Source organism: Thermomonas sp., from assembly GCF_025993755.1.
Lineage (GTDB): Bacteria > Pseudomonadota > Gammaproteobacteria > Xanthomonadales > Xanthomonadaceae > Thermomonas.
Map to the genome: position 1 here is coordinate 1 of NZ_JAMQHN010000093.1, position 45,496 is coordinate 45,496.

At 67.0% G+C, this 45,496-nt stretch carries 38 protein-coding genes, 1 tRNA gene and 1 pseudogene; 30 read left to right on the forward strand and 10 right to left on the reverse strand.

What is annotated here, in order from left to right; all coding sequences use genetic code 11:
* The first annotated feature begins 275 nt into the window (after positions 1-275).
* Positions 276-1,256, forward strand: a complete 981-nt coding sequence (locus tag Q0X16_RS06440; RefSeq protein ID WP_297832181.1) for a TraB/GumN family protein — start codon at positions 276-278, stop codon at positions 1,254-1,256.
* 41 nt (positions 1,257-1,297) lie between these two features.
* Here Q0X16_RS06440 and Q0X16_RS06445 read toward each other — a convergent pair.
* Positions 1,298-1,374 (reverse strand) — tRNA-Pro (locus Q0X16_RS06445).
* Positions 1,375-1,535: 161 nt separating this feature from the next.
* Here Q0X16_RS06445 and hisS point away from each other — a divergent pair.
* Both hisS and Q0X16_RS06455 read left to right on the forward strand, forming a co-directional pair.
* Complete coding sequence (gene hisS, locus Q0X16_RS06450) at positions 1,536-2,906, forward strand: histidine--tRNA ligase (RefSeq protein ID WP_297832185.1); 1,371 nt, start codon at positions 1,536-1,538, stop codon at positions 2,904-2,906.
* A gap of 33 nt (positions 2,907-2,939) precedes the next feature.
* The gene (locus Q0X16_RS06455) at positions 2,940-4,832 is read left to right on the forward strand and encodes an aromatic amino acid ammonia-lyase (RefSeq protein ID WP_297832188.1); all 1,893 of its coding nucleotides are present in this window, start codon (positions 2,940-2,942) and stop codon (positions 4,830-4,832) included.
* Positions 4,833-4,844: 12 nt separating this feature from the next.
* Here the strand turns inward: Q0X16_RS06455 and Q0X16_RS06460 are convergent, their stop codons facing one another.
* From Q0X16_RS06460 to trxB, 6 genes are all read right to left on the reverse strand, one after another.
* Positions 4,845-5,759: a pirin family protein gene (locus tag Q0X16_RS06460; RefSeq protein ID WP_297832191.1), complete on the reverse strand. Its 915-nt coding sequence runs from the start codon at positions 5,757-5,759 to the stop codon at positions 4,845-4,847.
* 174 nt (positions 5,760-5,933) lie between these two features.
* Positions 5,934-6,584: a glutathione S-transferase family protein gene (locus Q0X16_RS06465; protein ID WP_297832193.1), complete on the reverse strand. Its 651-nt coding sequence runs from the start codon at positions 6,582-6,584 to the stop codon at positions 5,934-5,936.
* An 8-nt stretch (positions 6,585-6,592) separates the two neighbouring features.
* Positions 6,593-7,537: a cysteine synthase family protein gene (locus Q0X16_RS06470; RefSeq protein WP_297832195.1), complete on the reverse strand. Its 945-nt coding sequence runs from the start codon at positions 7,535-7,537 to the stop codon at positions 6,593-6,595.
* Between the two features lie 135 nt (positions 7,538-7,672).
* The gene (gene infA, locus Q0X16_RS06475) at positions 7,673-7,891 is read right to left on the reverse strand and encodes a translation initiation factor IF-1 (RefSeq protein WP_297174849.1); all 219 of its coding nucleotides are present in this window, start codon (positions 7,889-7,891) and stop codon (positions 7,673-7,675) included.
* Positions 7,892-8,224: 333 nt separating this feature from the next.
* Positions 8,225-8,977 carry a leucyl/phenylalanyl-tRNA--protein transferase gene (aat, locus tag Q0X16_RS06480; RefSeq protein ID WP_297832198.1) on the reverse strand — a complete coding sequence of 251 codons (753 nt, stop codon included), beginning with the start codon at positions 8,975-8,977 and terminating at the stop codon, positions 8,225-8,227.
* A gap of 54 nt (positions 8,978-9,031) precedes the next feature.
* Entirely contained in the window at positions 9,032-9,997 is a 966-nt protein-coding gene (gene trxB, locus Q0X16_RS06485; RefSeq protein ID WP_297832201.1) for a thioredoxin-disulfide reductase, read from the reverse strand.
* Positions 9,998-10,131: 134 nt separating this feature from the next.
* Between trxB and ald the strand changes: the two genes are divergently transcribed.
* The 18 genes and pseudogenes from ald (at position 10,132) to Q0X16_RS06575 (ending at position 30,254) form a co-directional block, all read left to right on the forward strand.
* A complete protein-coding gene (gene ald / locus Q0X16_RS06490) occupies positions 10,132-11,202 on the forward strand; it encodes an alanine dehydrogenase (protein WP_297832203.1) in 1,071 nt (356 codons plus the stop codon).
* Positions 11,203-11,331: 129 nt separating this feature from the next.
* Positions 11,332-13,614 (forward strand): annotated as a pseudogene (locus tag Q0X16_RS06495) (DNA translocase FtsK 4TM domain-containing protein); the annotation flags it as partial.
* 103 nt (positions 13,615-13,717) lie between these two features.
* On the forward strand, positions 13,718-14,338 hold the full coding sequence (gene lolA / locus Q0X16_RS06500; RefSeq protein WP_297832209.1) for an outer membrane lipoprotein chaperone LolA: 621 nt from the start codon (positions 13,718-13,720) through the stop codon (positions 14,336-14,338).
* Between the two features lie 198 nt (positions 14,339-14,536).
* The gene (locus Q0X16_RS06505; protein ID WP_297832212.1) at positions 14,537-14,893 is read left to right on the forward strand and encodes an NADH-quinone oxidoreductase subunit A; all 357 of its coding nucleotides are present in this window, start codon (positions 14,537-14,539) and stop codon (positions 14,891-14,893) included.
* Positions 14,890-15,480 (forward strand): NADH-quinone oxidoreductase subunit B, encoded by a 591-nt coding sequence (locus Q0X16_RS06510; protein ID WP_297832214.1) that lies wholly within the window; start codon positions 14,890-14,892, stop codon positions 15,478-15,480. The genes Q0X16_RS06505 and Q0X16_RS06510 overlap by 4 nt, the downstream gene beginning before the upstream one ends.
* Positions 15,477-16,238 (forward strand): NADH-quinone oxidoreductase subunit C, encoded by a 762-nt coding sequence (locus Q0X16_RS06515; protein ID WP_297832217.1) that lies wholly within the window; start codon positions 15,477-15,479, stop codon positions 16,236-16,238. Before Q0X16_RS06510 ends, Q0X16_RS06515 begins: the two co-directional genes overlap by 4 nt.
* Complete coding sequence (locus Q0X16_RS06520; protein ID WP_297832220.1) at positions 16,235-17,545, forward strand: NADH-quinone oxidoreductase subunit D; 1,311 nt, start codon at positions 16,235-16,237, stop codon at positions 17,543-17,545. The genes Q0X16_RS06515 and Q0X16_RS06520 overlap by 4 nt, the downstream gene beginning before the upstream one ends.
* A 55-nt stretch (positions 17,546-17,600) precedes the next feature.
* Positions 17,601-18,128: an NADH-quinone oxidoreductase subunit NuoE gene (gene nuoE / locus Q0X16_RS06525; RefSeq protein WP_297832224.1), complete on the forward strand. Its 528-nt coding sequence runs from the start codon at positions 17,601-17,603 to the stop codon at positions 18,126-18,128.
* Positions 18,128-19,495, forward strand: coding sequence for an NADH-quinone oxidoreductase subunit NuoF (gene nuoF / locus Q0X16_RS06530; protein WP_297832227.1), 1,368 nt, complete (start codon positions 18,128-18,130; stop codon positions 19,493-19,495). Before nuoE ends, nuoF begins: the two co-directional genes overlap by 1 nt.
* On the forward strand, positions 19,492-21,711 hold the full coding sequence (gene nuoG / locus Q0X16_RS06535; RefSeq protein WP_297832230.1) for an NADH-quinone oxidoreductase subunit NuoG: 2,220 nt from the start codon (positions 19,492-19,494) through the stop codon (positions 21,709-21,711). The genes nuoF and nuoG overlap by 4 nt, the downstream gene beginning before the upstream one ends.
* Positions 21,712-21,734: 23 nt before the next feature.
* Positions 21,735-22,811 (forward strand): NADH-quinone oxidoreductase subunit NuoH, encoded by a 1,077-nt coding sequence (nuoH, locus tag Q0X16_RS06540; RefSeq protein ID WP_297832276.1) that lies wholly within the window; start codon positions 21,735-21,737, stop codon positions 22,809-22,811.
* Positions 22,812-22,814: 3 nt separating this feature from the next.
* Entirely contained in the window at positions 22,815-23,306 is a 492-nt protein-coding gene (nuoI, locus tag Q0X16_RS06545; RefSeq protein ID WP_297832234.1) for an NADH-quinone oxidoreductase subunit NuoI, read from the forward strand.
* A gap of 11 nt (positions 23,307-23,317) precedes the next feature.
* The gene (locus tag Q0X16_RS06550) at positions 23,318-23,965 is read left to right on the forward strand and encodes an NADH-quinone oxidoreductase subunit J (protein WP_297832240.1); all 648 of its coding nucleotides are present in this window, start codon (positions 23,318-23,320) and stop codon (positions 23,963-23,965) included.
* Entirely contained in the window at positions 23,962-24,285 is a 324-nt protein-coding gene (nuoK, locus tag Q0X16_RS06555; RefSeq protein WP_297832242.1) for an NADH-quinone oxidoreductase subunit NuoK, read from the forward strand. The genes Q0X16_RS06550 and nuoK overlap by 4 nt, the downstream gene beginning before the upstream one ends.
* Positions 24,286-24,345: 60 nt before the next feature.
* Positions 24,346-26,406 (forward strand): NADH-quinone oxidoreductase subunit L, encoded by a 2,061-nt coding sequence (nuoL, locus tag Q0X16_RS06560; protein WP_297832245.1) that lies wholly within the window; start codon positions 24,346-24,348, stop codon positions 26,404-26,406.
* A 33-nt stretch (positions 26,407-26,439) separates the two neighbouring features.
* Positions 26,440-27,954: an NADH-quinone oxidoreductase subunit M gene (locus tag Q0X16_RS06565; protein ID WP_297832248.1), complete on the forward strand. Its 1,515-nt coding sequence runs from the start codon at positions 26,440-26,442 to the stop codon at positions 27,952-27,954.
* Between the two features lie 49 nt (positions 27,955-28,003).
* On the forward strand, positions 28,004-29,473 hold the full coding sequence (nuoN, locus tag Q0X16_RS06570) for an NADH-quinone oxidoreductase subunit NuoN (RefSeq protein WP_297832250.1): 1,470 nt from the start codon (positions 28,004-28,006) through the stop codon (positions 29,471-29,473).
* A gap of 79 nt (positions 29,474-29,552) precedes the next feature.
* Positions 29,553-30,254: a TorF family putative porin gene (locus Q0X16_RS06575; protein ID WP_297832253.1), complete on the forward strand. Its 702-nt coding sequence runs from the start codon at positions 29,553-29,555 to the stop codon at positions 30,252-30,254.
* An 18-nt stretch (positions 30,255-30,272) separates the two neighbouring features.
* Here the strand turns inward: Q0X16_RS06575 and tdh are convergent, their stop codons facing one another.
* A complete protein-coding gene (gene tdh / locus Q0X16_RS06580; protein ID WP_297832280.1) occupies positions 30,273-31,295 on the reverse strand; it encodes an L-threonine 3-dehydrogenase in 1,023 nt (340 codons plus the stop codon).
* Positions 31,296-31,489: 194 nt separating this feature from the next.
* Here tdh and Q0X16_RS06585 point away from each other — a divergent pair, with 194 nt between their 5' ends.
* The 7 genes from Q0X16_RS06585 to Q0X16_RS06615 all read left to right on the forward strand — a co-directional run bounded on the left by Q0X16_RS06585 (position 31,490) and on the right by Q0X16_RS06615 (position 41,440).
* The gene (locus Q0X16_RS06585) at positions 31,490-33,640 is read left to right on the forward strand and encodes a S46 family peptidase (protein WP_297832256.1); all 2,151 of its coding nucleotides are present in this window, start codon (positions 31,490-31,492) and stop codon (positions 33,638-33,640) included.
* A gap of 120 nt (positions 33,641-33,760) precedes the next feature.
* Positions 33,761-35,854, forward strand: a complete 2,094-nt coding sequence (locus Q0X16_RS06590) for a S46 family peptidase (RefSeq protein WP_297832283.1) — start codon at positions 33,761-33,763, stop codon at positions 35,852-35,854.
* A 67-nt stretch (positions 35,855-35,921) separates the two neighbouring features.
* On the forward strand, positions 35,922-36,572 hold the full coding sequence (locus Q0X16_RS06595; RefSeq protein WP_297832259.1) for a histidine phosphatase family protein: 651 nt from the start codon (positions 35,922-35,924) through the stop codon (positions 36,570-36,572).
* 23 nt (positions 36,573-36,595) lie between these two features.
* The gene (folC, locus tag Q0X16_RS06600) at positions 36,596-37,864 is read left to right on the forward strand and encodes a bifunctional tetrahydrofolate synthase/dihydrofolate synthase (RefSeq protein ID WP_297832261.1); all 1,269 of its coding nucleotides are present in this window, start codon (positions 36,596-36,598) and stop codon (positions 37,862-37,864) included.
* Positions 37,865-37,950: 86 nt separating this feature from the next.
* On the forward strand, positions 37,951-38,937 hold the full coding sequence (locus Q0X16_RS06605) for an SPOR domain-containing protein (RefSeq protein ID WP_297832286.1): 987 nt from the start codon (positions 37,951-37,953) through the stop codon (positions 38,935-38,937).
* Positions 38,938-38,966: 29 nt separating this feature from the next.
* The gene (gene purF, locus Q0X16_RS06610) at positions 38,967-40,436 is read left to right on the forward strand and encodes an amidophosphoribosyltransferase (protein WP_297832264.1); all 1,470 of its coding nucleotides are present in this window, start codon (positions 38,967-38,969) and stop codon (positions 40,434-40,436) included.
* 200 nt (positions 40,437-40,636) lie between these two features.
* Complete coding sequence (locus tag Q0X16_RS06615) at positions 40,637-41,440, forward strand: ferritin-like domain-containing protein (protein ID WP_297832266.1); 804 nt, start codon at positions 40,637-40,639, stop codon at positions 41,438-41,440.
* Positions 41,441-41,596: 156 nt separating this feature from the next.
* On the opposite strand, the gene lpxH is transcribed toward Q0X16_RS06615, so the two are convergent.
* The gene (gene lpxH, locus Q0X16_RS06620) at positions 41,597-42,319 is read right to left on the reverse strand and encodes a UDP-2,3-diacylglucosamine diphosphatase (RefSeq protein ID WP_297832268.1); all 723 of its coding nucleotides are present in this window, start codon (positions 42,317-42,319) and stop codon (positions 41,597-41,599) included.
* Between the two features lie 100 nt (positions 42,320-42,419).
* On the opposite strand from lpxH, the gene gltX reads away from it, so the two are divergent.
* Both gltX and Q0X16_RS06630 read left to right on the forward strand, forming a co-directional pair.
* Positions 42,420-43,817, forward strand: a complete 1,398-nt coding sequence (gltX, locus tag Q0X16_RS06625) for a glutamate--tRNA ligase (protein ID WP_297832289.1) — start codon at positions 42,420-42,422, stop codon at positions 43,815-43,817.
* A gap of 73 nt (positions 43,818-43,890) precedes the next feature.
* Positions 43,891-44,379, forward strand: a complete 489-nt coding sequence (locus Q0X16_RS06630; RefSeq protein WP_297832270.1) for a transcriptional repressor — start codon at positions 43,891-43,893, stop codon at positions 44,377-44,379.
* A gap of 36 nt (positions 44,380-44,415) precedes the next feature.
* Here Q0X16_RS06630 and Q0X16_RS06635 read toward each other — a convergent pair.
* On the reverse strand, positions 44,416-45,496 hold a 1,081-nt coding region (locus Q0X16_RS06635; RefSeq protein ID WP_297832273.1), incomplete at its 5' end, for a TonB-dependent receptor.

Here is a 45,496-nt window from a genome sequence, read left to right on the forward strand (position 1 = left end):
CGCGACCAGCACGCATTCGGATCGACTGGAATACGGATTGTTCGGTCTTTCCCAGATTCGATCCGGGCTGGGTGGCCATGCCAGAGTACGATGACCCGTTTTCCAGTCAGCAGAGTCGGAAGTACTTGACGCTGTCCCGATGGAGTCGTCGCGCGGGACTGCGACTATCGATGCTGCTGCTGGCGTTCGCGACGTCCGGCGTCCTTGCGCTGCCGCTGCAGGAAACGCCGCGGGATGCCACGAGAAGCCTGCATGGGGGCACGGCAAACCAGGCCGTGCGAACCGCAGTCCAGCCGCAGGCGGACCAGGATGAGGCATCTGCAAGACAGGAGGCGCCGGCGCAACCGCAGCAAGGGCTTACCCGCGGCGTGCGGTCCCGCGTCGCCAACCAGGGCACGGCGGATGTCCTGCATCCGGAAGCGGAATCCGATCGGGGCGTGCTGTTCCGGATTACCGCGCCGAAGCAGGACGGCTCGGCGCCACGAATCGGCTATCTGTTCGGCACGATCCATTTCGGAACGCCCGAAGAACAGGATGTCGATTACGCCACGCTGGGGCGGCTGCTGGATGGAGTTGCGGTCTTCGTCAACGAGGCCGATGTCGATACGCAATGGGACACCCGGCTGGACGGCTATCGGTGGCTGCCCGCGCGGACCTCGCTGGATCGCCTGGTGGGGGCCGATGCCATGGCCAAGGCGCGGGAACTGCTGCCGGACGTGCAGGTGCGCGATCTGCAGCGGATGCGTCCGTGGATGGTCCTGGCCTTGCTGGAAGCGCGCGGCGAGCAGGGCGGTGATGACAACGTCGATATCCGCTTGCAGCGAATCGCCGGCGGCATGGGCAAACGGCTGGTGCATCTGGAATCCCTGGAAGACCAGCTGCGGGCGCTCGACTGCGTGCCGACAGGACAACAGGCGCAGGTCCTGGCAGAACGCCTGCAGAAACCGATGTTCCTGAAGCTCGACTCGGCCGAAGCCATGGCCGCCTACAGGGCGCGGGATCTCGATGCGTGGCTGACCGACGTGGACCGCATGGACGGGCTCAGCGATGCCGCGAAGCAAATCGAACGGCGTTCCCGACTGTGCCTGCTGGAAGATCGCAATGCGCGTTGGATCGACGCGATCGAGGACCTGTACCGACGGCAGAGCGCCCTGGTGGCCGTGGGCGCCTTGCACCTGGCTGGACCGGATGGCCTGATCGCACGCCTGCGTCGCGATGGATTCAAGGTCGAGGTGATACCGCTGCAGGCGCCTTGAAACGAAAAAACCGGCGCTGGGCCGGTTTTCGCCGAAGCCATTGGTCGGGGAGACAGGATTTGAACCTGCGACTTCTACGTCCCGAACGTAGCGCTCTACCAGGCTGAGCTACACCCCGATGGCAGAGCGGCAATTTTATGGGTATGCCGGTGCAACGGCAAGGGGTCGGGAACGATCGGGCGGGATTTCGCCACGCCTCGACCCCGATGTCAGCACGATCCTGCTGCGCTGAAAATGCCCGGGCCCTAGAATGCGGGTTTCGCTGAGCGGAGTCTTGCGTTGATCAAGCCACGCACCCCCACCGGGGTCATGGAGCTGCTGCCGCGCGACCAGATCGCGTTCCAGCGCATGCTCGACACCATCCGCCAGACCTTCGAGCGCTTCGGCTTCCTGCCGGTGGAAACGCCGGTGATGGAGCTGTCCGAGGTGCTGCTGACCAAGTCCGGCGGCGAAACCGAGCGGCAGGTGTACTTCGTGCAGTCCACCGGCGCGCTGGAGAAGCAGAACGACGGCCTGCCCGAGCTGGCGCTGCGCTTCGACCTGACCGTGCCGCTGGCGCGCTACGTCGCCGAGCACGAGCACGAGCTGGCGTTCCCGTTCCGCCGCTACCAGATGCAGCGCGTCTATCGCGGTGAGCGCGCCCAGCGCGGGCGCTTCCGCGAGTTCTACCAGTGCGACATCGACGTGATCGGCAAGGACAGCCTGTCGCCGCGCTTCGATGCGGAAATCCCGGCGGTGATCGCGGCGGTGTTCGAGCGGCTGGCGATCGGCGAATTCACCATCCAGTTCAACCACCGCAAGCTGCTGCGCGGTTATTTCGAAGGCCTGGGCATCATCGGTGCGGCGCAGCTGCTGGTGCTGCGCGAGCTGGACAAGCTCGACAAGCGCGGCCCCGACGCGGTGCGCGACACGCTGGCGGGCGAGGGCTTCGGGCTTGGCGCGGAGGTCATCGACAAGCTGATGGCGTTCTCGCAGGTGCGCTCGCATGGCCACGCGGATGCGCTGGCCAAGCTTGATGCGCTGGGCGCGGGCACGCCGCTGTTCGACGAAGGCCGCGACGAGCTACGCGCCATTCTCGAGCAGCTCAAGGCGCTGGGCGTGGCGGAGCGCCGCTACGCGCTGAACCTGTCGATCGCGCGCGGGCTCGATTACTACACCGGCATCGTGTACGAGACCACGCTGGATGCCTATCCGCAGATCGGCTCGATCTGTTCGGGCGGCCGCTATGAAAACCTGGCCGGCCACTACACCAAGTCGAAGCTGCCGGGCGTGGGCATTTCCATCGGCCTGACCCGGCTGTTCTACCAGCTGCAGGAGGCCGGGCTGGTCAGCACCGCCGACAGTTCGGTGGACGTGCTGGTGGCGCTGCTGGACGAGGCGGGATTGGCGCATGCGCTGGCGCTGTCGCAGCGGCTGCGGGCGGCGGGCCTGAACGTGGAAACCCAGCTGGAGCCGCGCAAGCTGGCCAAGCAGTTCCAGTACGCCGACAAGGCCGGGATCCGCTTCGTGGTGATGCGCGGCGAGGACGAGGCCGCGCGTGGGGTGGTGACGGTGAAGGACCTGCGCCGCGGCGAGCAATTCGAAGTGGCCGAAGCCGAGCTGGCATCGGTCCTGCGGGTTGAACGAGAGCAGCCCGTCCGACTTGGCTGAGGCAAACCATTTTCCTTGAGGTTGATTCCCACGATGAGGCGCATTCTGCTCGACGGTACTTCGCTCACCCGCACCCAGCTGGTTGCCGTGGCCTACGGCGCGATGGTCGAACTGGCCCCGGCCACGCTGGAACGGGTCGGCAGGGCCGCGGATTTCCTCGCCGAGCAGGTGTCCAGGCAGGAGCCCATCTACGGCGTGTCCACCGGCTTCGGCAGCAATGCCGACAAGCTGCTGGGCGCGCATCGTCTGCGCGACGATCTGCCGGGCGCGCAGGCGTCGGAGAGGGCGCCGGGAATCGAGTTGCAGCACAACCTGATCGTCACCCACGCGGTGTGCGTGGGCGAGCCGTTCGCGCCCGAGGTGGTGCGGGCGATGCTGTGCATCCGCATCAACACCCTGCTGCGCGGGCATTCGGGCATCCGCGTGCAGACCCTGCAGGCGCTGGCCGACCTGCTCAATGCCGGCATCGTGCCGGTGGTTCCGCAGCTGGGTTCGGTGGGCGCTTCGGGCGATCTTGCGCCGCTCTCGCACCTGGCCATCGTGCTGATCGGCGGGGGCGAGGCCTTCGTGGACGGCGTGCGGATGCCGGGCGGCGAGGCGCTGGCCCGGCGCGGGCTCAAGCCGGTCGATCTGTCCTACAAGGAAGGACTGGCGCTGAACAACGGCACCGCGCAGATGCTGGCGACCGGCGTGCTGGCGATCCAGCAGCTCGAAGATTTGCTGGATACCGCCGACCTGGCCGCGGCGATGACCATCGACGCCTTCGCCGGTCGCCTCGGCGCGTTCGCGCCGGAGGTGCACGCGCTGCGCCCGCATCCCGGTCAGGTCAAGACCGCCGCCCATCTGCTGCAACTGCTGGACGGTTCCACGCTGGCCAACATTCCCTACCATCTGGTGCCGAAATTCCGCCCCTGGCAGCCGGATAGCTGGGACACGCCGGATTCGCAGGCGCTGGGCTTCGACATCGTCTGGGATTGGGTGGCGTTCTCGCAGCGCCATGGTCGCGAGAAGTTCTACCAGCGCTTCCTGCCGTTCCGCGGCGGCAAGAAGCACCAGCCGCAGGACAGCTATTCGCTGCGCTGCATCCCGCAGGTCCACGGCGCGGTGCGCGATGCGCTGGAACAGGCCAAGAGCGTGTTCGACGTCGAACTCAATGCCGTGACGGACAACCCGCTGGTGTTCCCGGACAAGACCGATGCCGCCCACGTCGAGGAGCAGGTGATCTCGGCCGGCCACTTCCACGGCATGCCGCTGGCGCTGGCAATGAGTTATCTGAAGGCGGCCATACCCGTGCTGGCTTCGATCAGCGAGCGCCGCCTGAACAAGCTGGTCGACCCTGCGACCAACGATGGACTGCCGGCGTTCCTGATCGGCAACGAGGACGGCACCGAGTCCGGGTTCATGATCGTGCAATACACCGCGGCGGCGATCGTCAACGACCTGGCTACGCGTGCGATGCCGGCGTCGGTGTATTCGATCCCGACCTCGGCCAACGCCGAGGACCACGTCTCGATGGGCGCCAATGAGGCGCGCCACGTGCTGGCGATGGTCGGCGACCTGGGCAAGGTGCTGGGGCTGGAATTGCTGGTGGCCGCGCAGGCGCTGGACCTGCGTCGCGACATGATCAATGCCGCGCGTGAACTGGCGCGGCAAAGCGATGCCGAAGGCTTTGCCGCCAAGGTGCTGGGCGGCCCGCCTGGCGAAGCGGCCGGACGTGCGGACTTCCTCGCCGAAGTCGATGCGCTTCGCGTGCAGCTGGCCAACGCCGACGAATTCCAGCCGGGCAGGGCGGTCGCCGCCGCGCATGCGGCGCTGCGTAGCCGCATCCCGCATCTGGATCGCGATCGGGCCTTGAATGCGGAAGTGGCCGCCGCCGTGGCGATGGTGGCCGACGGCAGCGTGCTCGCCGCGGCGCGCGCGGCCTGAATCCGGGGTGACTCAGGCTTCGCGGGCGCCGCGCGCCCGGGGCAGTTTTCCGAAACGCCCGCTGTTGAAGTCCTCGATGGCTTGCGTGATTTCCTGCCGGGTGTTCATCACGAACGGCCCGTAGCCGACCACTGGCTCGTCGATCGGTTCGCCGGACAGCAGCAGGATCTTGGCATCGCCGCTGGCGACGAGGGTAAGCGCTTCGCCTTCGGCGGAAAGCGTCGCCATTTCGGCGGCGTCGAGCGCAGTGGCGTCGTTGATCGTCACCCGACCGGCCAGCACCACCAGCAGCGTGTTCCAGCCGTCCGGCTGCGGCAGATCCAGCGCGTGGCCGTCCTTGAGCCGCACGTCCAGCACGTTCATCGGCGTGAAGGTGTTGGCCGGTCCCGCGCTGTCGCCGAAGCGTCCCGCGATGACCCGTACCTTGCCGGCGTCGTCCGGCAAGCCGACCGCGGGAATCCGGTCGTCGGTGATGCCCTGGTAGTGCGGCGCCGACAGCTTGTCCCTGGCGGGCAGGTTGACCCACAGCTGCACCACCTCGAACGGACCGCCGCGCGCGGCGTAGTCGGCCGAGTGGAACTCCTCGTGGATGATTCCGCCGGCCGCGGTCATCCACTGCACGTCGCCCTTGCGGATCACGCCGCCGGCGCCGGTGGAGTCGCGATGTTCGACTTCGCCGTCATAGACGATCGTGACGGTCTCGAACCCACGGTGCGGATGGCTGCCGACCCCGCGCCGTTCGCGGGTGGCCGAAAATTCCATGGGCGCGGCGTAGTCGAGCAGCAGGAACGGGCTGCGGTCGGGCACGCCCGGGCTGTTGTAGTCGAACATCCCGTGCACGGGGAATCCGTTGCCCACCCAGTGCCGACCCGGCGCCTTGCGGGTGGAAAGCACGGTCTTGCGGGCGATGGCGAGGGTGGTGTTCATGGCGGTGCTCCCTTGGGCGCGAACGCGGGTTGCGCGGCGATGGTCACGATATTGCACCTGGTTTTCTGAAACAAATACCCGGTTTATCGCCTGAGTGTTTCGAATCTGGAACGATGGACCGTGTGCAGACTTGCCTCCGGAGCGCCGCAAGCATTCGGCTTCAGCAAACGAGGTTCAGCCGCGCACGCCGCCCGGCTTGCAGTCCGGATACAGGCTGGCGGCGGCGCTGGGGCGGGCGGCGACGCGCTCGAACCACGGTCCGAGGTGGGGCAGGCGGCGGTCGAAGGGCTGGCCCACCGAATCGGCGAAGTCCAGCCAGACGTAGAGCCAGATGTCTGCGAAGGTGAAGCGGGCGCCGGCCAGATAGTCGTGCCCGTCGAGCATCGCATCGAGCCAGGCGATGCGGTCTTGCGCAACGCGCTTGAGCCCGGCCGCCGCTTCGGGCGCGACCGGGATGCGGTGTTCGAAACGCGCCAGGCCTTCCGCGTAGTGGTAGGCGTTGTGGATGTTTTCGGTGATGTTGAGCTCGGCGCGGCGCTGCCACATCCGCGCCTGGGCGCGCTCCTGCGGCGTAGTGCCGATCAGCGGCGGCGTGGGATGCAGTTCTTCGAGGTATTCCATGATCGCCACCGCTTCGGACAGGCAGGTGCCGTCGTCCAGAAGCAGCGCCGGGGTCTGTCCGGCGGGGTTGGCGTCGAGGAACGGGCGGCGGCGGTTCTCGCCGTCGAACACGTCGATCTGGCGGCTCGGCAGCTCCAGCCCCTTTTCGTGCAGGAACATCCGCAGCGTGCGCGGGGCGGGGCTCAGGGCGTCGAGCAGCAGCATGGCGCGACTCAGTGGAACGGCAGCGGCTGCTTGGACGACTGCGGCATGTAGAAGTCGTGCAGGTATTTCTCGCCTTCGTCGTCGAAGATCGTCACCACGGTTTTGATGTCCGGGTGCTGCGCGCGGATCCGCTGCGCCGCCAGCAGGTGGGCTCCGGAGCTGGGGCCGCACAGCAGGCCGCGGGTGCGCGCCAGCTTGCGCATTTCGGCCACCGCGTCCTCGCTGGACACGCTGATGGTGTTGTCGCCGACCAGTTCGCGGTGGCGGGCGAAGATGCCGGGAATGAAGCCGTCGGAGATGCCCTCGATCTGATGCAGCGCGACTTCGCCGCACAGGATGGTGCGCGATTCCGAAGGCTCCATCGCGAACAGCCGCACGTTCGGGTTAACGGCGCGCAGCGCCTGGCCGACCCCGATCAGGGTGCCGCCGGTGCCCACGCCGTGCACGAAAGCGTCGGGGATGCGGCCGCCGAGCTGGGACAGGATTTCCTGACCGAGCCAGCTGCGGTTTTCCTCGACGTTCCATTCGTTCTCGAACTGGCCGGGGAAGAAGAAGCCGGGCTGCTGGCCGAGCTGGCGCGCGCGCTCCAGCGCGTCGTTGACGTGGAAGGTGCCGCAGAACAGCACCTCGGCGCCGAACGCGCGCGAGATCGCCACGCGCTCGGTGGACAGCCCCTCGGGCATGACCACGAGCATGCGGTAGCCCTTGACCGCGGCGACCATCGAGAAGGCGTTGCCGGTGTTGCCGCTGGTGGCCTCGACGATGGTGTCGCCGGGCTTGAGCAGGCCCTCGCGTTCGGCGCGTTCGACGATGTACTTGGCGATCCGGGCCTTGATCGAGCCGGACGGATTGAGGAACTCGCACTTGGCGAAGACGGCGTCGATGTCCAGCAGCGGGGTGTCGCCGATGGCGTCGAGGATGTTGGTCGAAACCGTGGGATAGCGGGTGGGCATGGTCGTCACACGAGTGGGCGCAGGGAGCACAGTGTTGCCGTGCGCCCCCCATGCTCGCACTGACCGACGTCAACGCCGCGCGAAAACGCGAAACGCCCCTTGCGGGGCGTTTGTCTTGGATCGATCCCGGGAGCCTCAGCGGTGCCGGTAGGTGATGCGGCCCTTGGTCAGGTCGTAGGGCGTCATCTCCACCTTGACCTTGTCGCCGGTCAGGATGCGGATGTAGTTCTTGCGCATGCGCCCGGAGATGTGGGCGATGATTTCATGGCCGTTTTCGAGCGTCACCCGGAACATGGTGTTCGGGAGGGTTTCGGAAATGGTGCCTTCGAATTCGATGACGTCGTCTTTCGCCATGGGCGGAATGCATACCGGGCGCCGCGAATGCGGTCCCAAAGTCCACTATTTTCGCACGTTGCCGGGTTGTTCGCAAAACGCGCACCTGCGGTACCGGGTGCGGGCATCCCCGAACCCGGCGGCGGCCTTCGGCCTTGACCGGTCTGTGTGCGTGGTTCGCGACGGGTTCCGGCAGGGGGCAGGACAAGCATTTTTGACGCGGATTGGCGCGGATAAAATCTGATTGAAGGTTTGATCCGCGTTCATCCGCGATTATCCGCGTCAACAAACAGCACTGTCCGTGCCCAGAGATCGTCGACTCCCGATGCAGTGACGCATTGCGATGGACGTTGGCTACGTAGCGTGTGGTGGTGTGGCGGTCAGGATTTGAGCAGCCGACCAGGAACCGAAGCGTTCCGTCCACTGTCCCGGAGTGCCCGGCAGGTCGCGTTGTCGCGACAGCGCGGCGAGGTAGCGCTCGCGCGGCCAGACCTCGACGCCCAGACGCTCGGTGTGGGCGTTTGGCACCTGGGCGTCGATCAGCGGCCAGCCCCAGTCGTGCAGGCGGCTGGCGAGCGCCGCCAGCGCCAGCGAGGAGCCGCCGGATTGCGCCGAGAACATGCTGTCGCCACAGAACATCTGTCCGAACGCCAGTCCGATCAGACCGCCGACCAGGGTCTCGCCCGCGTACACCTCGACACTGTGTGCGTGGCCGAGGCGATGCAGCTCGCGGTAGGCGGCGAACATGCCGGTGGTGATCCAGGTGCCGCGCTGGCCGTGCCGCGGCGCCATGCAGCCGCGAACGACGCCGACGAAATCGGTATCCGCGCGCACCGTCCAGCCGCTGTGGCGCAGCTGGCGCCGGAGTCTGCGCGGCAGATGGACGCCATCGCTGCGCAGCACCGCGCGCCGCGCCGGACTCCACCACAGGATCGGTTCGCCTTCCGAATACCAGGGAAAGATGCCGCTGCGGTAGGCGTTGAGGAATCGCGCGGGCGACAGGTCGCCGCCGAAGGCGAGCAGGCCGTCGGGATCGGCCAGCGCGCGCTCGACCGGAGGGAAGGGCGATGCCGGGTCGGAACCGAGTCGCGGCAGGTGAAGCTCCATCGCCCCATTGTAGGAGCGACCCATGGGCGCGATCCGGTATTGGTTCGGTACGGATCAGTGCCCTTCGTCGAGGAACCTCTCCGCGTCCAGTGCCGCCATGCAGCCGAAGCCGGCCGAGGTGATCGCCTGCCGGTAGACCTGATCGGCCACGTCGCCGGCGGCGAACACGCCTTCCACGCTGGTCTGGGTGGCGTTGCCGTCGAGCCCGGTGCGGATGGTCAGATAGCCGTTGCGCATGGCGAGCTGATCCTTGAACAGTTCGGTGTTCGGGCTGTGGCCGATGGCGACGAAGAAGCCCTGCACGTCGATTTCGCGGGTGCTGCCGTCCTGCACCGACTTCAGGCGCATGCCGGTGACGCCGGCGTCGTTGCCCAGCACTTCATCGACGGTGTGGTGCCAGACCGGCTCGATCTTGCCGGCCTCGATCCTGGCGAACAGTTTGTCCTGCATGATCTTCTCGGCGCGCAGGGTGTCGCGGCGGTGGACCAGATAGACCTTGCGGGCGATGTTGGAGAGGTACAGCGCCTCTTCCACGGCGGTGTTGCCGCCGCCGATCACGGCCACGTCCTGATCCTTGAAGAAGAAACCGTCGCAGGTCGCGCAGGCGGACACGCCGCGGCCCTTGAAGGTTTCCTCGGATGGGATGCCGAGGTATTTGGCGGTGGCGCCCGTCGCGATGATCAGCGCGTCGCAGCTGTATTCGCCGGAATCGCCGGTGAGCACGAACGGGCGCTGCGAAAGGTCGGCGGTGTGGATGTGGTCGAACACGACTTCGGTATCGAAGCGCTCGGCGTGCGCCTGCATCCGCGCCATCAGGTCCGGGCCCATCAGGCCGTGGGCGTCGCCGGGCCAGTTGTCGACCTCGGTGGTGGTGGTCAGCTGGCCGCCCATCTGCATGCCGGTGATGACGACCGGCTTGAGGTTGGCGCGCGCGGCATAGACAGCGGCGGTCCAGCCGGCGGGGCCGGAGCCGAGGATCAGGAGGCGAACGTGGCGGGGCGTGGTCATGGTGGCGGGCAATGTCCCTATAATTGGAAGGATTCGCGTTGGCGGCGGGAAGCCTCTAGCTTGGCGGCCGCCGCGCAGCGATACAAGCCGCGATCGCCGGAACGCTGCTGACCACGGCAAGAACACTGACCCATCAGGAGCGAACCATGCGTATCGGAGTCCCCAAGGAAACCAAGACCCTCGAAGGGCGCGTTGCGCTCGTGCCGGCCGCCGCGGGCGATCTGGTCAAGCGTGGGCATGAGGTGTGGCTGGAGCAGGGCGCCGGGCTGAAGTCCGGTTTCGGGGACGAACAGTACACCCGACTGGGCGTGAAGATCGCGCCGGACGCCGCCGCCTTGTACGAAAAGGGCGAGATGATCGTCAAGGTCAAGGAGCCGATCGCCGGCGACCTGCAGCACCTGCGCAAGGACCACCTGCTGTTCTGCTATCTGCATCTGGCGGCCGAACCGGCGCTGACCAGGCGCCTGCTGGAGATCGGCCTGACCGGCATCGCCTTCGAGACGGTGGAACTGGCCAATGGCGAACTTCCGCTGCTGGCGCCGATGTCGGTGATCGCCGGCACCCTGGCGACCCAGGTCGGCACCCACCTGCTGCACCAGCCGATGGGCGGCAAGGGCAAGATGCTTGGCGGCCTGTCGGCGACCGAACGCGGCAAGGTGGTGGTGTTCGGCGCCGGCAAGGCAGGCGGTGCGGCGGCGACGCTGGCGGCCGCGGCGGGCGCCAACGTCACGGTGTTCGAAATGCGCCATGACCGCATGGACGAAATGCGCCGGCTCGGCAACAACGTCACGGCGCTGTACCCCTACCACGACCTCGTCGCCAGCGAAGTGGCCTCGGCCGATCTCGTGGTCGGCGCGGTGCTGGTGACCGGCGCGCGCGCGCCGCACGTGATGAACCGCGAGATGCTCAAGGGCATGGAGCCGGGCAGCGTGCTGGTGGACATCGCCATCGACCAGGGTGGCTGCTTCGAGACCTCGCGCCCGACCAACTGGAAGGAACCGACCTACGTGGAAGAGGGCGTCACCCACTTCTGCGTCACCAACATGCCCGGCGCGGTGCCGCAGACCTCCTCGCAGGCGATTTGCGCGGCGATCCTGCCCTGGATCAACCTGCTTGCGGCGGGTGACAGCTGGCGCAACAACGCGGCGCTGGTGAAGGGCATCAACGTCGAAGCCGGGAAAATCGTGCATCCGGCGCTGCACGGCATGAATCTTTGACGTACTATCAAGCAGGTGCGGAAGATTCCTGAGGTTTGATCGCAGGTGGGGAAAGCGGTAGCTGACGTTCGCAAGACCGGCCGGAAACCGGCGTCGCGTGACCGCGGCAGCCGTTCGCAATCCTTGCCCAAGCTGTGGCGCGACATCGCGTTGATCGCGATCGCGCCATTGCTGCTGTACCTGCTGGCTTGCCTGTTTTCCTATTCGCCGTCGGATCCGGGCTGGGATCATGGCGGCAGCCTGCTGGCGCCGGTCCACAACCTCGGCGGGATTGCCGGGGCCTGGACCGCGAGCTTCCTGCTGTTCCTGACCGGCTATGTCGCCTTCCTGCTGCCCTTCGTGCTGGGCGCGATCGCCTGGATCGCGCTGTTCGGGATGGACAGCGATGGCGATGGCAGGGCCGACCTCGGTCCGGCGCTGCGCCTGGTCGGCATCGTCGGTTTTCTGGTGGCCAGCTGCGGCCTGCTGTTCCTGCGCGGCGTGCCGGCCAACGATTTTTCCGCGGGCAGCGGCGGCATCCTGGGCACCCTGGCCGGGCGCTCGCTGCTGCACGGCTTCGGCCCGGTCGGCGCCAACCTGTTCCTTGTCACCTTGTTCCTGATCTCCGTCACCCTGGCCACCGGGTTGTCGTGGCTGGCGGTCATGGACCGGATCGGCGCCTGGGTGCTGGCGCTGCCGGGCCTGCTCGACCGCGGCGCACGGCAGGGCGCGAAGACCGCGAGCGAGTGGGGCGAAGCGCGGGCGCTGCGCGAGGAGCGCGAAGAAGCGCGGCGCGCCGACAGCCAGCAACGCGCCAGGCGCGAGCCGGTGCGGATCGAGCCGCCGACCGCGCCAGTGGTCGAAAAGAGCGAGCGCGCCAAGCGCGAGCAGCAGATCCCGTTGTTCCACGGCGGCGATGTTTTGGGTGTTCCCCCACTGGCCTTGCTCGACGAACCCAAGCCGCAGCCCCTGAGCTACGACGAGGACACGCTGGAGACCTTGTCGCGGCAGATCGAGTTCAAGCTCAAGGATTTCCGCATCGATGCCGCGGTGGTGGGCGCCTATCCGGGCCCGGTGATCACCCGTTTCGAGGTGCAGCCCGCGCCGGGGGTGAAGGTCAGCCAGATTTCCTCGCTCGACAAGGACATCGCCCGCGGGCTGTCGGTGAAGTCGGTGCGCGTGGTCGACGTGATCCCCGGCAAATCGGTGATCGGGATGGAAATCCCGAACGTGCGCCGGGAAATGATCTACCTGAGCGAGCTGCTGCGCTCGAAGGAATACGACAAATCCGGCAGTCCGCTGACGCTGGCGCTGGGCAAGGACATCGCCGGCAAGCCGATCGTTGCCGACCTCGGGCGGATGCCGCACCTGCTGGTGGCCGGCACCACCGGTTCCGGCAAGTCGGTGGCGGTCAACGCGATGGTGCTCTCGCTGCTCTACAAGGCCTCCGCGCAGGACGTGCGGATGCTGATGATCGACCCGAAGATGCTGGAACTGTCGGTCTATCAGGGCATTCCGCACCTGCTGGCGCCGGTGGTGACGGACATGAAGGAGGCCGCGAATGGTCTTCGCTGGTGCGTGGCGGAGATGGAGCGCCGCTACAAGCTGATGAGCGCGGTGGGCGTGCGCAACCTGGCCGGCTTCAACAAGAAGGTGAAGGACGCCATCGACGCCGGCCAGCCGCTGCTCGACCCGCTGTTCAAGGCCGGGCCGGAATCGGGCGAGGTCGCGCCGACGCTGGAGCCGTTGCCGTTCATCGTCGTGTTCATCGACGAATTCGCCGACATGATGATGATCGTCGGCAAGAAGGTCGAGGAACTGATCGCGCGCCTCGCGCAGAAGGCCCGCGCCTCCGGCATCCACCTGATCCTGGCCACCCAGCGGCCGTCGGTGGACGTCATCACCGGCCTGATCAAGGCCAACATTCCCACCCGCATCGCCTTCCAGGTCTCCAGCAAGATCGATTCCCGCACCATCCTCGACCAGAGCGGCGCGGAAACCCTGCTCGGCAACGGCGACATGCTCTATCTGCCGCCGGGAACCGCCATGCCCGAGCGCATCCATGGCGCGTTCGTGTCGGACGAGGAAGTGCATCGCGTGGTCGAGCACCTCAAGCAGGACGGCGGCGGCCCGGATTACATCGAGGGTGTGCTGGAAGAAACCCAGACCATGTACGACGGCAGCAGCGTCGGCGCCGGCGGCTTGCCGGAAGCGCCGGTCAGCATCGATCCGGAGGCGGATCCGCTGTACGACCAGGCCGTGCAGATCGTCACCGAAACCCGCCGCGCCTCTATTTCCGGCGTCCAGCGGCGATTGAAGATCGGCTACAACCGCGCCGCGCGACTGGTCGAAGCGATGGAAGCGGCAGGCGTGGTCAGCGCCCCTGAGCACAACGGCGATCGCGCCGTGCTGGCACCGCCGCCGCCGCGCTGAGGGCAGGGTGGCCCGAGGAAGCGCGCCCTGCGCGCGGGTGCCGGAGAATGCTGCATTCAGCATGGTGGCGACACACTGTTCGCAACGCCGCAGGAGGTGCTGCATGAAATCCATCGTTTCCGCCACGCTGGCCGTGGTGCTGTTGTCCGCCAGCGGCATCGCCGACGCAGGGGCGCGTCAGGACCTCGCGGCATTCGCCTCGGGCCTGCGTGGTCTGGACGGCCAGTTCAATCAGGAGGTGTACGACCCGCAGGGACGGCGCAAGGAATCCAGCTCCGGTCGCGTGGCGCTGTCGGCGCCGCATTTGTTCCGCTGGGAATACCGGCAGCCCTACGCGCAATTGGTCCTGGCCGATGGCAAGACCGTGTGGGTGTTCGATCCAGACCTGAAGCAGGCAAGCCGCCGCCCGCAGGGCGCCGAAGAAGCCAGCAGCCCGCTGGCCGTCCTGCTCGACCCGGCACGGCTTGATCGCGATTTCATCGTCAAGGAAGCCGGCGATGCCGACGGCCTGAACTGGCTGTCGATCCAGCCTCGCAGCGCCGAGGCCGGGTTCCGCAGCGCGCGCCTGGGATTCTTGCGCAACCAGTTGCTGCGCATGGAATACGAGGACGCGCTCGGCCAGCGCACCGAGATCCGTTTCAGCAACTGGAAGCGCAACCCGGCGTTTGCCGCGGGAACGTTCGTCTTCACACCGCCCACCGGCGTGGATGTGATCGGCGGGTAAGAGCGGTTCGCCGCCGCCGCAGTTCGCGCGTGTTGCGAACCATTCGCGATTGGGTGCATCGCAAGCGGGAACGAGGGCCGCTGTTCGCGTGAAAACGCGATGCAGGTATGGCCGTGGCCGCATCGCGGCGGGTAGAATGCGCGGCTACCGGTCGACGGCTTCGTGTCGTCGAACTCTTCCACAACGCATGAGGCAAGCGTGCTGGCCGAGTATCTTCCCCCCCTGCTGTTCCTGATCGTCGCTGCCGGCATCGGCATTGTCCTGATCATCGTCGGCAACGTGCTCGGCCCCAAGCGGCCGTCCCCGGAGAAACTGTCTCCGTACGAATGCGGCTTCGATGCGTTCGAGAACGCGCGCATGCCGTTCGACGTGCGCTACTACCTGGTCGCGATCCTGTTCATCGTGTTCGACCTTGAAATCGCCTTCGTCTTCCCGTGGGCGGCGGTGTTCCGCGATCTGGGGGCGTTCGGCCTGATCGAGATGGGCACCTTCCTTGTGCTGCTGGTGATCGGTTTCGCGTACGTGTGGAAGCGCGGCGCGCTGGAGTGGGAATGAGCAACCTCGTCCAAAGCGTTCTCGATGCGGCCAACAATCCGCTGCCCGAAGGCAGGCTGGACGACATCCTGCGGGCCGGCGACGGCAACCCGCTGCAGCAGAACGGGTTCGTCACCACCAGCATGGACGCGTTGTGGAACTGGGCGCGCACCGGCTCGATGTGGCCGGTGACGTTCGGCCTGGCCTGCTGCGCGGTGGAGATGATGCACGCGGGCGCCGCGCGGCTCGACCTCGACCGCTACGGCGTGGTGTTCCGCCCGTCGCCGCGCCAGTCCGACGTGATGATCGTGGCCGGCACCCTGGTCAACAAGATGGCGCCGGCGCTGCGCAAGGTCTACGACCAGATGCCCGATCCGAAGTGGGTGATCTCGATGGGCAGTTGCGCCAACGGCGGCGGCTACTACCACTATTCCTATTCGGTGGTGCGCGGCTGCGACCGGGTGATTCCGGTCGACGTCTACGTGCCGGGCTGCCCGCCGACCGCCGAGGCGCTGGTGTACGGCATCCTGCAATTGCAGAAGAAGATTCGCCGCCTGGAGCAGAACCCGTTCTCCAAGGCGGACAAGCCCGAAGGTGCGCGCGCATGAGCACGACGCTGGTCGATGCGCTTGCCGCACGTTTCGGCGCCGAGGCGCTCAAGGTCGCGCAGCCGCGCGGTGAAATCACGCTGGAACTGACCCCGGAAATCTGGCTGTCGGCCGCCACCGCGCTGCGTGACGAGTTCGGATTCGATACCTTCATCGACCTGTGCGGGGTCGATTACCTCGGCTATGGCAACGACGAGTGGGACGGCGTCGAGGCGAACTGGCACGGCTTCGGCCGTGGCGCCGAAGGCTACGGCCCGGGCCGGTTCAACTGGGGCGAAGAGCCCAGCCACCAGGTCTCGACCCCGGCCGGCATCGCCCCGGATCGCCGCGAAACCAGGCGCTTCGCGGTGGTCATGCAGCTGCTTTCGATCCGCGACAACAAGCGCGTCGCCGCGCGCTGCTTCGCCCCCGACGACGGCCTGCCGATGGTGCCTTCCGTCACCGGCGTCTGGCGCGGCGCGGACTGGTACGAGCGCGAGGCTTTCGACTTGTACGGGGTGATCTTCGACGGCCATCCCGACCTGCGCCGCATCCTGACCGACTATGGCTTCATCGGCCATCCGTTCCGCAAGGATTTCCCGCTGATCGGCAATGTCGAGGTGCACTACGACGCCGAGCGCAAGCGCGTGGTCTATGCGCCGGTCACCAGCGTGGTGCCGCGCGTGGGCGTGGCGCGGGTGATTCGCGACGACAGCCGCTTCGACACCGCCGAGGAAGAGATCGAACACCGCATCCTCGACCGGGAGACCCGCCGATGAACGCGCACGTCATGCCCAGCTCCGAGCCGTTCGCCAGCAATCCGGAAGAGGCCCGGCAGGAAATCCGCAACTACACGATGAACTTCGGGCCGCAGCATCCGGCGGCCCATGGCGTGCTGCGCCTGATCCTGGAGATGGATGGCGAAGTGGTGCGCCGCGCCGATCCGCACGTCGGCCTGCTCCATCGCGGCACCGAGAAACTGGCCGAATCCAAGCCATTCAACCAGTCGATCCCGTACATGGACCGGCTGGATTACGTGTCGATGATGTGCAACGAGCACGCTTACGTGCGCGCCATCGAAACCCTGATGGGGATCGAGGCGCCGGAGCGTGCGCAGTGGATCCGCACGTTGTTCGACGAGGTCACCCGCATCCTCAACCACCTGATGTGGCTGGGCAGCAATGCGCTCGACCTCGGCGCGATGGCGGTGTTCCTCTACAGCTTCCGCGAGCGTGAGGAGCTGATGGACACCTACGAGGCGGTGTCCGGCGCGCGCATGCACGCGGCCTACTATCGTCCGGGCGGCGTCTATCGCGACCTGCCGGACCGCATGCCCAAGTACAAGGAGTCGCCTTGGCACAAGGGCGGCAAGCTCAAGCGCTTCAACGAGGCCCGCGAAGGTTCGCTGCTCGACTACCTCGAGCACTTCACCCGGACCTTTCCGGATCGCGTCGACGAATACGAAACCCTGCTGACCGAAAACCGGATCTGGAAGCAGCGCACGGTCGGGATCGGCGTCGTCGCGCCCGAGCAGGCCAAGGCCCTGGGAATGAGCGGCGTCATGCTGCGCGGCTCGGGGATCGAGTGGGATCTGCGCAAGAAGCAGCCCTATGCGAAGTACGCCGAGGTCGATTTCGACATTCCGATCGGCGTCAACGGCGACTGCTACGACCGCTACCTCGTGCGCATTGCCGAGATGCGCGAGTCCAACCGCATCATCGCCCAGTGCGTGGAGTGGCTGAAGGCCAACCCCGGCCCGGTCATGGTCAACAACTACAAGGTTGCGCCGCCGTCCCGTGCCGAGATGAAGCACAGCATGGAAGCGCTGATCCACCACTTCAAGCTGTTCTCCGAAGGCTACTGCGTGCCGGCCGGCGAGACTTATGCCGCGGTGGAGGCGCCCAAGGGCGAGTTTGGCTGCTACCTGGTCAGCGATGGCGCCAACAAGCCGTTCCGCGTCCATCTGCGCGCCCCCGGCTTCGCCCACCTGGCCTCGATGGACGAGATCGTCAAGGGCCACATGCTCTCCGACGTGGTGGCGATGATCGGCACCTACGACCTGGTGTTCGGCGAGGTGGATCGATGAGTGCCCGTACCCCGTTCGCCGGTTGCCCCGCCGCAGCCCGCGGAGGTTCCAACCCATGAAAGCAACCGGCAATTTCGAAGCCTGCCGCAACATCGATCCGATGGCCGCGCTGTCGGACGTCACCCGTGGCCACATCGATCACTGGCTGGCCAAGTTCCCCGCGCTGCGGCGGCGATCGGCCGTGCTGCAGGGCCTGCACGCGGCGCAGGAACAGAATGGCGGGTGGCTGACCGATGAGCTGATCGCGGCGGTCGCGAAGTATCTCGGCATTCCGCCGGTGTGGGCCTACGAGGTCGCCACCTTCTATTCGATGTTCGAACTGGAGCCGGTGGGCCGCAACAGCGTGTCGTTCTGCACCAACATCAGCTGCTGGCTCAACGGCGCCGAGGATCTGGTCGCGCATGCCGAAAGGAAGCTGGGCGTGAAGCTGGGCGAATCGACCCCGGACGGGCGCGTCTATCTGCGCTGCGAGGAAGAATGCGTGGCCGGCTGCTGCGGCGCTCCGGTGGCCGTGGTCAACGGCCACTACCACGAGAAGCTCACGCCGCAGAAGGTCGATGAGTTGCTGGATGGGCTGAAGTAATGATCGGACACACCTACTACTCGGAAGGCAAGGGTCCGGTCGGCCCGGCGCCGGAGGCGCATCAGGCGGTCTATACGACGCTGCATTTCGACAGGCCGTGGTCGTACGAGAACTATCTCAAGACCGGCGGCTATCAGGCGCTGCGCAAGATTCTGACCGAGAAGATCCCGCCGGCGGACGTGATCGAGATCGTCAAGGCCTCGGGCCTGCGCGGCCGCGGCGGCGCGGGCTTCCCGACCGGTCTGAAGTGGAGCTTCATGCCCAAGGGCGACGGCGAGAAGTACATCCTGTGCAACTCGGACGAGTCCGAGCCGGGCACCTGCAAGGACCGCGACATCCTGCGCTACAACCCGCACGCGGTGATCGAGGGGCTGGCGATCGCCTGCTATGCCACCAACACGAAGGTTGCCTACAACTACCTGCGCGGCGAGTTCCACCTGGAGCCGTTCGAACACGTCGAGGAAGCGCTGGCCGAAGCCTACAAGCACGGCTGGCTGGGCAAGGACATCCTCGGCAGCGGCATCGACATCGACATTTACAACGCGCTCGGCGCCGGCGCCTACATCTGCGGCGAGGAAACCGCGCTGATGGAGTCGCTGGAAGGCAAGAAGGGCCAGCCGCGCTACAAGCCGCCGTTCCCGGCCAACTTCGGCCTGTACGGCAAGCCGACCACCATCAACAACACCGAAACCTACGCCTCGGTGCCGGCGATCATCCGCAACGGCCCCGAATGGTTCATGGCTCAGGGCATCCCCAACAGCGGCGGCTGCAAGATCTTCTCGGTCTCCGGCCACGTCAACCGCCCGGGCAATCACGAGGTCAAGCTCGGCATTCCGTTCGCCGAACTGCTCGAGATGTGCGGCGGCGTGCGAAACGGCCACCGCATCAAGGCGGTGATCCCGGGCGGCTCGTCGATGCCGGTGCTGCCGGGCGAGGTGATGATGAAGCTGACGATGGACTACGACAGCATCAAGAACGCCGGGTCGGGCCTTGGCTCGGGCGCGGTGATCGTGATGGACGAGACCACCTGCATGGTGCGTGCCTGCCAGCGCATCAGCCGCTTCTACAAGAACGAAAGCTGCGGCCAGTGCACGCCCTGCCGCGAGGGCACCGGCTGGATGAACCGCATGCTCAACCGCATCGCCAGCTTCCAGGCCAATCTCGACGACCTGAAGATGCTGCGCGCGGCCGCCGGACAGATCGAGGGCCACACCATCTGCGCCTTCGGCGAGGCCGCGGCCTGGCCGGTGCAGGGCTTCCTGCGCCATTACTGGCATGAATTCGAATACGCCATCGTGAACAAGCGGTTCTATGTGGACGACGAACGGGCCGGCACCCTCGCTGCGGCCGTGCAGGGAGGGGTGTGATGGCCGAGCCCGTCAACCCGAACCTGCCGCCGGACCAGGTGACCGTCTTCATCGACGGGGTCGAACTGGCCGCGCCCAAGGGGGCGATGATCATCCAGGTGGCGGACAAGGCGGGGATCCAGATCCCGCGTTTCTGCTACCACCCCAAGCTGCCGATCGCGGCCAACTGCCGCATGTGCATGGTCGATACCGAAGTCGGCGGACGCCCCGCGCCCAAGCCGTCGCCGGCCTGCGCGACGCCGGTGATGGACGGCATGAAGATCTTCACGCGCAACGCCAAGGCCATGCAGGCCCAGCGCAACGTGATGGAATTCCTGCTGATCAACCACCCGCTGGATTGCCCGGTCTGCGACCAAGGCGGCGAGTGCGAACTGCAGGATCTGGCGCTGGGCTACGGGCGCTCGGTCAACCGCTTCGTCGAACGCAAGCGTTCGGTGGCCGACGAGAACCTCGGCCCGCTGGTGTCCAGCGACATGACGCGCTGCATCCACTGCACGCGCTGCATCCGCGTGACGGCTGAAATCGCCGGCACCTACGAGCTGGGCGGCATGTACCGCGGCGAGAACCTGCAGATCGGCACCTACGACGGCAAGCCGCTGACCACCGAGCTGTCCGGCAACGTCATCGATGTCTGCCCGGTCGGCGCGCTGACCGACAAGGTGTTCCGCTTCAAGGCACGGCCGTGGGAGATGATCGCGCGTCCGTCGCTGGGTTATCACGATCCGCTGGGCAGCAATCTGTTCCTGCACACCCGGCGCGGCGAGATCCTGCGCTGCGTGCCGCGCAACAACGAGGCGGTCAACGAGTGCTGGCTCTCCGACCGCGACCGCTACGCGCGCGCCGGCCTGTACAGCGAAGACCGCGCCGTCGCGCCGATGGTGCGCGACAACGGCACGCTCCGCGAGGCCACCTGGGACGAAGCGCTGGCGCGCGCCGCGCAGATCCTCAAGGACAATGCCGGCGACGCGCTCGGCGTGCTGGCGCATCCGGCGACGACCAACGAGGAAGGCGCGCTGCTGGCGCGTCTGGCCGAGGGTCTGGGAAGCGGCAACATCGACCACCGCATCACCCAGATCGACCTGTCCGACGGCGCGAGCGCCGAGTCCTTCGGCATGCCCGTCGAGCAGATCGAGAAAGCCGATGCCATCGTCATCGTCGGCAGCAACCTGCGCCACGAGGTGCCGCTGCTGCACCAGCGCGTCCGCAAGGCGTGGAAGGCCGGCGCGCGGGTGTTCGTGGTCAATCCGGTCGATTTCGAGTTCACGTTCGACAGCGCCGGCAAGCACATCGTGGCGCCCTCGAAGCTGGCCTCGGCGCTGGCCGGACTGGATCTTGGCGACGCCGGCCGTGCCGCGGTCATCGTCGGCGAGATCGCGGAAAACGGCCCGCACGCGGCCGCGATCCGCGCCGCGGCGGCGGCGTTCGCCGCCCGCACCGGCGCCAGCCTGTGCCGCATCCCGCAGGGCGCCAACGCGGTCGGCCTGACCCGTCTGGGCGTGCTTCCGAGCGGACGCGATGCCCGCGCCATGCTCAAGGACCGTCGCGGCGCCTACATCGTCCACGGCATCGAGCCGGCGCTGGATTGCGTCGATCCGATCGCGGCGATGGAAGCGCTGGGCGCGGCCCAGGTCGTGGCGCTCAACGCGTATGCCAGCGAATCGCTCAAGGCGGTGGCCGACGTGCTGCTGCCGATCGGCGCCTTCCCCGAGATCGAAGCCAGCCTGACCAACCTCGACGGCATCGAACAGCAGGCGCTGCCGGCCGGCAAGCTGCAGGGCGCGGCCCATTCCGGCTGGCGCGTGCTGCGCGCATTGGGTGGCGATCTGGCGCTTCCCGGCTTCGGGTTCACCACGCTGGACGAACTGCGCGCCGGCATGACGCGCAAGGAAGTGAACGTGGCTCGCGGCGTGGCGCCGCAGACGGGTGGAGGACTGGAAGTCGCCGTCACGCGTGCGATCTACCGCGTCGATGCGGTGGTCCGCCGCTGCGAGGCGCTGCAATCGCATCCGCTGAACAAGAGCCCGCGCGCCAGCGTGCACCCGGAAGACGCCTCCGCCGTCGGTGTGGTCCATGACGCAATGGGCAAGCTGGGAGCGGCAATGCTGCCGGTCATGCACGATAGGCGGGTCGCCCGCGGCTGCGTGTGGATCGAATCCGGTTATGACGCCACCGCGCCGCTCGCGGCCGCGGCCACAGTGAGCCTTGCCCGCCCATGATGACAGCGACCTTCAATCCGGTGATGACCTACGCGATCGATCCGCTGCGCGATGCGCTGCTGGGGATTGGCACGCTCGGGATGCTGGCGTGGATCGTGCTCAAGATCCTCGTGATTGCGGTGCCGGTGATCATCGCGGTGGCCTTCTACGTGGTCTGGGAGCGCAAGCTGATCGGCTGGATGCACGTCCGCCACGGGCCGATGTACGTCGGCTGGGGCGTGTTCCAGGCCTTCGCCGACGTGTTCAAGCTGCTGTTCAAGGAAGTCGTGCAGCCGACCGTGGCGCATCCGGTGCTGTTCCGCCTGGCGCCGCTGCTGATGCTGGTGCCGGCGTTCGCGGCCTGGGCGGTGGTTCCGTTCGACGCCCGGGTGGTGCTGTCCAACGCCAATGCCGGCGTGCTCTATCTGCTGGTGATGACCTCGCTGGGCATCTACGGCGTCATCATCGCCGGCTGGGCGTCCAACTCGAAATACGCCTTCCTCGGCGCGATGCGCGCCTCGGCGCAGATGATCAGCTACGAAATCGCCGCGGGCTTCGCCCTGGTCGGCGTGCTGGTGGCCGCCGGCACGCTGAACCTGTCCGAGATCGTGATGGCGCAGTCGGGCAACGGTGGCTTCACCGAATGGTTCTTCATTCCGCTGGCGCCGCTGTTCGTCATCTACTTCGTGTCCGGCGTGGCCGAAACCAACCGCCTGCCGTTCGACGTGGTGGAAGGCGAGTCGGAAATCGTCGCCGGCCACATGGTGGAATATTCCGGTTCGCAGTTCGCGCTGTTCTTCCTGGCCGAATACGCCAACATGATCCTGGTCAGCATCCTGACCCCGATCTTCTTCCTCGGCGGCTGGCTCTCGCCGATACCGGCGGCCTGGATCCCGGACGTTCCGGTGCTCGGCACGCTGCTCGGCGACGGCTGGTGGTGGCTGATGGCCAAGATGTTCTTCTTCGCCAGCAGCTTCATCTGGTTCCGCGCCGCGTTCCCGCGCTACCGCTACGACCAGATCATGCGGCTGGGCTGGAAGGTGTTCATTCCGATCACCATTGCGTGGATCTTCGTGACCGCGTTGCTGGTGTATTTCGGCATCCTCGAGGCGGGGAGGTAAGGCGTGGGCAAGATCGTTTCCTACTTCAGGAGCCTGCTGCTGATCGAACTGGTCGGCGGCCTGTGGCTGACCCTGAAGTACCTGTTCCGTCCCAAGTACACGCTGATGTACCCGATGGAAAAGACCCCGATGTCGCCGCGCTTCCGCGGCATCCACGCGCTGCGCCGCTATGCCAACGGCGAGGAGCGCTGCATCGCCTGCAAGCTGTGCGAGGCGGTATGCCCGGCGCTGGCGATCACCATCGAGGCCGGCCCGCGCCAGGACGACGGCACCCGCCGCACCACCCGCTACGAGATCGACCTGTTCAAGTGCATCTTCTGCGGGTTCTGCGAGGAGTCGTGCCCGACCGACTCGATCGTGGAAACCCACATCCACGAGTACCACTTCGAACACCGCGGCGAAAACATCCTGACCAAGCCCAAGCTGCTGGCGATCGGCGATCGGCTTGAAGCCGAGATCGCCGATCGCCGCGGCGCCGATGCCCCGTACCGCTGAAGCAGGCACGCATGGACTTCGATTACCCAACCCTTTCCTTCCTGTGCTCGGCGGCGGTGGCGACCATCGCCGCGCTGGCCGCGATCAGCGCGCGCAATACGGTGCATGCCGTGCTGTGGCTGGTGCTGACCTTCTTCTCGGTGGCCTGCACCTGGATCGTCGGCAACGCCGAGTTCCTCGGGCTGATGCTGGTGCTGGTCTATGTCGGTGCGGTGATGGTGCTGTTCCTGTTCGTGGTGATGATGCTGGACATGGAGCGGGTGCCGCTGCGCGAGGGCTTCGTGCGCTACCTGCCGATCGGTCTGGTCGTCGCCGCGGCGATGCTGGCGCAGATGCTGGTGCTGATCGGGGTGCGCGGCGCCACCCAGACGCCGCTGCCGGCCGATCCGGCCGCCGCCGCCGGCTTGTCCAACACCCAGTGGCTGGCACACGCCTTGTTCACCCAGTTCCTGCTGCCGTTCGAAGTGGCCGCCGTGATCCTGACGGTTGCGGTGGTGGCCGCGGTGATGCTGACCCTGCGCCGTCGCGAAGGCACCCGCCACCAGAACCCGTCCGAGCAGGTTCGCGTGCGTCCCGCCGATCGCCTGCGCATGGTGAAGATGCAGGCCGTTCGCCCGGAAACGCCGGCGAACGCGACCGCCGAGGAGGCCAAGCCATGAACGCGCTGCTGACCGGCCTGTCGCTGGGCCATTACCTCGCGCTGGGCGCGGTGCTGTTCTGCATCAGCGTCGCCGGGCTGTTCCTGAACCGCAAGAACGTGATCATGCTGCTGATTTCGCTGGAGCTGATCCTGCTCTCTGTGAACGTCAACTTCGTGGCCTTCTCGCGTTCCCTCGGCGATGCCTCGGGGCAGGTGTTCGTGTTCTTCATCCTGACCGTGGCGGCCGCCGAGGCGGCGATCGGCCTGGCGATCCTCGTCACCCTGTTCCGCAACCGTCGCAGCATCGATGTCGCGGACATCGACACCTTGAAGGGGTGAGGCGATCGCCCCTCCGCGCTTCCACGCAACGCAAGACCGAGTTCCAGACAAGACGACCACATGGCCATTTCCCAAACCCACCTCGTCCTGATCGTCCTGCTGCCGCTGCTGGGCTCGCTGATCGCGGGTCTGTTCGGCCGCTTCGTCGGGCGCGCGGGCGCACACACGGTGACGATCCTCGGGGTCGCCGCCAGCTGCGCGTTGTCGTCCTACGTGCTCTGGCAGCTGATGCAGGGCGCGCCGGTGTTCAACGAGAACGTGTACGGCTGGCTGCAGGCCGGCGACATCTCGGTCAACGTCGGCTTCCTGGTCGACAAGCTCAGCGCGATGATGATGGTGGTCGTCACCTTCGTTTCGCTGCTGGTGCACGTCTACACCATCGGTTACATGGCCGACGACGACGGCTACACCCGCTTCTTCAGCTACATCTCGCTGTTCACCTTCAGCATGCTGATGCTGTGCATGAGCAACAACTTCATGCAGCTGTTCTTCGGCTGGGAAGCGGTCGGCCTGGTGTCCTACCTGCTGATCGGGTTCTGGTACAAGAAGCCGAGCGCGGTGTTCGCCAACCTCAAGGCCTTCCTGGTCAACCGCGTCGGCGATTTCGGCTTCATCCTCGGCATCGCCGGCGTGCTGTACTGGATCGGCACGCTGGACTACGCCACCGCCTTCGCGAACGCACCGTCGATCGCCGACCGGACGTTCGAGATTCTCCCCGGCCACCTGTGGTCGGTGCCCACCATCATCTGCATCCTGCTGTTCGTCGGCGCCATGGGCAAGTCGGCGCAGGTGCCGCTGCACGTGTGGCTGCCGGATTCGATGGAAGGCCCAACACCAATTTCGGCGCTGATCCACGCGGCGACCATGGTGACCGCCGGCATCTTCATGGTGGCGCGGATGTCGCCGCTGTTCGAGCTGTCGCCGACGGCGCTGGAATTCGTGCTGTTCATCGGCGCCACCACCGCGTTCTGGACCGGCCTGATCGGCATGGTGCAAAGCGACATCAAGCGCGTGGTGGCGTATTCCACGCTGTCGCAGCTGGGCTACATGACGGTGGCGCTGGGCGTGTCGGCCTATTCGGCGGCTGTCTACCACCTGATGACCCACGCCTTCTTCAAGGCCCTGCTGTTCCTCACCGCCGGCAGCGTGATCATCGGCATGCACCACGAGCAGAACATGTTCAAGATGGGCGGCCTGCGCAAGTACATGCCGATCACCTTCTGGACCACGCTGATCGGCACGCTGGCGCTGGTGGCGATGCCGTTCTTCAGCGGCTACTACTCCAAGGACACCATCATCACCGCGACCGAGCTGCACGCCGCCGCGCGTCCAGGCGACATGATCGCGCAGTACGCGAAGTGGGCGGTGATCCTCGGCACCTTCGTCACCAGCTTCTACAGCTTCCGCCTGCTGTACCTGACCTTCTTCGGCGAAGAGCGCTTCCGCAAGGTCGAGGCCGGGCACGGGCACGACGACGCTCATGCGCACGACGACCATGGCCACCACGGCGTCCACGAGCCGAAGGAATCGCCGTGGGTCGTCACGCTGCCGCTGGTGCTGCTGGCGATCGCTTCGATCGGCGTGGGATTCTTCACCGCCGGGCCGATGCTGTTCGGAACCGACATGATGGGTCACGCCGAGCAGACCCCGTTCTTTGCCGGTGCGATCCACGTGCTGCAACAGAACGACATGGTCGCCAAGGTGGCCGAGGAGTTCCACGGCCCGATCGCGTTTGCCCTGCACGGCTTCACTACGCTGCCGTTCTGGCTGGCCTGCCTCGGTTTCGCCGCCGCGACCCTGCTGTACGTCGTCAAGCCGGAACTTCGTGAAGGCCTGTCGCGCGCGCTGGCGGCGCCGATCCGCGTGCTGCAGCGCAAGTTCTACATGGACGATCTGTGGATCGGCGGGCTGGCCGGCGGCAGCGTGCAGCTGGGCAAGGCGTCGAACCTGGTGGACAGCCGCGTCGTCGACGGCCTGTTCGTCAACGGCAGCGCCAACCTGATCGGCGTGGTCGCGGCGATTTCCCGCAGGCTGCAATCCGGCTACATGTACCACTACGCCTTCGCGATGATCGTCGGACTGGTCGCGCTGTTGGCCATGATTCACCACTTCTGGGCGTAAGCCGGCAATCGATATCTGAAGGAAACCGCAAGAGTGACCCACTGGCCCCTGCTCAGTCTCCTCATCTGGCTGCCGATCCTCGGCGGCGTGCTCTCGCTCGTCGTCGGCGATCGCCGGCCGGACGCCGCGCGCTGGACTTCGCTTGTCTTCGCGCTGGTGACCCTGGCACTGACGGTGCCGCTGTTCACCGGGTTCGACCAGACCACGGCGGAAATGCAGTTCGTCGAGTTGCACGCGTGGATTCCGGCCTACGACATCCAGTACCACCTTGGCGTGGATGGCCTGTCGGTGCCGCTGATCGGCCTGACCACGCTGGTTGGCGTGCTGGTGCTGATCGGCGCCTGGGGTTCGGTGCAAAAGCGCGTCGCCCAGTATTTCGCCTGCCTGATGATGCTCGAAGGCGTGATGATCGGCGTGTTCTGCGCGCTCGATTCGATGCTGTTCTACGTGTTCTTCGAAGCGATGCTGATCCCGATGTTCCTGGTGATCGGCGTCTGGGGCGGTCCGCGCCGGATCTACGCGGCGATGAAGTTCTTCCTGTACACCTTCCTCGGCTCGGTGTTCATGCTGGTCGGGCTGATCTACCTGTACATGAAGGGCGGCAGCTGGCAGATCGCCGATCTGGCCGCGATGCCGCTGAGCATGACCGAGCAGACCTGGCTGTTCTTCGCCTTCTTCGGCGCCTTCGCGATCAAGGTCCCGATGTTCCCGGTCCATACCTGGCTGCCGGACGCTCACGTCGAGGCGCCGACCGGTGGTTCGGTGGTGCTGGCGGCGATCATGCTGAAGATCGGCGGCTACGGTTTCCTGCGCTTCACCCTGCCGGTCGTCCCCGACGCGGGGCAGGAATGGGCGTGGTTGATGATCGCCTTCAGCCTGATCGCGATCGTCTATGTGGGCATGGTGGCGCTGGTGCAGGCCGACATGAAGAAGCTGGTCGCCTATTCCTCGGTCGCCCACATGGGTTTCGTCATCCTCGGCACCTTCATCGCCTTCCAGCTGGTGCGCGTGGCGGGCGCCAACGACACCGCCGAGTTCGGCCTGCAAGGCGCGATGGTGCAGATGGTCAGCCACGGCTTCATCTCGGGCGCGATGTTCTCCTGCGTCGGCGTGCTCTACGACCGGCTGCACACCCGCCAGATCAAGGATTACGGCGGCGTGGCGCGGGTGATGCCGTGGTTCGCGATGTTCTGGGTGCTGTTCGCGATGGCCAACTCCGGCCTGCCGGGCACCAGCGGTTTCGTCGGCGAGTTCGTGGTGATCCTCGCCAGCTTCCAGGCGCACCCGCTGATCGGCCTGAGCGCCGCGTTGACCCTGATCATCGGCGCCGGCTATTCGCTGTGGCTGACCAAGCGGATCATCTGGGGCGATGTCGTCAACGCGCCGGTGCTGACGATGAAGGACATCAACATGCGCGAGTGGATCGTGCTGGGCGTGTTCGCGCTGGGCACCCTGATCCTCGGCGTGTGGCCGCAGCCGCTGACCGACCTGATGGCCCCGACCATTTCCCAGCTGGCCGACCAGCTGGCGGCGAGCAAACTGCTGTGAGCCCGCCCGTGGACATCCTTCGCCGCGATTTCGGAACGATTTTCAGGACATGACGACGATGCAGGCCACCCTTGCCATGCCGGTTGCCAGCGAACTGGTGCCGCTGATCCCGGAGCTGACGCTGGCCGGACTCGGCTTCCTGTTGCTGCTGATCGACCTGTTCGTGAGCGACGCCCGTCGCGGCATCACCCACGTCCTGTCGGTGCTGGCGCTGCTGCTGGTCGGGGCCATGATCGTGCTGGGCGTGGGCTCCGGCGACGAGGCCTCGGTGCTGTCGGGCATGTTCGTGCGCGACACCATGGCCGACGTGCTCAAGGTCTGCACCTGCGTGGTGTCGGCGGTCGCGTTGCTGTTCTTCTGGCCCGACCTGCGCGAACGCGGGATCTACAAGGGCGAGGTGTCGGTGCTGGTGCTGTTCGCCGTGCTCGGCATGATGCTGCTGATCTCGGCCGGATCGCTGGTCATGGTCTATCTCGGTCTGGAACTGCTGGCGCTGAGTTCCTACGCGCTGGTGGCGATCGACCGCGACAGCCCGCTGGCCTCGGAAGCGGCGATCAAGTATTTCGTGCTCGGTGCGCTGGCCTCGGGTCTGCTGCTGTACGGCATGTCGCTGGTCTACGGCGCCACCGGCAGCCTCGACCTGCCCACCATCCGCAATGTCGCGGCGGGCGTCGATCATCCGATGCTGCTGCTGGCCGGCGTGGTGTTCATGACCGCCGGCGTGTCCTTCAAGTTCGGCGCCGCGCCGTTCCACATGTGGCTGCCCGACGTCTATCACGGCGCGCCCACCCCGATCACCCTGTTCATCAGCTCGGCGCCCAAGCTCGCCGCGTTCGCGATGGTGGTGCGCCTGTTCGGCTTCGGGACCGCGCCACTGGCCGAGCAGTGGCAGCCGCTGATGGCGGTGCTGGCCACGCTCTCGCTGGTGGTCGGCAACGTGATCGCGCTGGTGCAGGCCAATCTCAAGCGCATGCTGGCGTATTCGACGATCTCCCACGTCGGCTTCGTCTTCCTCGGCTTCGCCGGCGGCGGTGCGGTCGGATATGCGTCGGCGATGTTCTATGCGATCTCCTACGCACTGATGGCGACCGCCGCCTTCGGCGCGATCGTGCTGATGGCGCGGCGCGGCTTCGAGGCCGACCGGATCGCCGACTACAAGGGCCTGAACGCCCGCGATCCGTGGAGCGCGGCGATGGTGCTGTGCGTGATGGCCTCGCTGGCCGGCGTCCCGCCGTTCCTAGGCTTCTGGGCCAAGCTGGCGGTGCTGCGCGCGGCGATCGACGGCGGCATGCTGTGGCTGGCGATCGTCGGTATCGTGTTCGCGGTGATCGGCGCGTACTACTACCTGCACGTGATGAAGGTGATGTATTTCGACGCGCCGGAAGAGGGCCATGCGCCGATGGAGGCGCGCGAGAACGGCGTGATGCGCTTCACCTTCGCCGTCAACGCGCTGGCACTGCTGGTGCTGGGCGTGTTCTGGAATCCGATCATGGCCTGGTGCCAGGCGGCGTTCGTCTGATCCGTTCGAATGCGATCCGCGGCGGTCCTTCCGACTGCGCGGATCGCATTTCCGGCGGGATTCGGTCAGACTCCGGGGCATGAGCACGCCGCGCCTGCTCGTCATCACACTCGTTCTCTGGGCGACCGCGGCTCCTGCCCGTGCGCAGGAAGAGGCCGAGCCCCCGGTAAGCTGGGAAATCGGCGCGGTTTCCGACTACCTGTTCCGCGGCGTCTCGCAGACGGACGGCAAACCGGCCCTGCAGGGCGGCGTCACCGTGGAATCGGAAGCGGGCTGGTATCTGGGAGGCTGGGCTTCTGGTGTGGATTTCGGCGCGGGCGGCCCGCGGGTCGAAATCGACTGGACGGTGGGCTATGCGCGCGACCTGGGCGAATCCGTCGAACTGGACGTGTCGCTCAATCGCTACAGCTATTCCGGCGCGGACGCGCTGGACTACAACGAATGGATCGCCAGCCTGACCGTGGTCGACGATTACAGGCTGTCGTTCGGCTACAGCAACGACGTCTGGAACACCGGCACGACCGGGCTGTACTACGCGGCCGAGGCGCAGTGGGCGCTGCCGAATGCGCTGCGCCTGTCGGCCGGCGTCGGCCGCAACGTGTTTCGCGACAGCGCTGCAACCGGGGTGCGTGATTACACCGACTGGAACCTACGGATCGCCCGTCGGTTCGGGGCGGCGGACATCGCGCTCGGCTATCACGGCACCAACGCCACGGCGCGCGCGGATTTCGGCAGGACGGCCGACAGCCGGCTGGTGCTGATGGTGAAGATCGCGCGCTGAAGCGGTTGCCGCTCGCGGTCAGTTCCAGCTGAGAACAACCTTGCCGGCCTTGCCCGATTCCATCAGATCGAAACCTTTCTGGAAGTCATCGACCGGAAGCTGGTGCGTCAGCACCTTGCCAAGGGGGAAGCCGCCGAGCACCAACTGCGTCATCTTGTACCAGGTCTCGTACATCTTGCGGCCGTAGATGCCCTGCACGGTCAGGCCCTTGAAGATGATCTTGTCCCAGTCGCAGCCGGCGCCCTTGGGCATGATGCCGAGCATCGCGATCTTGCCGCCGTGGTACATGCAGTCGAGCATGTCGTTGAAGGCGCGCGGGTTGCCGCTCATTTCCAGGCCAACATCGAAACCTTCCATGTGCAGGTCGGACATCACGTCCTTCAGCGACTGGTTGGCGACGTTGACCACGCGCGTGGCGCCCATGTCGGCGGCGAGCTTCAGGCGGAAATCGTTGACGTCCGTGACGACGACGTTGCGGGCGCCGATGTGCTTGCAGATGCCGGCGGCGATCACGCCGATCGGGCCGGCGCCGGTGATCAGCACGTCCTCGCCGATCACGTCGAACTCCAGCGCACAGTGGGCGGCGTTGCCGTAGGGGTCGAAGAAGGCGGCGAGTTCCGAGGGAATCTGGTCCGGGATCGGCCACAGGTTGGAGACGGGCATCACGATGTATTCGGCGAACGCGCCATTGCGGTTGACGCCGATGCCGATGGTGTTCGGGCACAGGTGCGGGCGGCCGCCGCGGCAGTTGCGGCAGTGGCCGCAGACGATGTGGCCTTCGGCCGAAACGCGCTGGCCGACCTCGTAGCCTCCGACCGCGGCGCCGATCTGGACGATGCGACCGACGAACTCGTGGCCGATGACCAGACCGGGCTTGATGGTGCGCTGGCTCCACTCGTCCCAGAGGTAGATGTGCAGGTCGGTGCCGCAGATCGCGGTCTTTTCCAGCTTGATCAGCACCTCGTTCGGCCCCGGCGCCGGAATCGGCACCTGCTCCATCCAGATGCCTTTGCCCGCTTCGCGCTTGACCAGCGCTTTCATGGTCGTTTCCGGCATGGCCGTGTTCTCTCGATGGACCAGCGGCATTTTAAGGCCACGCAGGTCAAACCGGCGTTGCCTCTCGCCGCGCGTGACCTTCGCCACGCCTTGGTCGCGCGACGAACGGCTAGAATGACTGGCTCCATTCCCTTGCCGCGACCGCCGATCGCGCCAGCGGCCCCAGCCGGAGCTTCGCCATGTCACGACGCCCCCTTGCCGTTGCCCTCGCCATGTCCCTGGCCGCAGGCGCGGCCCATGCCGACGAAGGCATGTGGCTGCCGTCCCAGCTTCCGGGCCTGTCTGCACAGCTTGCGGCCGCCGGCTTTCGCGGCGATGCCGCCGCGCTGGCCGACCTGGATCGCGCGCCCCTGGCGGCCGTGGTGTCGCTGGGCGGTTGCACCGCGAGCTTCGTGTCCGAGCAGGGGCTGATCGTCACCAACCACCACTGCGCCATGGGCGCGATCCAGTACAACTCCACGCCCGAACGCAACCTGATCCGCGACGGCTTCAACGCCGCCACGCTGGAGGACGAGGTGTCCGCCGGTCCGGCGGCGCGGGTCTACGTCACCGTCGCCTTCGACAGGATCACCGACCGCATCCTCGAGGGCGCGCGTGGCAAGACCGGGCGCGCCTATTTCGATGCGGTGGAAGCCGCAGAAAAGGCGGCGGTCGCCGAATGCGAGCAGGACGCCGGCCATCGCTGCAGCGTCGCCGACATGTATTACGGCAGCGACTTCTACCTGATCAAGCAGCTGGAACTGAAGGACATCCGGCTGGTCAACGCGCCCCCGGTGGCGATCGGCAACTACGGCGACGAGATCGACAATTTCGTCTGGCCGCGCCACGTCGGCGATTACAGTTTCTATCGTGCCTACGTCGGCCGGGACGGCAAACCGGCGGCGTTTTCGAAGGACAACGTGCCCTATCGGCCGCCGGCCTGGCTGACGGTTTCGACGGAGCCGGTCCGCGAGGGCGATTTCGCGATGCTGGCGGGCTATCCGGGCATCACCTTCCGGCACCGCACCGCCTCCGAATTCGCCAACCAGATCGACTGGCTGCTGCCCAACCGCGTCTCGATGTACGACGGCCTGATCCAAGTCGTCGAACGGGCGACTGCGGGAAATCCTGGCAAGGAGGTGCTGTATGCCTCCACCGTGGCCGGCTACAAGAACACCCTCAAGCGGGCGCAGGGCGAACTGGAGGGGCTGCGCCGAAGCGATGCGATCCGCGTGCGGCGCGGCGACGAAACGGGGATGCTGGCCTGGCTGGCGAAGCAGCCGGATGCCCGGTCGCGCCAGGCGGAGATCGCCGCGCTGCAGGCCCAGCTCGACGCCGGTGAGGCAACGCGCGAGCGCGATTTCCTGCTGCCGTTCCTGCGCCCGGGCCTGCTCGGCGCGGCGGTGCGGTTGCAGCGTCGCGCGCTGGAACATGCCAAGCCCGACGCCGAGCGCGAGTCCGGCTATCAGCAGCGCGACGAGGCGATGATCGAGGCCGGGCTGCGGCAGCTGCAGCGGCGCTACGACCCGGAGGTGGAAAAGGCGACGTTGCGCTATGCGCTGGACCGCTATTTCGCGCTGCCGGCGGCGCAGCGCGTGCCCGAATTCGACGCCGTGTTCGGCCACGATGCCACCGAGGCCGGAGCGCGCGTCGATGCGCTGTATGCCGGCACCCGCCTGGGCGACGAGGCCACGCGCATGGCGGCGCTGCAACTGGATGCCGCGCAACTCGCGGCATCCGACGACAGCCTGCTGCGCGCCGCCGCCGCCTTGCAGCCGGCGCTGCTGCGCCTGGACGAGGAAGCCAAGCAGAGGGCCGGCGAGCTGCTGCGGCTGCGTCCGGCCTACATGCAGACGCTGATTGCCTATCGCCGGTCGCAGGGAAGGGCGGTCTATCCGGACGCCAACTCCACCTTGCGCGTGAGCTTTGGCCGCGTCAGTACGCTCAGTGCGCGCGATGGCGTGGATTACCGCGCGCTGACCACCGTGGCCGGCATCGTCGAAAAGAACACCGGCAAGGTGCCGTTCGACGCTCCGAAGCCGCTGCTGGAGGCGATCGAACGCGGCGATTTCGGTTCCACCGCCGATTCGGAACTGAAGACCCAGACCGTCGATTTCCTGACCAACCTCGACACCACCGGCGGCAACTCTGGTTCGCCGGTGCTGGACGCGCAGGGCCGGCTGATTGGATTGAACTTCGATTCCAACTGGGAAGCGGTCAGCGCCAGCTGGATGTACGACCCGCGCTACAAGCGCGCGATCCACGTCGACATGCGTTACCTGCGCTGGCTGCTGGCCAAGGTGTATCCGGCGCCGCGGCTGCTGCGCGAGCTGCGGCTGCCTGCCGAATGAAAATTTCCACCCCGTATTTGATTCCCCGATGAGGACGAGACGATGAACAAGACCCTGTTGGCCGCCGGCCTGGCCGCGGCGATCCTTGCGACCAGCACGCTGGCGCGTGCCGACGAAGGCATGTGGGTACCGCAGCAGCTTCCCGAGATTTCCGCGCGACTCAAGCAAGCCGGGCTGCGGTTGGATCCGCGACAGCTGGCCGATTTGACCGGCGATCCGATGGGCGCGGTGGTGTCGCTGGGCGGCTGCACCGCCAGCTTCGTTTCACCGCAGGGCCTGGTGGCGACCAACCACCATTGCGCCTATGGCGCGATCCAGCTCAACTCCACCGCCGAACGCAACCTGATTCGCGACGGCTTCAGCACGCCCACTCGCAGCGGCGAACTGTCGGCGGGCCCGAACGCGCGCATCTACGTGCTCGAATCGATCACCGACGTCACGGCGCAGGCGAAGGCGGCAATCGCATCCGCCGGCAACGATCCGCTCAAGCGCGTCGATGCGCTGGAAGCGTTCGAGAAGTCGATCACCAGCCAGTGCGAGGCCGACCCCGGCTACCGCTGCCGCGTCTACAGCTTCATGGGCGGCAACACGTATCGGCTGTTCAAGAATCTCGAAATCAAGGATGTGCGCCTCGTCTATGCGCCGCCGTCGGGGATCGGCAAGTTCGGCGGCGACATCGACAACTGGATGTGGCCGCGCCATACCGGCGACTTCTCGTTCTACCGCGCCTATGTCGGCAAGGACGGCAAGCCGGCGGCGTATTCGCCCGACAACGTCCCCTACCAGCCCAGGCACTGGCTGAAGCTCGCCGAGCGCCCGCTGGGCGCCGGCGACTTCGTGATGGTGGCCGGCTACCCGGGCCGCACCGACCGCTACGCCACCGTCGCCCAGTTCGAGAACACCCAGAACTGGCTGTATCCGACCGTTGTCCAGGCCTTCCGCGACCAGATCGCGCTGGTGGAAGCCGCCGGCAAGGCCAATCCAGAGATCGCGGTGAAGTACGCCGCGAACATGGCCGGCTGGAACAACACGATGAAGAATTTCGACGGCCAGCTGGAAGGCTTCCGCCGCAACGACGTGCTTGGCATCAAGCGTCGCGAGGAGGCTGCGATCCTGGGCTGGCTGGCCGGACAGGGCGAGCGCGGCAAGGCCGCATTGGCGGCGCACGCGCGGATGGTCGAGCTGACCCGGGAAGCCAGTCGCGTCCAGGAACGCAATTACACCGTCGGCGGTTTCAATGGAACCGGCCTGATCGGCACCGCGGTGCGGCTGTATCGGCTGGCGATCGAACGCCAGAAGCCCGACGCCGATCGTGACAGCGGCTATCAGGATCGCGATCTGCCGATGGTCGAGGGCATGCTGCGGCAGATGGACCGCCGCTACGACCCGTCGATGGATCGCCAGCTCCAGGCCTACTGGCTGAATCGCTACGTGGCGTTGCCGGCCGGCCAGCACGTGGCGGCGGTCGATGCCTGGCTGGGCGGCGGCGACCGCGCCGCGGTCGAACGTGCGTTGGGTCAGCTCGACGCCAGCAAGCTCGGCGCGCTCGACGAGCGCCTGAAGTGGTTGCATGCCGATCGCGCCGCGTTCGAAGCCAGCACCGATCCGGCGATCCGCTACGCGGTGGCGGTGATGCCGACCCTGCTGGAGATGGAGCGGCAGTCGAAGATCCGCTCCGGCGAGGCGATGCTTGCCACGCCGATCTATCTCCAGGCAGTGGCCGACTATCGCCGCAGCAAGGGCGAGGCGATCTATCCGGACGCCAACTCCTCGCTGCGGATCACCTTCGGCCACGTGCGCGGCTACACCAAGCTCGATGGCAGCGTGCAGGCGCCGTTCACCCTGCTCGAACAGGTGGCGGCCAAGAGTACGGGCGCCGAACCCTTCGACAGTCCGCAGACGCTGCTGGATGCGATCGCGGCCAAGCGCTATGGCGGCCTGGCCGACGACCTCCTCGGCACCGTCCCGGTGAACTTCCTGTCCGACCTCGACATCACCGGCGGCAATTCCGGCTCGCCGGTGCTGGACGCCGACGGCCGGCTGGTGGGCCTGGCTTTCGACGGCACGCTCGAATCGGTGGCCAGCAACTGGGTGTTCGATCCGGTGCTGACGCGGATGATTTCGGTGGACGCGCGCTACATGCGCTGGGTGATGCAGGAAGTCATGCCGGCGCCGCAATTGCTGGAGGAACTGGGCGTCGCGCCGAAGCCCTGACGGGAGCCGACCGTCCGGCGGTCTCTGGTAATCTTGTGCATTGCACAAAACCCGGAGATCGCCGCGCATGCGCATCCTGCTCGCCCGCCACGGCGAAACCCCGTGGAACGCCGAAGGCCGCTATCAGGGCCAGGTGGACATTCCGCTGTCCGAGGTCGGGATCGCCCAAGCGCAGGCGTTGGGTGCGCGCCTAGGCGACGTGCGCATTGACCGGGCGGTCGCCTCGCCGCTGGCGCGGACTGCCCAGACCGCGCGCCTGGCGCTGGGTGCGGCGCGCGAGCCGCTGCTGACCTTCGATTCGGGGCTGCTGGAAATCGGCCACGGTGACTGGGAGGGACTGCTTGCCAGCGAGATCGCGCAGCGTGATCCCGAGCGCCTGCAAGCCTGGCGCAGCGCGCCGGACACCGTGCAGATGCCGGGGCAGGGCGGCGAATCGCTGCAGCAGGTGTTCGAACGATCCTGGCTCGCGCTAGAGCGCGCCTGCGACGGGCTTGGAAGCGACGAGACCCTGCTGGTGGTGGCGCACGACGCGGTCAATCGTGTGTTGATCGGCCATATTCTCGGATTGCCGATGTCGAAACTGTGGAGCTACCGGCAGGCGCCGGCAACGCTCAATCTGCTGGAAGGCCCTTCGGTGGAGGCGCTGGAAGTCGTGCGGCTGAACGACTGCGCGCACCACACGCCGTTCTTCGGCGAGGCGAAGCATCGCGCGCTGTAGCGCGGGATCGGGAAGGACGACGCATGAAGCGCACGCTCGCGGGCTGGCTGGAATTCATCGAGCGTCAACATCCCGGCGCCATCGCGCTGGGCTTGGAGCGCGTGCGTGAAGTGGCGCAGCGCATGGGGCTTGGGCGGCCGGCGCGGCACGTCATCACCGTGGGCGGCACCAACGGCAAGGGCTCAACCGTGGCCTTCGTCGAGGCGATCGCGCGCGCGCAGGGGCTGCGCGTCGGCGCCTACACCTCGCCGCACCTGCTGCGCTACAACGAGCGCGTGCGCATCGACGGCGTGGATGCGGACGATGCCGCGCTGGTGGCCGGCTTCGAGGCGGTCGAGGCCGCGCGCGAAGCGGTGACGCTGACCTATTTCGAGTACGGCACGCTGTGCGCGCTGTGGCTGCTGCAGCGTGCGGAACTGGACCTGGCGGTGCTGGAAGTGGGCATGGGCGGGCGGCTGGACGCGGTGAATCTCGTGGATGCCGACGCCGCGATCATCACCACGGTCGCGCTCGACCATCAGGCGTGGCTGGGCGATGACATCGAGTCGATCGGTTTCGAAAAGGCCGGCATCGCGCGGCCGTTCAAGCCGCTGGTGCTGGGCGACGACGATCCGCCCTCCAGCGTGCTGCGTCATGCCTATGCGATCGGGGCGCCGGCGTGGCGGATCGGCAGCGATTTCTTCGCTGAACCGCTGGATGCGGGTCGGTGGCGCTGGCGCGAAGTCGGTTGCTCGATCGACCTGCCGATGCCGATGGGCGGGCAGGGGACGCCAGCGCAGCTGCGCAATGCCGCCTGCGCGATCGCCGCGCTGCGTGCATTGGGATTGCGGTTGGAGCAAGGGGCGCTGGAACAGGGCGTGGCGCAGGCGCGCGTGTCTGGGCGCTTGCAGTGCATCGAGCGCGACGGCGTCGAAGTCTGGATCGACGTGGCCCACAATCCGCAGGCCGCCAAGGCCCTGGCCGACTGGCTGCGCAATCGGCCAGGCAAGCGAACTATTGCCGTTTTCTCCGCGCTGGCCGACAAGGACGCGGCGGGCGTCGTCGAAAGGCTCGCGGGCGAGGTGGACGGCTGGTTTCTGGCCGGCCTGCGCGATGCCGGAGCCCGAGGCACGGGCGTGGACGCGCTGGCGGAGCGGCTGGAAGGAACCGCCGCCGGCGGCGGTTCGCGGCATCCGGACGTGGCTGCGGCGCTGGCAGCGGCGCTGGCGGACGCACACCCGGGCGATCGCGTGCTCGCCTTCGGCTCGTTCCACGTGGCCGCCGATGCGCTGCGCTGTCTGGGGCAAGGCTGAACCGTCTGGCTTGATTCCATTCGGACGGACGCCTGCGACCGGTATAATCCCCTTTCCCCCGCGGCCCCGGTGCGCAGCCCATGGCGTTGGATGTCTCGATGAAACAGCGCTTGATCGGCGCGGTGGTGCTGATCGCGCTGGCGGTGATCTTCCTTCCGCTGCTGGTCAAGGGACCGGCGCCGGACAGCGGCGTTTCCGGCGTCTCGCTGCGCATGCCCGCCGCCCCCCAAGCCGGCGGCGACACCATCACCGAGGATTTGCCGCTGGACGCGCCCGGCGCGGCGCCCGCCGGCGGTGCGACCGGGATGCCGGCCCCTGTGGCCGGGCAGCCGGCGGCAGTGGAACCGGATACGGACGCCGCGGCTGCGCCACTCGCGGCGGTGGCGGCCGGCAACTTCGTGGTGAGCTTCGGCAACTACAAGTCCGTCGCCGACGCCGACAAGGTGATCTCGGCCCTGCGCGCGGCCGGTTTGCCCGGCTATCGTGAAAAAATCACGCTGGGCGGCAACGATGCCCAGCGCGTGCGGATCGGTCCGTTCGAAGATCGCGCCACTGCCGAGTCAGCCCGCGTTCGCGCCGGACAGGTGAGCAGCAGCGTGGAAGCCAAGGTGGTGGCGCTGGACGCCGCGCCTGCCGCGCCGGCGGGGGCAACGCCCGCAGAAACCACGCCGCCGCCGAAACCGGCCGAACCGCCCAAGCCGGTGGAAGCGCCGAAGCCGACCGAACCGCCGAAACCGGCGGAAACACCCAAACCCGCGCAGCCCACGAACCCGCCAGCCGCAAAGCCCGCGTCGGCTCAGCCGGAACCGGCACCGACGCCGCCGGCCAATCCGGTGGGCACCGGCTTCGTGGTCCAGATCGGCGCGTTCGCTTCGGCGCCGGATGCCACCAAGCTGCGCGATGAAATGCGTCGCGCTGGCTTCAACGCCTTCACCGACAGCGTGCGCGGCGAACATGGCGCGCTGACCCGGGTGCGGGTCGGGCCGGTGATGACCCGCGCCGAAGCCGATGCGCTCAAGACGCAGGTGAAAGCCAAGACCGGGAAGGACGGCATGGTCCGCCCCCATCCCTGATCACTGCGAACTCCACGGAAACCAATGCCATGTGCGGGATCGTCGGTATCGTCGGCCAGAATGCAGTCGCCGGCCTGTTGTACGACGCGCTGACTGCGCTCCAGCACCGCGGCCAGGACGCCGCCGGCATCGGCACGGTACACGGCACCCACCTGCGCGTGCACAAGGGCAACGGGCTGGTGCGCGACGTGTTCGACGCCGGCGCGATGGCGCTGCTGCAGGGCAAGGTCGGGATCGCCCATTGCCGTTATCCGACCGCAGGCAGCGAGGGCAGCGACGAGGCACAGCCGTTCTACGTCAATTCACCCTACGGCATCGCGCTGGCCCACAACGGCAATCTGGTCAATACCGAGGCGCTGCGGCGCGAGGTGTTCGAGCAGGATCGCCGCAACGTCAACACCGGCTCGGATTCGGAAGTGTTGCTCAATGTGTTCGCGCACGAGCTCGACCGCCATCCGGCGCTGACCCCGGACGCCGTTTTCACCGCGCTGGAAGGTGTGAACCGGCGCGTGCGCGGCGGCTATGCGGTGGTCTGCACGGTGCTGGGGCTGGGCGTGGTCGCCTTCCGCGATCCCAACGGCATCCGCCCGCTGGTGCTGGGCAAGCGAAGCGTCGAAGGCGGCGACGAGTACATGGTCGCCTCCGAGTCGGCGGCGCTGGACATCCTCGGTTTCGAGCGGCTGCGCGACGTCGAGCCGGGCGAGGGGATCGTGATCACCGCGCGCGGCGAATTGCACGCGCGCCAGTGCGCGGCGCCGGGCAGGCACACGCCCTGCATCTTCGAATACGTCTATTTCGCGCGCCCGGATTCGATGATCGAGAACATCTCGGTCCACAAGGCGCGGATGCGCATGGGCGTCACCCTGGGCGAGAAGATCCTGCGCCTGCGCCCGGATCACGACATCGACGTGGTGATCCCGATTCCCGACACCAGCCGCGATTCCGCGCTGGAGATCGCCAACGTGCTGGGCGTGAAGTACCGCGAGGGCTTCATCAAGAACCGCTACGTCGGACGCACCTTCATCATGCCTGGCCAAAGCGAGCGCGCGAAGTCGGTCCGCCGCAAGCTCAATCCGATCCCGCTGGAATTCCGCAACCGCGTGGTGCTGCTGGTGGACGATTCGATCGTGCGCGGCACCACGTCGAAGCAGATCGTGCAGATGGCGCGCGATGCGGGGGCAAAGAAAGTCTACCTTGCTTCGGCGGCGCCGCCGGTGCGTCATCCCAACGTCTACGGCATCGACATGCCGTCCAGCGAGGAGCTCGTGGCGCACGGGCGCAGCGAGCAGGAAATCGAGTCGCTGCTGGGCTGCGACTGGCTGGTCTATCAGGATCTGGCGGATCTGGAAGCCGCGGTGGCCGGCCCGAAATTCCCCGGCCGCACGTTCGACAGTTCCTGTTTCAACGGCGAGTACGTCACGGGGATCGAGGCCGGCTATTTCGAGCGCCTCAGGCAGCTGCGTTCGGACGAGGCGAAGAAGAAGCGGCGGGCTGGCTGACTGACGTGGCCCTGCGGGTGGGCGATGGCGGGCATGCCCCGCAAGTCGCTCCCCGGTACTCGCTTGGTTGCGGGGCATGCCCGCCATCGCCTTCGGGAATGTCTGGTGGGGAGTGCTCAGGTGTGTTTCAACCAAGCGAGTATCGGGGAGCGACTTGAAACACACCTGAGCACTCCCCCTGCGTCAGGCAACGTTCCCACATGACCGGTCTGTTCGAAGCCGCCCGCACCTGCCTGGATGCCGCCACGGTGGACGACAAGCCTGCGTTGACGCTGGCGATGGCCGCCGCCTTCGCGCGCGGCGAATTTACGGTTCTCGACGGCGCGCCGCCGCCGGAGCCGATCCGCATGCCGGGCCGGCCGCCGCGTCCGCGGCTGGTGCACCCGCGCGACCTGCCGCGCCGCGGCTTCGGCACCGACGAAGGCCGCGCCGCTTTCATCCACGCGGTCGCGCACATCGAATTCAACGCGATGGACCTGGCCTGGGATGCGGTTTATCGCTTCCGCGGCATGCCTGCGGCGTTTTACGCCGATTGGGTGTCGGTGGCAAACGACGAGGCGCGGCATTTCAACCTCCTGCGCGGGCGCCTACGCGAACTGAGACATGACTATGGCGATTTCGATGCCCACAACGGCCTGTGGGAGATGGCGGAAAAGACCGCGCACGACGGCCTGGCGCGCATGGCGCTGGTGCCGCGCGTGCTGGAGGCGCGCGGGCTGGACGTCACGCCGGGGATGATCGTGAAGCTGCGCGGGTTGGGCGATGACGCCACCGCCGACATTCTCGAAGTGATCCTGCGCGAGGAAATCGCCCACGTCGCCGCGGGATCGCGCTGGTACCGCTGGCACTGCGAGCGCGCCGGCGTCGAGCCGCGCGTGCGCTTCCGCGAACTGCTGCGCGAATACGCCAGCGGCGTGCTGCACAAGCCGTTCAATACCGAGGCGCGGCTGGAAGCCGGGTTCGATCTGGAAGAACTGGAAAGCTTGCTGGCGGCTGCGGAGTGATCCTTGCAGGTGCGGATCATCGGGTCGCACCCATCAGGCCAAGTCCTTCCGCGAATGTCCCCCGGCAGCGGCCTGTGACCGCTGCCTCCTCCTTGATTTCGCTCCAGAACTTGGCCTGATGGGTGCTAGACGTGATCAATGGAAGCCCTGGGTGCGCTACAGCGCCGCCAGCGTAAACCCGCCCACATCCACCCTCAGCACCGATCCCTGTGTGTACCAGTCGCCGAGCACGATGCGGGTGCAGGCGTTGCCTGCGTCATGGATGGCGGGGCGGTGGGTGTGGCCGTGGATCATGCGCCGAACGCCGAAGCGTTGGAACCAGTCGCGCACGGTCGCGGGTGTCACGTCGGTGATCGTTTCCTGCTGCCCCTGCGCCACCAGTTCGCCGTAGCGCGCCTTGCTGGCCGCGCGCGCCTGGGCGGCGAATGCCAGCCGCGCCGCCAGCGGCTGCGCCAGGAACTGCGCCTGCCACTGCGGGTCGCGGGTCTGCGCGCGGAATTGCTGGTAGGCGGTGTCGTCCGTGCACAGCAAGTCGCCGTGCAGGATCAGCGTCGGTACGCCGTACAGGTCGATGACGGTGGGATCGTCCAGCAGGGTCATGCCGCAGCGCGCGGCGTAGCCGTTGCCCAGCAGGAAGTCGCGATTGCCGCGGATGAAGTACACCGGCACGCCGGAATCGACCAGTGCGCGCAGGCGCTCGGCGACGAAGGCGCCGGCCGTGGACGGATCGTCGTCGCCCACCCAGGCTTCGAACAGGTCGCCGAGGATGTACAGGGCATCGGCCGTACGCGCATCAAAGTCGAGAAAGCGCCCGAACAGCGCGGTGCTTTCCGGGCGTTCCGGGTCGAGGTGGAGGTCGGCGACGAACAGCGTGGTCATGGCGGAATTGTAGGGCGGCGCGCGGTGGAGTCGGGCTGTCAACCGGGCGGAAATCGTCTGCAACGCTAAAATGGACGTTTCCCTGCCGATGTCGCGCCCCATGACCGTCCGCACCCGTTTCGCTCCGTCCCCCACCGGCTACCTGCACATCGGCGGCGCGCGCACCGCGCTGTATTCGTGGCTGGCGGCGCGGGCCAGGGGTGGGCAGTTCGTGCTGCGCATCGAGGACACCGATCGCGAGCGCAGCACGCAGGCGGCCATCGACGCCATCCTGCAGGCGATGGACTGGCTGGGGTTGGACTACGACGAAGGCCCGATCTACCAGACCCAGCGCCTCGATCGCTACCAGGCGGTTGCCGAACAGCTGGTCGCGGCCGGTCACGCCTATTACGCCTATGAGACGAAGGAAGAGCTCGAAGCGATGCGCGAAGCGGCGATGGCCGCGGGCGAGAAGCCGCGCTACAACGGCGCGTACCGAGACGCCAACGCCGGCTGGCGCGACGACCCCAACCGCGTCATCCGCTTCAGGAACCCCACCGATGGCGTGGTGGCCTGGGACGACAAGGTCAAGGGACGGATCGAGATCGCCAACAGCGAACTCGACGACCTGGTGATCTTCCGCAGCGACGGTTATGCCACCTACAACTTCGCAGTGGTGGTGGACGATGTCGACATGGGCATCACCGACGTGGTGCGCGGCGACGACCACGTCAACAATACCCCGCGCCAGATCAACATCTACCGGGCGCTGGGCGCACCGGTGCCGAACTTCGCCCACCTGCCGATGATCCTCGACGAGCACGGCGCGAAGCTGAGCAAGCGCACCGGCGCGGCCGACGTGATGCAGTACCGCGACGCCGGCTACCTTCCCCACGCGCTGCTCAACTATCTGGCGCGGCTGGGCTGGTCGCACGGCGACCAGGAGATTTTCAGCATCGCCGAGATGCAGGCGCTGTTCGATCTGGCCAACGTGAACGCCAAGGCGGCGCGGCTGGATAGGGCCAAGCTGGGCTGGCTGAACCAGCAGTACCTGAAGACGGACGATCCCGAGGCCGTTGCGAAGCATCTGGTCTGGCATCTGCAGCAGTTCGGCTATGCCCTCGACCGGGGGCCGAAGCCGGCCGATCTGGTGGTCGCGCTGCGCGAGCGCACGCAGACGCTAAAGGAGATGGCGGAGAAGTCCGCGGTGTGGTTCGGCCCGCTGACGCAATACGACGAGACGGCCGTCGCCAAGCACCTCAAGGAGCAGGCGCGCGAGCCGCTGGCGCAGGCGCGGTCGCGCTTTGCGGCGCTGCCGGAGTGGACGCCCGAGGACATCCACGACGTCGTCAAGGACGTGGCGGAAGCGCTCGGCATCGGCATGGGCAAGATCGCGCAGCCGCTGCGGGTGGCGATTACCGGCAGTCAGGTCAGCCCGGACATCGGCTGGACGGTCTATCTGTGCGGACGCGACGAGGCGCTGGCGCGGATCGATGCGGCGATCGCGCGGATTGGTTGATGTTTCGCCTTCCCTTTGAAGGGGCATAGTCCTGCGGCTTGAGTCGCGGCGGTTCCGCCCGCATCATGCCGGTATGCCAAGGTCACGTGCCTGCATCGACCCGCACCATCACGTCCACGATGCCGCCGGTTTCGTGCGCGCGGTCGAGCGCGCCTGCAGCGAGCGCGGGCTGCGCTTGACGGCGGTGCGCGCCCGAGTGCTGACGCTGGTGGCAGAGGCAGGCAAACCGATCAAGGCCTACGACCTGCTGGAGCGCGTGCGCGACGGCGACGGCGCGGGTGCGGCGGCGCCACCAACGGTCTATCGCGCGCTGGACTTCCTGCTGGCCAACGGCTTCATTCACAAGCTGGAGTCGATCAACGCCTTCGTCGCCTGCCACCATCCCAACAGCGCGCAGCATTCGGTGCCGTTCCTGATCTGCAACCGCTGCCATTCGGCCACGGAACTGGAGGATGCCGGCATCGTCGTCTCGCTGGATGCCGCCGCACGCGCGTTGGGTTTCGCGCCGCAGGCGCAGACGCTGGAAGTGCACGGCCTGTGCGCGAAGTGCGCTACGGCGTGAATTCGCCTTCCCCGTTTGCGGGAAGGCGGTCAGAAGTCAGAAGAACATTCTGACGCCGAAGGCTACGCTGCGGCCGGGCAGGGCCACCACGTCCTTGAGGAACGAGGTGTGAACGCGTGCGACCTGGTTCGTCAGGTTGCTGACGTCGGCGAACAGTTCCCAGCTCAAGTTGCCTGTGTCGAAGTGGCGGGCTGCGTGGGCGTCGACGAGGGTGTAGCCGGCGGTGGGCGTTTCGTTGTTCGCGACCTTGTCCTGACGATTGGTGCGGGTGGCCCCCAGTGCGGCGCGCCAACCTGCGTTTTCCCAGCGCAACTGCGCGCCGAAGCGCGAGGGCGCGATGCGCGGCAGGTTGCCGCCGGCCGCGAGCGTCGCGCGCACGCTGTCGCCGAACACGCGCAGATCCCAGTCGCCGCTGTCGTTGGCGGCCAGATGGAAGGTGGCTTCGCCTTCGATGCCGTGGAACGTCGCGTCGCCCTGCGTCCACTGGCGGATCGGCAGGTACTCGTCCTCTTCGTCCCAGTACCAGTCGTTGCCGGTGTCGGCGAGGTAGATGAAATTGTCGAAGCGGTTGCGGTAGGCCGAGAGCTTCGCACTGACCCGCTCCGAGTGGTACTGCACGCCCAGTTCGAGCTGGTTGGCCGCCTCCCGGCGCAGGCCGACGTCGCCGATTTCGTAGGCCAGCGTGGCGATGTGCGGTCCGTCTGCGAACAATTCCTCTTCGGCCGGCGCGCGTTCGGCATGATCGAAATTGACGGTCAGCTTCCAGCGCTCGTCGAGTTTCCATGCGCCCGCCAGCGCCAGGCTGTATGGGTGGAAGCTGCGGCCGGCAGCGCCCTCCGGGCTGAATGTGACCCTGTCGACGCGAGCGCCGAGGTCGAACTGGAAGCGCGCGCTGCTGCGCCGGGCCACCGCGAACACGCCTTGGGCACGGGTACTGGTTTCAGGCACGAAGGCCTCTTCGCCGAAGGCGGCAAACGTGCTGGAGGACACCTGGACGCCCACTGCGCCCTGCCAGCCGGTGGTGCTTCCGAAGCTGGCTTCGACGCGGCCTTCGTTGGCATTCGTGCGGAAGACCGTGCCGGGCACGTCGCCTTCGCACTCGGTGGGGTCGTAGCCG

Bases quoted from the DNA above. Each gene is read 5' to 3' on its own strand.
- nuoE (WP_297832224.1), top strand. From the start codon at position 17,601: ATGAAAGCAACCGGCAATTTCGAAGCCTGCCGCAACATCGATCCGATG.
- Q0X16_RS06460 (WP_297832191.1), bottom strand. From the start codon at position 5,759: ATGAACACCACCCTCGCCATCGCCCGCAAGACCGTGCTTTCCACCCGC.
- lolA (WP_297832209.1), top strand. From the start codon at position 13,718: ATGAAATCCATCGTTTCCGCCACGCTGGCCGTGGTGCTGTTGTCCGCC.
- gltX (WP_297832289.1), top strand. From the start codon at position 42,420: ATGACCGTCCGCACCCGTTTCGCTCCGTCCCCCACCGGCTACCTGCAC.
- Q0X16_RS06630 (WP_297832270.1), top strand. From the start codon at position 43,891: ATGCCAAGGTCACGTGCCTGCATCGACCCGCACCATCACGTCCACGAT.
- aat (WP_297832198.1), bottom strand. From the start codon at position 8,977: ATGGAGCTTCACCTGCCGCGACTCGGTTCCGACCCGGCATCGCCCTTC.
- Q0X16_RS06575 (WP_297832253.1), top strand. From the start codon at position 29,553: ATGAGCACGCCGCGCCTGCTCGTCATCACACTCGTTCTCTGGGCGACC.
- nuoF (WP_297832227.1), top strand. From the start codon at position 18,128: ATGATCGGACACACCTACTACTCGGAAGGCAAGGGTCCGGTCGGCCCG.
- tdh (WP_297832280.1), bottom strand. From the start codon at position 31,295: ATGAAAGCGCTGGTCAAGCGCGAAGCGGGCAAAGGCATCTGGATGGAG.
- nuoH (WP_297832276.1), top strand. From the start codon at position 21,735: ATGACCTACGCGATCGATCCGCTGCGCGATGCGCTGCTGGGGATTGGC.
- purF (WP_297832264.1), top strand. From the start codon at position 38,967: ATGTGCGGGATCGTCGGTATCGTCGGCCAGAATGCAGTCGCCGGCCTG.
- Q0X16_RS06455 (WP_297832188.1), top strand. From the start codon at position 2,940: ATGAGGCGCATTCTGCTCGACGGTACTTCGCTCACCCGCACCCAGCTG.
- Q0X16_RS06510 (WP_297832214.1), top strand. From the start codon at position 14,890: ATGAGCAACCTCGTCCAAAGCGTTCTCGATGCGGCCAACAATCCGCTG.
- Q0X16_RS06550 (WP_297832240.1), top strand. From the start codon at position 23,318: ATGGACTTCGATTACCCAACCCTTTCCTTCCTGTGCTCGGCGGCGGTG.
- Q0X16_RS06515 (WP_297832217.1), top strand. From the start codon at position 15,477: ATGAGCACGACGCTGGTCGATGCGCTTGCCGCACGTTTCGGCGCCGAG.
- nuoL (WP_297832245.1), top strand. From the start codon at position 24,346: ATGGCCATTTCCCAAACCCACCTCGTCCTGATCGTCCTGCTGCCGCTG.
- Q0X16_RS06595 (WP_297832259.1), top strand. From the start codon at position 35,922: ATGCGCATCCTGCTCGCCCGCCACGGCGAAACCCCGTGGAACGCCGAA.
- Q0X16_RS06465 (WP_297832193.1), bottom strand. From the start codon at position 6,584: ATGCTGCTGCTCGACGCCCTGAGCCCCGCCCCGCGCACGCTGCGGATG.
- ald (WP_297832203.1), top strand. From the start codon at position 10,132: ATGCGTATCGGAGTCCCCAAGGAAACCAAGACCCTCGAAGGGCGCGTT.
- Q0X16_RS06615 (WP_297832266.1), top strand. From the start codon at position 40,637: ATGACCGGTCTGTTCGAAGCCGCCCGCACCTGCCTGGATGCCGCCACG.
- infA (WP_297174849.1), bottom strand. From the start codon at position 7,891: ATGGCGAAAGACGACGTCATCGAATTCGAAGGCACCATTTCCGAAACC.
- nuoN (WP_297832250.1), top strand. From the start codon at position 28,004: ATGACGACGATGCAGGCCACCCTTGCCATGCCGGTTGCCAGCGAACTG.
- Q0X16_RS06585 (WP_297832256.1), top strand. From the start codon at position 31,490: ATGTCACGACGCCCCCTTGCCGTTGCCCTCGCCATGTCCCTGGCCGCA.
- Q0X16_RS06590 (WP_297832283.1), top strand. From the start codon at position 33,761: ATGTGGGTACCGCAGCAGCTTCCCGAGATTTCCGCGCGACTCAAGCAA.
- Q0X16_RS06470 (WP_297832195.1), bottom strand. From the start codon at position 7,537: ATGCCCACCCGCTATCCCACGGTTTCGACCAACATCCTCGACGCCATC.
- lpxH (WP_297832268.1), bottom strand. From the start codon at position 42,319: ATGACCACGCTGTTCGTCGCCGACCTCCACCTCGACCCGGAACGCCCG.
- folC (WP_297832261.1), top strand. From the start codon at position 36,596: ATGAAGCGCACGCTCGCGGGCTGGCTGGAATTCATCGAGCGTCAACAT.
- Q0X16_RS06520 (WP_297832220.1), top strand. From the start codon at position 16,235: ATGAACGCGCACGTCATGCCCAGCTCCGAGCCGTTCGCCAGCAATCCG.
- nuoK (WP_297832242.1), top strand. From the start codon at position 23,962: ATGAACGCGCTGCTGACCGGCCTGTCGCTGGGCCATTACCTCGCGCTG.